This window comes from Nitrosospira lacus (genome assembly GCF_000355765.4).
In the GTDB taxonomy this organism is placed as follows: Bacteria; Pseudomonadota; Gammaproteobacteria; order Burkholderiales; family Nitrosomonadaceae; genus Nitrosospira; species Nitrosospira lacus.
Window position 1 is genome coordinate 1901224 of sequence record NZ_CP021106.3, and the last position, 57025, is coordinate 1958248.

A 57025-nucleotide genomic window follows, 5' to 3' on the forward strand; every position below is an offset into this window, starting at 1 on the left:
CCCGCTGAACGGCTTCCTGCTTCATTGTTCCCTGTGAGATAAGCTGTGCCCATCCGAGGATTGCGTTAAGCGGTGTCCTGAGCTCATGAGACAGGGTAGCGAGAAATTCATCCTTGATCCGGTTGGCCCGCTCCGCTTCGTTCCTTGCGGCCCGTTCGTTCTCAAGAAGCTGTTTCTTTTCTTCGTCCGCCCGTTTTATGCTGTCGATGTCCGTGTTCGAACACACCCACATCGATACTTTTCCCAAGGCATCGCGCTTGGCATGAGCCCGGGTCAGATGCCAGCGGTAGCCGCCGTCGGCCTGACGGAAGCGGATTTCCATCTGGAAAGGTTCTCCTGTGGCAAGAGAGTGGCGCCAGCGGCTGGTATTCTCATCCACGTCATCAGGATGGACAAATTCTGTGTTGGCCCAGCTTTCCATCTGCTCAAGAGGAAGTCCGGTATAGTCTCTCCATTGCTGATTAAAATAATCCACAACACCGTCTGCCCGGGCGGTAAATATTTTCAAAGGCATCGACTCGGCCATGAAACGTTGCCGTTCCCCGCTTTCCCGTAGTGCTTCTTCAGCATGCCTGCGCGCCGTGATGTCCCTGAAGCTCCAGACACGGCCAATATTCTGATTCTCAATATATTGAATTTGGGAGAACCGCTCAAACACCCTGCCATCGTTGAGTTCCAGCACATCATAGCTATCCGCGGGCCAGGATGAATAGATCTCTTCTGTTCTCTCCAAAAGCCATTGGGGGTTCTTCGCATTCATACAGCATAATTTCAGCAGTTGCCTGTGTTCACTTAAATTTGTAATGTCGCGGGGTATTCGCCACATCCGCAGATACAGTTCATTGAAGCGAAGTACCAGTCCGTCCTGATCGGTAACCAGGATTCCATCAGCGGTGGATTCAATGGTGGCGCGCAGGATCGAGAGCGAGTGATCGAGCCGCCGTGCTTTTTCTTCCAGCGATTTTTTGGCTTGTCTGAGTTCGTTCTCGGCTCGCTGGCGCGCGAGGAGAATGGTGTTCGAGGTTTGCAATGCAACGGAGTGCAGTAGTTTCTCTTCGCTATCGTCTATCATTGCTGTCCTTTCATATGCTTGTCACGAAATAGTGGTAAATGCCAAGCTTTAATAACCGTTTTTCGGAGTATAACCCTATTTAGAATCCGGTCAATGAAGCATCGCAACCAGGGTTTTCCGCTTGACCGATGAAAGATACCAAGTAAAATTGTGTTAGCCTGAATAACAAATGAGAACGATTTACGGCAAATATATCTCCTGTGTCATAACCCTCACCAAGAACCTTCAGCAGAAACGCGGGAGTGAATATTCATGAGTAAGCCGGAAATCCCGGACTGGCTGCGCGGCAGCGAAATGGGCGAGCTGATTCATGCCCATGACTGGACCGAATCGGGCCTGGGACTCATCCAGACATGGCCGTCAAATCTCAAGTTTGCGGTCAATATCGTTCTGTTATTGCCGTCGCCCGCCATGCTGTTCTGGGGCCCGAAACTCATACAGATTTACAATGACCGTTGCCGGGACTGGCTGGGTACCGAGCATCCGGCCTGCCTCGGTCAGCCAGTCAGTGAATTCTGGCCGGAGGTATGGGATTTCCTCGCACCGGTGTGTGAAGGCGTAATGCGGCGGCGCGAATCGTTTATCTTCGATAATCATCCATTAACCATTAAACGCAACGGGATACTCGAAGAGAGATTCTTCAAGCTCACATACAGCCCCATTCCTGGCGACCTTTGCGCTGATGTTTCTAATCATGGCGGTGCTGATGCGAGCATGCCGGGCGGGGTTTTCGTAACGGTAAACGATACGACCGAATCGGTCCGTGCGCGTGCCCTCGAAGCGGAGCGTATTCGTCTGGAGGAAGCGTTGCAGGCGAAGCGGATTCAATTACTGGAAGAGGTATTCCGTCATGCGCCGTCATTCCTGTACGTACTCAAGGGACCCGAATTCATCTTCGAGTTTGCCAATGAGGCGTTCTATCAACTGGTGGGGCACCGTGATCTGGTCGGCCAGCCGGCCTTCGAAGCGCTCCCGGAGGCAGCCCACGATGGTATCCAGCATAGCCTGATGCAGGTAATGGCTTCCGGCAAGCCATTCGTGGGATTCGAGCAACCGGTGATAGTGGTGCGCTCGCCTGGCGGACAGCCGGAGGAGCGGTTTATCGATGTCAGTTACGTACCTCTTTTAGACGAGAACGGCGCCTGTCAGTATATTCTGGGCCACGGCATCGATGTTACCGCGCATGTACAAAACAGAAAAAACGCGGAGAACGCATTGCGCGAGAGCGAGGAACGTTTTCGCGGCGCCCTTCAAAGCGATACCGTTGGCATTATTTTCCTGGATACGGAAGGCCGGATTATCGAAGCCAATGACGCATTCCTGACGATGAGCGGTTTCAGCCGTGAGGATGAGAAGGCGGGACGATTGCGCTGCGACGCCATGACGCCTCCGGAATGGACTTCGGTTTCGCTGCGCGCTATCGAGGAATTCAAAGCCACGGGACGCACCACACCCTATGAGAAGGAGTTTTTCCGCAAGGATGGATCACGCTGGTGGGCTTTGCTCGCCGCGAAACAGCTCAACGAGCACGAGGCGGTTGAATATGTGATTGACATAACCCGGCGCAAGCGCATTGAGCAGAGCCTGCGCGAGAGCGAAGCAAGGTTTCGCGCGATGGCGGAAGCATCTCCCGCGCTGACCTGGCAGGTGGATGCGCAAGGAGATGCGGTTTATCTTAACCAGCGTTTCATGGACATGACAGGCGTGCCGGTGAGTGCGCTGATGCATGGCGGATGGCATTCGATCATTCACCCGGATGACATGCCGGATTATATGGCGGCATTTGAGCAGGCGATGCGCGAGCGCTCGCGTTTTCAGCGGCGGGTACGGATCAAGACCGCGCAAGGTGAATGGCGCTGGTTGGAATCCTACGCGTTGCCATGGTTTACCGCCGCCGATGAGTATGCCGGCCACGTCGGCATATCGATAGACATCACCGATACCGTCAATGCGGAAACATCCCTGAGGGAAACCGACCGCCGCAAGGATGAGTTCCTGGCTACCCTGGCACATGAGCTGCGCAATCCGCTTGCCCCCATTTCCAATGCGCTGGCGCTGATCGCGCGGCCAGACGGCATTACGGCGCTTCCGCGGTTGCTGCCGGTCATAAACCGGCAAGTCAACTATATGATCCGGCTGGTGGACGATCTGCTGGAAATATCACGCATCACCAGCGGAAAAATTGAATTGCGGCCGGAGCCCATTGCCTTGGCTTCCGTGCTGCGCAACGCGGTGGAGGCGAGCATGCCGCTGATTAATGAAAAGGGGCATAAATTGAGCGTATTTATTCCTGAAGCGCCTTTAATTGTTCTCGCTGACGTTGTGCGTCTGGAGCAGGTGTTTACCAATCTGCTCAACAACGCGGTGCGTTACACCAAACAGGGTGGACAGATCTGGCTGACCGCCCGCCAGGAAGGCGAGAGTGCCGTTATATCCGTGCGCGACAACGGTATTGGGATCTTGGCCGGCATGCTGCCACGCCTGTTTGACATGTTTGCACAGGAGCGCCGCAACGGTATCGGAGCGCAGGAGGGCCTGGGTATCGGGCTTAACCTCGTTTACCGTCTTCTGCAAATGCACGGCGGTACAATCGAGGCCATCAGCGAGGGAATGGATCGAGGCAGTGAATTCATTGTGCGCCTGCCTTTGTCGGAGGGATCCTCTCGCGGAAAAAGCACCGAACCGGAGAAGGCGGCTCTCCCGCCGCAGGGCCTGCGTATCCTGGTGGTCGATGATAATCATGACGCAGCCGAAGTTCTTTCCATGTTGCTTGAGTCAATAGGTGTCAATGTCCGGGTTGTCAACAGCGGCCTGGCGGCACTCGCGGTGCTCCCCGATTACCGGCCAAATATCATCCTGATGGATATCGGCATGCCTGGCATGAATGGTTATGAGGTGGCGCGCCGTATTCGCGAGCAACCGCAGTATAACGATATCAAGATCATCGCCCTGACTGGCTGGGGCCAGGAAGAAGATCGCCGGCAGTCGGAGGATGCCGGCTTCGATCATCATCTGACGAAGCCGGTGGATTTCAAGCTCCTGAAGGAGTTGATTGCTTCACTGTAGGATGGGGGAGGGCGTTCCCGCGCCTTGACTTGTGGATATTCCTTACCATACCTGAATCAGGCAACGGAGACGTGGCCGGGCGGGCGCGTGGTATCGAGTTTAATCCGGTAGGAACCCACTACGGGTTTTAAACTGAGCGCAACCGCGCTATCGGGTGAGCCCATCTTGTATGGCTTTCCCGGGGAATTTCAGGTTTTCAGCCGCGAACGATTGTTTCGAACGGTAGGCGGCAACCAATTCGATATCCTGTTTTTCTCCCCGGCTAAACAAGTCGAGGGAGCTTTGGCGGACAGCTTCGGTTTGGTCTACACCGATGCCGATTCCGGTGCCCTGCCGGTGCTCGAATTCTTCAACGGAAAGTATGGCAATCCGAGCATATCCGCAAATCGTAAAATGTTGCTGAAGCTTTAATCACGCGACCGCGTCTATACGGGCTCCAGCCGGAGACCGGATGGCGCTGCGCTCATTTGAGCGCCCCACCGCGAATATGCGTCAGCTGTTCCCTTCCGGATCAGTCATGAAATCATGACAAAACAGCAAAAGCCCTCTTGTCTCACCTTTAATACACAAAGCTATTCGTGGGAATCCGGTATCGCCTTTTGCAGGCAATTCGAAAATATTGCGTTGGCAAAGGAGAGCAAGGCGTGCTGATTTGTGCGGACCCCGTAAAAGAAAATCGATGCCACGCTGGCGCTTTAAGACACCGGACATCTCACGGAACAGCGGTACCATCCTTAACAGTATGTTTGAGAATTATTTGAAAGCCTGGGACCTTCGGTGCGACATGGCCAGAAAAATTAATGTCAATCAGATAATCGTGCGGCGTTGCGCAAACTATAAAAGTGGGAAAAAATATGTCGAAATGATAATAAATGGTGGCATTCATGCCCGATCGGGAACGATAGCATAAATATGACATAAGCATGATATGGGCCAATGTGGGTATGTGATCAATCGAACAGAACTTTCCTCTCCAGAGGGGTAGCCTTGATAGAACTGAATGCATAGTTCGACTGGTATGGATTCGGAGGCAGGAAATTTATGCCGAGAGGAAACCATTTAACCCATCATCATCCCGGAGGTAATCATGCCCACAACGAGAAGTAGCACTATAAACCATAAAACCACCACTCACCCCACTGCGCGGCGAGAAACTTCCCACGACGCAATTAAATTATTGACAGAGGATCATACGAAGGTAAAGAAAATGTTCAAGGATTTCGAGAAGTTGTGCCAGAAGAATGACAATAGGGGAAAGGAGGAGCTGGCAGCAAAAATTTGCGGGGAGCTCACCGTGCATGCCCAGCTGGAAGAGGAAATTTTCTATCCCGCCGTCCGCGAAGCGATTGATGAGGACAAGCTGATGAATGAAGCGATGATAGAGCACGCATCCGCAAAGGATCTTATCACCCAGATCCAATCGATGAAAGCTTCTGATCCCATGTTCGATGCGACGGTGACGGTACTCGGTGAGTATATCAATCATCATATTAAGGAAGAGCAGAACGAAATATTTCCGAAAACACAGAAAGCCGGAATGGATCTCGAAGCATTAGGGGAGGAAATAAAGGAGCGCAAGGAAGCTCTTTTAAAGGAGTAGTCTGATCCGCTGGCAATCCTACATCTATGGAATACCATGGGGGAGCGCCATTATTTAGTGTTCGGGATTGATTTATTTCACGTTTATGTGCGCCCCCGAACATAAAAAAAGTGCATGATCCGCTAACATAAATTTTTATCCTCGTATTTTTTCATGTTCAGGGATATGTAAATGCTTTCTTGCCATATCAGCCATGACGATTGGCGGCGCTCAACAAATGCCGTAGCGATATTTTGTCGTCCTGTCCGCGCGCGCACGAAGCCTGATTTCCATATTCTTTTTATATGCATATAAAATCATTCAGGAGATCACCATGAAAAAAGCATTCTTGTTAATCGCCCTGCCTATCATCATGGCATACTCTGCTTCGAGTTTCGCCGGGAAAGAGGAGAAGGTTCAATGGTCTCAGGTTCCCCCCGCTGTTCAGAAGACGATTACCGAACATGCGGGTGGCGGAAAAATTGAAGAGATCGAGAAAGAAACGGAGAAGAAAGATGGTAAATCAATAACGGTTTACGAAGCCAAGGTAAAGAAACCCGATGGCAAGAAAATTGAGATTGAAGTTGGCGAAGACGGCAAACTTATCAAGATTGATGATTAGGGCTGGGGGGATCATGAAGAATACTCAGAAAAGCAAAGCGGATCTGTCATCTGTTCAATCACTTGATCAACTGGCGGAGGAGGGCGGCATCGTCGCCGACGAGACGCATGGCAACAGGGCTGAGGAGAAAATAGAAGATCGCTCCACTAAAAAACACGAGACGCACGAAGAAGCAAAGTCCATAACCGGGTCTCGGCCCCATAAAGACGTCACGAACGAGCACCCGGGAGAGGGACCCTCACCGTTGAAACGATATTAATCACATTGGTTCACTGGCGATCGGCAACCATGAGAGATCCTGCGCTGGGGTTGATTTATCGTGATTCAAGCCAGCGCAATAGGCTGCAGGATTTCTAGGCCGCCTTGATTCTCTCATGAGTCTGATATAGCACGTGCTGGCATTGTTCTGCGGCCAACCGCTTGTACCACTTTCTCCCTCCGCCTGATTCAGGATGACTGCCTGGTAAATCGGCAGGGATTCATCTGCTTCTGCCCTGCCTTTGCCAGCCCCCGGATCAGATCGCGGGACATCTCACGCCAACTCCGGCACATTTGCCGCAGGCTGCAGCGCAATCTCCCATATCGCCCCATCCTAGCATTCGGGTCTGGACTAAATATCGCATAAGGTGCCGTTATTAAGCCGGTGGCAATTCTATGATATTTTGACCGGATAATTCGGCCTAATTGACAATAATTATCATTATCGTTAAGATTGTTTATAACGTAGCGTTGCGGTAATCCGCAAGCCATGGCATTGAAATCCTGCGGAAAGCAAGATTTTTTTTTAGCCGCCCGCTCGGCTTCCAGCTCAATTAACTCATTGGCGAATACGCTTCTGGATGGGTCCGAATATGAAAAATTCCAAAGATGAACAAGATAAGCCTTCGGTCAGTCTGCTATTAGCGGCCTTGTCATGGCTTACCTCCAGACGGCGACGCCCCCTTGATCCCGCTACGCGGTTTGCAATCGCCCATCACTTCCATCTGCTTGTCCTGCATCCCGCGTCGGACAGCTTCGATATCCAGGCGGCGTTATACATGGCCGGGAGGATGGGTATTGATGCCGATGGATTGGTCGCGCGGTTTTCCGGCACCCCGGCAAACTTGCATTGAGCTATGGAACCTTTGGATAGAGGTGCCCCTGACGGATTTCTTATGTTCTTACCACTCTCCAAGTATTATCCTAACTGCGGAATCGACCATTAATTTGGCTAAATAACATGACCCACAGTAATCCTTTGCATCACTTTATCTTCATCTATTTGGCGGGTTTCAGCACGCAAAAATATCCATTACTTAAGCGCTGTTATCGCCTTACCCTGGCGGCTTTGCTCGCCACGGTGTTGATTAGTCCTGGTTTTGCGGATGAAAACTTGGGCAGGCAGGAGAGGCGAACCGGTTTTCTGGTGGTGGCGGCGGATCGCGGCTTTCTTGGCAATGAAGAAATTATCGATAGCTTTCAGTTATTTGCGAAGGGACGCAACGCATCGCTGGTATTTGTTACTGATGAGCGTACGCGCAAATACCTCCGGAACGGTGCGGATATGCTGTTGAGAAAGGGTGCGGAGTGCATCGTGGTAATTCCCTTGTTTATCTCTGCCGCTACGCCGCGTTATCTGCTTGTCCGCCAGTTATTGGAGAAGGAAAAGCTGGATGTGCCTGTATTCCAAGCGCGTGTTTACGGCGAGAGTTTTATCGCGGTCGAGGATCTGACCGACAAATTTCGCACTATTCAGGAGCCTGCAGAAACCGGCGTTGTGGTTGTCGGCTATGGCGCGGTTGATAATGATAGCGAGCAGAAAATGCAAGCGGACTGGCAGCGTATTGCGAAGAAAGCATCCGCCGGCTTTGATTTCCCGTCGATCAGTGTATTGGTTGGCTACGACAAGAAAGATGAAGATGCAGAAAAGCGCACCATCAGGCTGAAACACGGTCTGGCTGAAGCTGCGAACCGTAACGGCGGTAAAGGCAGGATTGTCGTGGTGCCGTTTCATTTCGGCCCAAGGTTCGACAGCATGATGTCGTTCAATACGGGGCTTAAACGACTACTTCCTCCCGGCGCCCACCTCCTGGAAGACAGCGGTTCCGATACCGGCGCCAGCATTAATTCCAGTGAGAACACTGGCCTGGTCACCAGGAATCTGGCGACCTGGATGCAACGGGAAGCCAACCGGAGCCAGCCGCCTGCCAGCGGAGATATGGGTGTTGTCATCCTGTCCCATGGTTCCGATTTCAATTGGAACGAGACCATGCGCGAGGCGGTGCGGCCCCTGATGAAGCGTTACAAAATCGAGTTCGCATTTTCCATGGCCGATCAACCGACAATCGAACGCGCACTTCTCAAACTGGAGCAGCGCGGTGCAAAGACTGCGGTAATCGTGCGCGTATTTGCCATGGAGGACAGCTTCCGTACGCCTGTCGAACGTATGGCCGGACTGGATATTGAGGGCGTGGCACAGGACACCTACGATGCCCATGCCGGGCAAGGTCATGGACATGGTGCGGCCGCCGCCGTTCCGGCGCCCCGTATTCGCACCAGCCTGCCGATCCAGACAGTGGGCGGTATTGGCGCCAGTCCCCTGTTCGCGGCCGCATTGCTGGACCGGGCGCGTTTACTATCAAAGAATCCCGCGCGTGATACGGTCATCCTGATTGCGCACGGTTCCGGCAGTGATCGGCAGAACGAGCTGTGGACCCGGGCGCTGGAAGACGTTGCAGAGCAGATGCGCAAGGCTGAAGGCAAGGAATTCCATGCAATCAAGGTGGCGACGTGGCGCGAAGATTGGCCCGACAAGCGCACACCATGGGTGGACAAAATTCGTGCAATGGTTGAGGACGCAAGAAAGGAAGGGGGAAGCGCTATCGTAATCCCCGCACGAACCACGGGGCAGGGTCCTGAAGACAAATTTCTTTCCGGGCTTGAATATGACCTGGGCAGCGGCTTTGCGCCGCACCCGAAGTTTGTGCAATGGGTGGATGAACAAGTCAGGGCAGGGATGGCACAATTCGCCGATGCTCGCCGCTCCAACCTGACTACGGTGGAGGCGGGCGATTATGCGCCCTCTCCCGAAAAGGATTTATGGTGGTAAGTGGGTGGTGAGTTTTCCTGAAGGCACAAAACAGCTGGCGATGACTGATTACTCGACTCTGTTCCTCGTGGTGAGATTTTGCTGGAAGAATTTATGTAGCCAATGGGGTATAAGTCACTGCTGTCCCACAATTTGTCATTACCATAAAGCTCCCTGGATGGGTTGATGATCACCCGGCGGCGGTTCAGTCTTGATCAGCCTAATCAGGTCCCGTTTTGCAAACAGGTTAAGTGCGAGCAGCCTCAGGATTTGTTGCTGAGATATTGCCACTTGATGACTGAATTTGATGAATGCCAACAGCAAATAGACGCACATGGCAATCCAGATTTGGGTCATCACGGCATTTTTGCTGGTGCCCAAAAACGATTTGATCTTGAGATTTTGCTTGATCCATTTAAAAAACAACTCCACTTGCCAGCGCTGCTTATAAATGGCAGCAATGGTTTGCGCGGACAGCTTGAAATGGTTGGTGATAAAGATGTATTCCCGTTGTGTTTGCGCATCCTGGTAGACCACTTGGCGCACGTTGGGCAGCTCCTTCTGGCACGAGCGGTACGAATTGAAGCGAATGACTGCATCACTGATGACGCTCGAATGAACAGGAACGGCACACCGTTCAATAACTTCATAAGTGGCGTTGCCCCGTTGTCGGGTGACGTAAAAGACCCCCTGCCCGGTCAGTAACTTGTACCAGGAATAATCATTGTAGCCGCGATCACATACCACAATACTGCCTTTGGGCAAGGCAAGCAGTTTGGCGCACTCGCTATCCGCCTTCCTGCTTTCCGTGAGGGTGGCAAATGCGGGCAGATTGCCTCTTAAATCCAGTCCAACCTGTAACTTCATGGCGCCTTTTCCCAACGCGTAATGCGACCAGGGAAAAAGCTTGAGCGATAGATCAATGAGAGAAGCATCCAGCGCATAAAGCGGATTCTTAAAGCGGAAGCCGTGCTTGGGTGCCCGCTTGAGGCAGCGCTCATACAGACGGTAAAACAGCGCTTCGTAACAACTAGCGGGTTGCTGGTTATTCAGGCGTGCCAGACTGGACCGGGAAATGGGCGCGCTGCCCAAGTGATAGCTGTGCTGGCGTTGTGCTTGCAGGTTGGTTTCAATATCACGCAAACTCTGCCGCCCGCTCAACTGTGCAAATACCATGGCAACAAACTGTGCCCAGCGGCTGGTCTTGCGCAACCTCTGGCCTTGGTGATGCAAAGAAGCGATCGCTTCAAATTCATGTCTGCCAACAATTTTAAGCAGTTGCAAGAAGACTGTATTACAATGCGCCATGGCTTGGATTCCTTTGTCTTTCAAAGAGTTGTCGAGAAACTCATTGTAAATCAACAAAGGATATTCAGGCCTTTTTTAGCGGTTTTGTGGGACAGCAGTGGGTATAAGTATTAATGCACTTTCGCGAGATATTGATGCGCCGCCCAATCGTACCAGCGAGATCGTGAATGGCAAACGTTCCATTCCCTCCGATAACACCCTGCGCCTTTGGCGAGTATTTTGGCGTTTCACCGGAAATCCGGCTCGACCTGCAATGCGATTATGCGATTCGTGTAGCACGGTGCACTGTCTGGCCGGAAGCGCCACCGGCTCTTCGGGAGGGAGAGTTTTGATCGCCTCGACGATTATTTAATCGAGTGCAAAATAAAGAAGAGGAACATGAGCGAAAAAAATGACCACGCCGCGGAATCGGCGGAGCGGGTACTTGTCATCACTCGCATTTTCGATGCACCTCGCAGTCTGGTCTTCAAGGCCTGGACCCAGCCCGAGCGTCTCGCGCACTGGTGCTGTCCGCGCGGCTTTACCACGCCTTTCCACGAGTCGGACATCCGGACGGGCGGTGCCTGGCGCGTCTGCATGCGCTCCCCGGAGGGCAAGGACTATTGGGTTCAGGGTCGCTATCGGGAGATCGTGGAATCGGAGCGGCTTGTCTTTACCCATGCCTGGGAGGATGCAGAGGGAAAGCCCGGCCATGAAACGCTGGTGACGGTGAATTTCACCGAACACGATGGCAAGACAACGCAGACCTTCCGTCAAGCAATCTTCAAATCAGTCGAAAACCGTGATTCGCATGAGAAAGGCTGGAGCGAGTCCTTTGATAATCTTGCCGATTATCTGGAAAAAATGGGGACGCATGGAGAATGAAGCGAGAGTGATTTTCCTCAAATTACGAGGCATGCGTCCGGCCGATGGCCTCCTCTCCCCAGGCGGAGCAGGAAAGCGCGAGACGCTGGACCCTCCCATGATATGGCTGGCAAAAAAAATCGCTCGGTGTGTCGATTTTGCCGGCCGCCGATCGATTATCCATCAGAATCCCTGTTACGTGCATGAGATGCGGTGCCCCCGCACCGGGCCATGGTCAGGGTTACTCTTAAAGCCGGGCTCCGGCCGGTCGAATCTGTCCGGAGCATGGTCCCAATCCCGAAATCAATGGAGATAAAACAATGCGATTCATGGTAATGATCAAAGCTGACAAGAACACAGAGGCGGGCGTCATGCCCAGTAAGAAGCTGCTCACGGATATGGGGAAATACAACGAGGAACTGGTGAAAGCGGGTGTGCTGCTTGCGGGCGAAGGGCTCCAGCCGAGCTCGAAGGGCGCACGCGTCAAGTTCTCCGGAGATAAACGCACCGTGATTGACGGGCCCTTCACCGAGACGAAAGAGCTGATTGCCGGTTATTGGCTGTTCCAGGTGAAGTCGAAGGAAGAGGCGATCGAGTGGGTCAAGCGTTGTCCCAATCCTCTTGAAGGGGAGTCAGAGATCGAGATTCGCCAGGTATTCGAGGCGGAGGACTTCGGTGACGAATTCACGCCCGAGCTCAGGCATGCGGAGGAGCGCATGCGCGCGCAGGTAGCTGGCAGGCAGTAGTTGCATTACAGCTGAATGGACGTTCCTTAAGTTTTTACTTACAACCTTGAAAGGAGACATCATGCAAGTTCAAGCCTATCTATTCTTTGATGGCCGCTGCGAGGAAGCACTGGAGTTTTATCGTGGCGCGCTCGGCGCCGAGGTGACGATGCTCATGCGATTCAAGGACGCGCCTCCCGAACCCGCTGAATCTAGCGAAGCCGGAAAATCCAGTGAATCCTGCATGCCCCCGGCTGGTTCCGAAAATAAGGTGATGCATGCGAGCTTTCGTATCGGCGATACCACGGTGATGGCTTCCGACGGTCACTGCCAGGGAAAGCCCAGCTTCCAGGGTTTTTCCTTGTCACTCACTGTGTCCAGCGAGGCCGAGGCCGATCGTCTGTTCGCAGCGCTGGCCGAGGGTGGGCAGGTGCAAATGCCGTTGGCCAAAACTTTCTATTCGCCACGCTTCGGTATGGTAGCCGACCGATTTGGCGTGTCATGGATGATTTATATGACGCCTTGAGCATTGTAACCCCCGGATCCAGATTCGACGCCGTTTGGGTGACCTAATGGCGGCGCGTATCCGGGGGTTCCATTTGTTGGCTGCACAGTGCTCACCCAATCTCCTTTCTTTTTATGGTTTCGAAAGAATACGGCGCTCACGTTCGTAATCGTCATAACTGGGCGCTGGCGGGCCGCGAAGCTCAAGCGGTGTCGATCTGAGTGCTTCGTTCCGATTCTTGACACCATCATAAACATTCCGGGAAATCTCCTGTGTCGTACAGCCACAGAGGAGTATGCCCAAGATTATCATGTGTAGCATTAATTTCATTTACAGCGATGCTAATTGACCTTATGTCGGGCGTCAACCTGATCACTGTGCCGGTATCGGGTGCATCGCACGGGTGAATTAACGGGATGGCGGGGTTACTGCGTGATACCGGCGACCGTGTTTACAAATTGACTCAGAACTGGAGTCTACGCCGCCGTGCAATCGAGCCGAGAAGCACGAGCCCTGCGGCGAACAGGGCCCAGGTTTCAGGTTCTGGGACGGGTGCTGCCACAAGCCTGCCAAAAAGGCCTTCGGTTTCGTCGTGCGGTCCTGCCGCGAAATAGAGTGCATCGGCCCTGCCGAGGCTTGCGCCATTGCCGAATTGGAGTCCCCACAGACCGTCGATGGATATGATATCGCCTTGCGCATCGCGCAGATAATCGATTGCCGCATGGGTAGCCGGATCGAATGCCACGATGGTGCCATCGCCGAAATTGCCGACCAGTAGCTTGCCGCTGTAGATGCCGAAGCCATCGGGCGCAAAGGCGACTCCCCAGGGGGCATTCAGCAGGCCGCGATCATTCCAGGTATGCAGCAGGGCGCCCGACGCATCGAACTGCGCAAGCCGTCCAAAACCCGCGCCACTGACTTCTTCGCCACCAAGGATTTCTCCCGGCCTCGCGGAATTTTCCTGGGTTTTTGCATAGGGTACAAACAGGCTGGTTCCGTCCGGACCGCTCAGCGCCTGGATATTGAACGGCGCATACTCGCCGGGTTGGGTGATTGCCGAAGCCGCGAAGGGGTTTGCAAATGCGCCCGGCGCACTGATCTCGGTGAATGTGCCGTCAAAACTCCGGATGCCGGCATGAGGCCCGAAATTCGCCACATGAATACGGTCACCGCCGGGACCCATCGCGATACCGAAATAATGAGCATCCGCCACTGACCGGTCAACCATGAGCTTGGCGAATGCCGGACGATCGAAGCTGCCATCGGGATTCTTGCGTTCCGTCCACGCCGAAATGGTACCGGTATCCGTCACGAAAATAAACTTTGCCGGTTCGGTGATGGATCCCTGGGTGATGGTGAATTGTGCACCGGGGTTGAAGACCACGCCGGTCGGTGTTCCGGGAGAAACGGCATTTCCAGTCACGGGACCCGGAACCGTGACTAGCCGAAGATCGTCTGCAAAAAGAGGTACGCCCCCCACATCTCCGATGAACTGGTTTGTTGTTCCCCCACCGTTGCTTTCCACCCAGAAATGCCCCCCCAGACCTGCCGGACGGATCGCAATCCCCCAGGCATTGATGAGGCTCGGATCGACGATGCTTGCACCATAGGCGTCCGTGCTCGCGACCAGATTGGTTTGCATGTATCCGGCGGCATGGACGGGAACCGCAATGACGAGAATGGCACTCAATAGCCATGCAAGGCTTTTTCTTCGATCGAATATATTCATTTCTTCTCCTCCAGATGTGAATAAAAAAACGACCAATATTTCCGGCGCCATGAATCAAATATAAGCATTGACTGCCTCGATCTCCAAAAGGAGAGGGCGTTTCCCACGGGTTTTGGTGTGATGTTTCATGAGGTAAGCGAAGCTTCTTTTTCGAGCGGTTCCCGACCTGACAAGTCAAATAAAAAAGGCGGGCTTGCCCAAGACGGGTTGGCTGGCTGGAATGCCGCTGGCGTCGAAGAGACTCGGCGGTCACGGATAAATCTGCATGGGGTGACGCAATCGGTTCTCAACCTGAGATCAAGTAAGTCGGTACACGGCATCCCCGGATCAAGTCGAGTTATAACATGTGATCGTTTTGTCGATTTTTTGTGATTGATAATAAGAATGATTCGTATCATATATTAATTTATCCACTTCAGGCAAGTTTTTGGGAAAATCACGCTTGATCATGAAGTAATAAAGGCAGTATGCGCGTTTCCGCACAGAAATGGCCCCCCGTCTGGGTATATAAGAAAATCGACTAAAGCACAAAAAGGGCGACATTGTAAAAAATAGCATTTCCAAAAGGACGACATTCGGCCAGGAGGTGAAAATTGATTAACAATGATCGTATGGATCTACCACCGCCCAATTCATCCCGGTTTCCTCCGCATCAAGTCTTCGGAACGGATTTGTTGCTGAAGCGCCCATCTCGTGCTGAAGATTTCGAGGCAGAAAACCACGCGCTTGTGGCTCTGGCCCATGAGCTCGCGAATCAACCATGCAATTTATTGCAGAAACTGGTGGAGATTGCCCTTGAGCTCTGCCATGCCGGCTCCTCCGGCGTCAGCATTCTCGAATCCGATGGTTCGGCCTTCCGCTGGCATGTCTGTGCCGGGTCATTTGCGGGAAATGCAGGGGCCCGGATGGCTTATGCCGAGAGCCCTTGCAGTATTGTCCTGGAGAGAAACTCGCCAATTCTGTTCCTGGACCCGGGCTGCTATTTCGCTCCACTGAGGCATATGGAGCCATCGGTAGCGGAGGCTTTGATGCTGCCATTCCATGACGGGAACAAACCTGTCGGCAGCGTTTGGGTGATCCAGCATTCCCTTGAGCGCGAGTTTGACGGGGAAGATGTCCGCCTGATGACCAGTTTGTCGCGCTTTGCCTCCGCAGCCTATCATGTGATTTGCTCTATCAATAAGAGCATGAATGCGCGCGACTTGCTCGAAAAGCGGGTGGACGAGCGCACCACGGCGCTGTCATACGTCAACAAAACGCTGCGGCGTCAAATTCGAGGGCGCAGGCAGGTCGAGGAGGCCCTGCGAAATGCTCAGAACCAGCTCGAAGCAGAGATTTCTTCTCTTAATCGTCTTCATGAACTCAGTTCACGCATGGTTAATGCCCCCGATTTGCCGGCTGCGCTGGAAGAAATATTGGGAGCGGCTGTTGTTTTGCTCGGAGCCGACATGGGAATTATCCAGTTGTACGATCCGGTAAACAAGTTATTGACTATTGCCGCTCACCATGGCTTCAAACAGGATTTTCTTGATCATTTCGACACTGTCGATGCGGAGGGCGATGCCGCCTGCTCCCGCGCGCTTGCCAGCCGGCAGCGATGGATAATCGAGGATGTCCGGGCTGACGAACGCTATACGGCTTACCGCGCCGCCGCGGATAAGGCGGGCTATCGCGCTGTCCAGTCCACGCCCTTGTTCAGCCGCGATGGTGAGCCGCTTGGCATGCTCACCACGCACTTTCGCCTGCCTCGCATCCCGACCGAACACGAGCTGAGCATGCTGGATCTCTATGCGCGGCAAGCCTCTGATTTTATCGAGCGTCTGCGCATCACCGAGCAGCTGCGGGAGGCGGATCGACGCAAAGATGAGTTTATCGCCACGCTCTCGCATGAGTTGCGCAATCCTCTGGCGGCGATCGACAGTTCGGCCATGTTGATGGAGTCGCCGGATCTGGGGGACAGGGAGCGCGAAAAGGCCACACAGATCGTGCAGCGTCAATGCAAGGCCATGAAGATCCTCCTGGATGATCTCCTGGATATTTCACGCCTCTCGCTGGGACGGATGCCCCTTCACAAGCAGTGCGTGACGCTGGCTTCGATCATTGACGCGGCTGTGGAAGTCATACAACCCCGTATCGATGCGGCCAATCACATGTTGTCGGTAACGAAACCGCCTTTATCGATAGTGGTTTATGGCGACCCGATGCGGCTTGTCCAGATTTTCTCCAACCTGTTAGCCAATGCGGTGAAATATACCGACCCCGGAGGCAGGATCTCCCTGGATGTCGACACAATCGCCGAAGGTGTCGTGGTAAGCATTACGGATAACGGCATTGGTATTGAGCCGTCGTATACCGAGGAAATATTCGGCATGTTCTCGCAAAGAAAAAACACCCATGATCGAACCGCTGCCGGACTGGGCATCGGGCTTGCCCTGGTGCGCGCTATTGCCGCGTTGCACGGTGGCTGGGCGCATGCCGAGAGCAGGGGTCTCGGGCAAGGCAGTACTTTCCGTATTGGCTTGCCGCTGGCAAAGCCGGCGGACGCGGCAGCACAGGCACTTCCCTCAACGGGGGTGCAATCATCCCCGCTGGTTGCGGATCCTGAATTTCATGTATCTCCGGCAGCATACCGGATTCTCGTCGCAGACGATAATACGTCGGTGGCTACTGCAATTTCCATGCTATTGCAGCGTGGCGGGCATGAAACGACGGTTGTTCACGATGGCCGCGCAGCCTTGGAGGAGGCGGCAAGGCTTCTGCCCGATATCGCATTGCTGGATATTGGCATGCCCCATCTCAATGGCTATGAAGTGGCGCGCCAAATTCGATCGGCTCCCTGGGGGGCAAGCATGCGATTGTTTGCGGCTACAGGATGGGGCCAGGAAAATGATAAGAAGCTGGCAAAAGAGGCCGGATTCGATGTTCACATGACAAAGCCGATCGATTTCAAACAACTGCTGGCGCTGATAGAGGAGCATGGAGGAAAGTAGCGGATTTCCGGCACGCTTCAGAGGGCTTGCCGGAAAGATGGGTGGAGCGTAGCGCAACCCCACCTTTCCGTTAATCCCCACCTCATGAAACCCGCCCAGTTGTCTCGCTGTTTTCAGTGCAATCCCAAGGGTTTCTGAAGTGTCTGCTGTGGGGTCTCTTTGATGGGTCGCGCGTTACGCTTCGCTCATCCTGCGAGAAACAGCGCCGGTGCGAGTCATTTTGTGAATGAGCCTAAAAATTGGCGATGACCGTCAGACGATAAATACGCGGCGCGCCCGGCAGGATATTGTTGTTGTTATGCGCGGATGCAACATATTCGATGTCGGCGATATTTTCGATATTTGCCTGGACGCGCAAGGTCTTGTTGAGCCGCAGGAACATCGCCGAATCCAGCCGCGTGAAACCCGGCAATAGCACGGTATTGTCAAGCGCGGCGTACATGCTGCTGCGATGAATCACCCCCAGCCCCAAACCCAGCCAAGGCGCAAAATCATAGCGATTCCACATCGAAAAGGTATGCTTGGGGACTTGCGCCACGACCGCGCCAGCTTGCGCACCCGTTATTGCGCGCGTGATCTCGGCATCCGTATAGGCGTAGCCTCCCATGACGCTCCATTGCGGGGTGATGCGGCCCATCAAACCGATTTCAGCGCCTCTGGCGCGCTGGCCGTCGACCAGCATGGTTTGAGTGGGAACATTGGGAACGGGAGCGATGACATTGTTGCGCTCCAGTTGATACAACGCCGCGGTAAGGGCGAGATCGGGACGGATATCCCACTTGGCGCCCAGCTCCAGATTCATGAACTGTTCCGGTTTAAGCGCCGCGTTGGTGAGCGTCAGCGAGGTAAGCTGATCACCGGCGCGTGGCACATAGGACAGGCTGTAGTTGCCATAAATCGACACCATCTCTATGGGCTTATAGATCAGCCCCGCCCTGGGCGAAATCAATCCATCATTGGTATGGAGCAGTTGACCCGTATTGTTGTTGCGGAATCTCAAATCGAAGTTATCGTAGCGTATGCCCAGGACGGCTTTGAGCTGAGGATGGAGGGTAATCTGATCCTGCAGGTACACGCCCACCACTTCGACAACGCCATGATTATTGGCGGTAGCGGAGCCGCCGCTGGCAGCGCCTGTGGGATCGGGCCTGAACGTGAGAGGCGTCAGGCTGATCGGATTGAAGAAAGCTACGCTTGATGTTCTGCCGGCATTCGTAAAATTGTTGTTGAAATAGCCATTATTGCGAAAATTATCCGTAACCTGGCGGCCATACTCCACGCCGGCCATGAATTCATGCTTGATCGGTCCGGTATTCAGGGCATACAAAAAATCAGTCTGATTGAAAATATTGTCGCGCTGAGTCGCATCGTTATAGGCCTGTACGTTTACTGTTCCCGCAGCACTCAACGCTGTTGCCTGTCCGCTGGCAAATACATTCTGATAAAATTTGTCGTAGCTGGCATAACGCGTGCGATTACGGACGGTAAGTCCGTTGTCGAACGCGTGCTCGACCAGCGAGTTCAATGCCCAGACGTTGACACTGTTGGGGCTGCGGTTCGGATCGCCGAAGAATGTCGAGCGGTGGGTATCGGCGGGACGGCCTCCAAAAGAGGGTATGCCGCGATCACCCACGCGGTTGTCGGTAAAATATTCCCCGCCCACAACAATTTTGGTTTGCGCGCCGGGCTTGAGGGTCAATGTGGGACTGACACCGCCTCGTTCAATGTCCACGCCGTTACGGAAGCTGTTCGAGTGTTCGTACATGGCGTTGAGGCGAAAGGCGGCCACCTCGTTTATGGCCCGGCCGATATCAACCGTAACCCGTTTATGGCTGAATGATCCATACTGCGCCGAAATTTCGGTGACGGGCGTCCAGCCGGCTTCCTTGGTGACGCGATTGATCACGCCGCCCGCGCCGCCGCGGCCGAAAATCATGCCATTGGAACCCTTCAGGACTTCGACCCGGTCGATGTTGTAGATATCGCGAAAGTACTGAACATCATCGCGCAATCCATCGACATAAAAATCCCCGGTTGAATTGTTGCCGCGGAAAATGACGGCATCCCGGTTTCCTTCACCCTGGGATATGCCGACACCGGGCACATAACGCACCACTTCCCCCATATTTTGTATGGTTTGATCCTTGATCAACTCCTGTGTCACCACGGTGATCGATTGCGGGACATCGCGCAGCGGCGTATCGGTCCTGGTCGCACTGTAACTTTTCGTGGCCATATATCCATCCGTCGGGCCTGTTATGGTTTGCGCAATTACATTTACAGAGGGCAGTATCGCGGGCTGATTCACCGTCGTGGCGGGGTTTGTGATGACATATCCGCCGGCTTGTGCCACCGGCTCAAGACCGGTTCCCCCAAGCAGGCGATCCAATCCGGCCTGTACCGTGAAACTGCCTTTCAGTTCCTGCGCTGTCATTCCTTTTACTTCGGCGAGATCGAATGAAACATTGACGCCCGACTGTTTCGCGAACTTATTAAGCGCTGTTTCCAGCGAACCCGGGGAAATATCGTATGCATGAATGGTGTTGCCGGCAGGAATCCCGGCGGTGGGGGCGGGTTCGGCAAGAACCCCTTGGGGCAGCCCGAAGGCGATGCCCACGCTGAAACAAATCAATCCATTGTTCAACACTTTTATCAATGAGTGACGATGTCGTTTTTGCTTGACCCGGGCAAATGACTTGAGCTGGATTGCGGTGTGATTGCTTGCTGATTTCAGATGGTGGCTATAATTTTTCAACATTGTTTTCCCTGGAAATTATTTACTCTCTTCAACTTTTTAGGTTTTTTATATTTTAATTATTTAAATCAGTTACTTGTAAGAATTAGCGTCCCCTTCTCTCATTGTCGAATAACAATGACAACCTTAATGTAACCAATAATACGAACGATTCTCATTATGGCATGGATGTGATGAATCTTCCACATAAAAATCACATAAAAATCACATATAAGTAATGCCGATGAAATGAGTAGACAAAATCTGGTCGTTCTGAGATAGTTTCAGCGAACTCACCATCCCGTTGAACTATGCCCCGCTGATCGAGCGGGGAAACCGCATGGGCTGAATATTCAAGTGCGGATATTTCCAGGAGGAGCAATGAGGAAAATAAAAGCAGGAGGTGCAGTGTCCGGATTCCTGCTGGTGATGACGATCGCCTCGGGAACGATGGCAAATGCCGCATGGGCCGCTCCCCCGGAGGCCCCGGGTGCCGGTTTTTCATGGAAAGACGGGGCCGAAGTCTATGCCAAAGTTTGCGGATATTGCCACGATGCCCAGGTTGGACCGGTCATTCGCGGCCGCGCCCTTCCCGCAGCCTACATCCACGCCGTAGTGCGAAACGGCAACCGGGCGATGCCGGCCTTTCGTCCTTCGGAAATCGATAACCAGTCATTGGCAAAACTGGCTGAATATATCTCGAAGAATTGAATTGCCGGCGGTCGCCGGCAGCGGCAGGGGGCTATCCATGGACGTTAACAGACGTAATCTCATGAAGGGCGTACTGACGGGCGGGACGCTGCTGGCGCTAGGCATTCCTCCGGGGGCATTTGCAGGCCCTCCCCCCGGAAGGGCCGGAAGATTTGGATTATTGCTGGGGAACACACCTATGGACGCCGCGTTCGCCGCAGGCATCCGCACGGCCTATGCTGCCCACGCCAACCGTGCGGCGGGGGCAGGCCCCGCACTACGGGTAGTAAAGTTGAAAGGGGGGCTGCTCAACGATTATGAGATGGTGGGCGGGTTGCTGGAAAAATCCCGTGATACCAGGTGGATCGCCGTGATGGACGATGGCAGCGCGGCAGTTTTCACGGAACTGGCACGCAATGCCGGCGCCAGGTTGATCCTGCTGGGCTCGCATGCTTCTTCCAATGATGATACGACCGTGCGGGGCGGTTCACCGGGCATCCCGGGGCTTCGCCATGTATGGGCCGCTGCCTCGCCAAGCCATAGCGCGGGCGGTATTCTTGCCTCACAACTCATTGCCCTCGTTCGCGACAAGGGCAGCTTTTCCATCGTCGAGAATTTTTTTTCCATGCAGGCGCAGGCTGACAGCGACCGCGCGGCAATAAACGGATTCGTTCCGGGATTTATGACCTACCGGCTCGACGAACCAGACACGGCAGCGGGCACCGTCGAGCTTCATTGTTCCGGGCTTTCGCCCGCGAATGGGTGTGAATTGCTTGGCTGGAATAGAGCGGGAAGATGGATGCCTGCCTCGCAGCAGATATCGCCGCATGAAACGGCTGCATCGGTAAAAAAAGAAGAGAGACAGCCATATTCCGCCGGGTGGGTGGAATCGGTGGGCTATGCGGTCATGGCCGCGGCGCTGGGAACGGGCGCACTTGGGGAGTCCTGCTCCAGCCGCGCATTCGTCCATCAGTCGGCCGGGGAGAGCCGGGAGGAACTCCCTCGCGTGGCGGAGCGATTCACCTCATTCGTAATAGACATTTAGCCTGGAGAGCAAGCGATGGCCGGTAAATATATTGCACTGCCCAAGGGTGTGTCCGAACAGACTTTTGATGCCGCCATCAAGGCGTTTCGGGGTGTTCTTGGCGAGACTTCCGTGTTAACGAGCGCGGAACAGCTTGCACCCTACATCAAAACCATGATGCCGGTGCCGGACTCCGAACATGCCCCCTCCGCGGTGCTGATGGCCACAACGGTGGAACAGATCCAGAAGATTTTGGGTATCTGCAACCAGTACAAGGTGCCTGTCTGGACCATTTCAACCGGCAAGAATCTGGGCTACGGTTCCGCGGCGCCGGCGGAGCGGGGCCAGATCGTACTCGACCTCAAGCGCATGAACCGCATTCTTGAAGTCGACAAGGATCTGGCCTACGCCCTGGTCGAGCCTGGGGTCACCTACAAACAGCTCTACGACCATATCGCCGAACACAAGCTGGGCTTATGGCTATCCATGCCGGCGCCCTCGGCGATCGCGGGGCCGGTGGGCAATACGCTGGACCGGGGGGTAGGCTATACGCCCTATGGCGAGCATTTCATGTATGCCTGCGGCATGGAGGTGGTGCTGGCGAATGGCGAAGTGCTGCGTACCGGAATGGGTTCGATGCCGAACTCCAATACCTGGCAGGTTTTCAAGTGGGGTTACGGTCCCTATCTGGATGGAATTTTCACCCAGTCCAACTATGGCATTGTCACCAAATTCGGCTTCTGGCTCATGCCTGCTCCGCCCGCTTTCAAGCCGTTTGTTATCCAGTACCAGCATGAAGAAGACATCGTGGAGATCGTGGAAATCATCCGGCCGCTGCGCATCAACGGCGTGATTCCCAATGCCGTCGTCATCGCCCATGCATTGTACGAAGCACCGGTAAAGGCCCGGCGCAGCGACTATGTGACCGGGCCCGGATCGATTACGGACGAGGCGGTGCGCAAGATCACCAAGGATCACAAGCTGGGAATCTGGAATGTTTATGCGGCGCTTTACGGCACACAGGAACAGATTGACGTGAACTGGAAGATCGTGACACAGGCGTTCGGCAAATCCGGCAAGGCGAAGATCCTGACCGAGAAAGAGGCGGCTGACGACCCCGCATTTGCCTATCGCGCCGCGCTCATGCGCGGGGATATGACGCTTAAGGAATTTTCCTTGTACAACTGGCGCGGCGGCGGTGGCTCGATGTGGTTTGCACCTGTTTCCCAGGCGCGTGGCAGCGAAACGCTCAAGCAAATGTCTCTGACCAAGCAGATTCTTGGCAAATATGGACTGGATTATTCCGGCGAATTCATTGTCGGCATGCGTGACATGCATCATGTTGTCGATGTCTTGTACGATAAGACCAACCCAGATCAGGTGAAGGCGGCTTACCAGTGTTTCGACGAGCTGGTGACGACGTTTTCGGCGCAGGGGTACGGAATCTACCGGGTTAATACCGCGTTCATGGACAAGGTGGCTGACACCTACGGCCCGGTGCAGCGCAACGTCAACAAGATTCTTAAAAAGGCGCTGGACCCCAATGGAATCCTCGCTCCGGGGAAATCGGGTATCCGGCTGTAGCAGCCTGTTGGCAGCGGGGGATGAAGCGCGTTCCTGCTGTGCTCACCTGGGTTGATATCGGGTTTCGTCGATCCGCGCCGGGACCCATCCGGGGACCGTTCTTCGGGAATTCACTCGGATAACACATACCGGAGGCCAGGAATGAGAGAGATCAAAGCAGCGACGATACGCCAGAAAGGGGGGCCTTTTCAGGTCGAAAAACTCAGCCTGGATGAGCCGCGTTCCGACGAGGTGCGGGTGCAGGTGGTAGCGGCGGGCATGTGTCACACGGACATGGTGGCACGCGACCAGCTCTATGAGGTGCCTCTGCCCATCGTACTCGGACATGAAGGCTCGGGCGTGGTGGAGCAGATCGGCCGCGGCGTAAAGAAAGTGGCGGTGGGTGATCACGTTGTGCTGACCTATATGTGGTGCGGCCACTGCAAACCCTGCCTGCGCGGCGATCTGACCTATTGCCAAAACTTCTATGCGCTTAATTTCGGCGGCACCCGTGAAGACGGCAGCACGGCCACCCGAGATGCGAACGGGCCGATCCACGACCATTTCTTCGGCCAGTCGTCGTTTGGCACCTTTGCCCTCGTTCACGAGCGCAATGTCATCAAAGTACCGAAGAATGCTCCGCTCGAACTGCTCGGTCCGCTTGGCTGCGGTATTCAAACCGGCGCGGGAGCCGTGATGAATGCGCTTAAAGTCAGCCCGGGCAGTAGTTTCGCGGTGTTCGGCGGCGGAGCGGTGGGATTGAGCGCCGTAATGGCGGCGCGCGTGGCGGGGGCGGCGATCATCATCACGGCGGATGTGGTGCCATCGCGGCTAGCACTGGCCAGGGAACTGGGGGCCACTCATACCATAAATAGCCGCGAGACCGATCCGGTTCAGGCTGTACGGGAAATAACCGGCGGCGGCGCCGATTTTACGCTCGAATCGAGCGGCCGCCCGGCGGTCCTGCGCCAGGCGATCGACGCACTCGCCATACGCGGTACCTGCGGTATCGTAGGGGCGCCAGCCTTGGGTACCGAGGCAAATTTCGATGTAAATGGCGTGATGACAACAGGCAAGCGTATCATCGGGATCATCGAAGGCGACAGTAAGCCGGATCTCTTTATTCCCGCTCTGGTCGAGCTTTTTACCCAGGGACGTTTTCCGTTCGACAAACTGGTGAAGTTCTATACGCTGGAGCAGATTAATCAGGCGGCTGAAGACAGCGAGAAGGGAGTCACGATCAAACCAATTATCCTGCTGAAAGAAGGCCATCAATATGAAGTCTGATAATCCAGTGTATGGTCGTCGCACTATTCTGAAAGCATCAGCAGCGCTGTTCGCCGCGGGGATACTGCCCCCCGCCGGCTCTGCTTTTGCGCAAATGGTTCTGAACCGGACGCAGGACCAGATTCTTGGGCCTTTTTATCCCATTATGAGCAAGCCCAATCGCAGCGGAGATCTGACGCGAGTGCCCGGTGGCTCGGGGCGCGCGAAAGGACAGCTTCTCATAGTCAAGGGTCGCGTGATCGACCCCGCCGGCAAACCGGTTGCGGGGGCGGACGTCGAAATCTGGCAAGCCAATGCGGTGGGGCGTTATGCCCATCCCGACGATACGAACCCAGCACCGCTCGATCCCAATTTCGAGGGTTTCGGCGCGGTGATCACTGGCACCGATGGCCGTTACCAGTTCAAGACCATAAAACCATCCCCCTATCCCGTCACGCCGACCAGAATGCGGCCGGCGCACATTCATTTCGATGTCAGGGGCCGCCATGACGAGCTGATTACGCAGATGTATTTCGAGGGTGATCCCTACCATAAGACGGACGCGTTCCTTCAGAGTGCGACCAATCCAGAGGCGCTGATCGTGAAGCTGGACCCGCCAGCGCCCGGGGAGCCCGATTTCATGGTAGCGGAATTCGATATCGTATTGCGGGGTTAGTGGCATCCGCAACGGACTTGGCCTTTTTCATATGAGTGCCGGATTGAATGTGGCGCTGGATTGAAGAAAGATGGAGGTTTTCTATGGAACATAGCAACGAAAAATCCCTGCCGCATTACATAGGGTTTGACCAACTGCCGATAAATGGCAAGTGGCGGCACGGAAAAGGTGCGAAGGTTCTGCGCGATCTCAATCCCTACAACGGGGAAGTTATCGTCGAAATCCCCCACGCCAGCCGCGATGACATGGACGAAGCTTACCGCAGCGCCGCCAAGGCACAGGTTGAATGGGCAGCCGCACTGCCGGGCGAGCGAGCAGCGGTAATGCGCCGCGCGGCGCAGGTGATGGAAGCGCGCCAAGAGGAAATCATCGCGTGGCTGATTCAGGAAGCAGGCAGCACGCGCATCAAGGCCGGCATGGAGTGGGGAACCGTGCATGCCGTGCTGCTGGAGGGGGCTACCCTGCCCTATCTGGTGGAGGGCCGTATTATTCCGGCTGATATCCCGGGCAAGGAGAGCCGCATGTATCGCAAGCCGGTCGGTGTCGTGAGTGTTATCAGCCCGTGGAATTGGCCGATGCAGCTTTCCGTTCGTTCCGTGGCGCCTGCGCTCGCGGTTGGCAATGCCGTTGTCCTCAAACCCGCGAGCGACACGCCCGTGACCGGCGGGCTGCTGCTGGCGAAGATTCTGGAGGAGGCCGGTCTCCCGCCTGGTGTTCTCAGTGTGATAGTCGGTGCAGGCAGCGAAATTGGCGATGCTTTTGTCACCCATCCCATTCCCCGCGTGATTTCATTTACCGGTTCAACGCCGGTTGGCCGCAATATAGCCAAACTGGCTGCCGAAGGACCCACCCTGAAGCGGCTCGAACTGGAACTGGGCGGTAACGGCCCCTTCGTGGTGCTGGACGACGCCGATCTGGAACAGGCGGTGGAGGCGGCTGTATTTGGCAAATTCCTGCATCAGGGTCAGACCTGTATGAGTGTCAACCGCTTCATTATTGACGATGGCATTCATGATGCCTTTCTCGAACGCTTTGTCGACCGGGTAAACAAATTGAAGCGTGGCGATCCGAATGCACCGGACACGATGATCGGCCCCATCATCAATGAGGCTCAGTTGAATGGCCTGCGCCGCCGAATCCAGGAGGCGGTTTCGGCCGGTGCGCGCCAAGTCGCAGGTGGCGAAGCGCAGGGCCTTGTTCTGCCTCCGCATGTGTTCGCCGACGTGACAAACCAGATGCCCCTGGCGCAAACGGAATCGTTCGGGCCGATCGCGCCCTTCATCCGTGCGCAAGGCGAAAGCGAGGCGCTCAAGATTGCCAATGATACGGAACTTGGGCTTGCTGCAGCCGTTTTCACACGCGATGTCGAACGTGGCCTGCGCTTCGCTCAGCAGCTTGAAACAGGCATGGCGCATGTCAATGACCAGCCGGTAAACGATTTGCCCTACAATCCGTTCGGTGGGGAGAAGAACTCCGGCATCGGCCGCTTTAACGGCATCTGGGCGGTAGCCGCATTCACCACCGACCAATGGGTGACCATCCAGCACGCACCGCGCCGTTATCCCTTGGGAAATCTCTGAATAAGCCTTCGTGTTTGCCAGCGCCACCCGCCGCAGTTCATGGTGCCTTCGGAGGGAAGGGGCACCCCTCAGGCGGAGAAGGAGGCGAAGCGAATAGTGAATTCCCTTGTGCCATAAGCCCGATCAATCACCCCTTCAACCGCCGGATTTAGTTTGATAAGGAAAAACCATGGCTCTTAAACTTCATACCATCATTTGCAGCACGCGGCCGGGCCGCGTCGGCCCTCCCATCGCCCACTGGTTTCACGAACTTGCACTGCACGATGGCAAGTTTGAAGCCGTACTGGTCGACCTCGCCGAATTCAATCTTCCCGTATACGATGAACCGGAGCATCCCATTCGCCAGAATTACCAGCACGCACATACCAAGAAATGGGCCGCCAGCGTCAATGCGGCCGATGCCTATGTTTTTGTGACGCCGGAATACAACTTCGGACCGCCGCCCTCTCTTTTGAATGCGCTGAATTACGTCTACAGGGAATGGAACTACAAGCCGGCCGGGATTGTCAGTTATGGGGGAGTCTCTGGCGGCATGCGTTCCGCTCTGATAGAAAAGCTCACTCTGACCACGTTGAAAATAATGCCGATGGTGGAAGCTGTCACGGTGCAGAATGTCTCCAGCCACCTTGATGACAACGAAAATTTTCTGCCGGGCGATCATCACAAGAATTCGGGTGCGACGTTGCTGAATGAGTTGCACAAATGGGCGCAGGCGCTGAAAACCATGAGGCAATGAGTCATCCAATCCGTGAACCATTTCATGCTGATTCATTTCACCGGTATTTATTGAATGCCTCGGGTTGGCGCTTTGCTTTCGTTGTCGCGCGAACACCATACTTCGCTGGTAATGGCGCGTACCGCACGGCGCGCAGCCAATGAAAACGAGAACGACGGGACGGCCCGTTCCGCTGCAATAGCCGCCGCGGTGGCTTCCATCGAGGCTCATTGGCATACACTGATGGCCGCTCATTTCCAGAAGGAGGAACGGTTGATACGAGCCGCGCGGGATGCGCTCGATCCCCAGGCGGTGACACGCGTTCTCGCCGAGCATGCCGAACTGCGGATGCTTGCCGCCGGCCCGTGCACACTTGAACCCGTTGTGCGTCTGCGTCGCTTCGCGGACCTTGTCAGTGCGCACGTGCGTTATGAGGAACGTACGTTTTTCCCGCAATTACAGTCCCATCCTTGCGTTGCCATTACCGGCGTGGATGACGATGCCGATGATGCATAAGCGGCGGCTCCAGCTCCAGCCCCAGCCCCCATTTACCCAACCCGAAGAGGAGATCCGCATGAATTTTCCCGATTTCTATGAGCAGGCGCCGGTGGTGCTTACCCATGATCCGTTTGCCGCCACACTGGGCGCCGCGCGTGACGGCGTGCTTGAATACCACTATGAAGATGTGGTGCGCCTGGCCGGTCATTCCTGCCCCACCGTCGCGGGCGCATTCCTGATGGGACGCGCGGCGCTGGCGGCGCTTTATCCGGGCGAACCTGCCGAGCGCGGGGCCATTGCCGTGCATATGCCCGCGCCGGAGAATGAAGGCACCACCGGCGTCATGGCGCAAGTCCTGACTTTGCTCACCGGCGCGGCTGCCGATAACGGCTTTCAGGGCATTCAGGGACGCTTCCGGCGCAAGGGGTTGCTCAGTTTTGCCGATCATCGCGAAGGCGACGCCATCACCTTCAAACGCCTCGATACCGGCGCGAGCGTGGCGGTGAGCCTGGATGTTTCGCTGGTGCCGAACGATCCGGCCCAAGGGATGCGCTTAGCCGCCATTCTGCAGGATAGCGCCGATGATTCCCAGCGTGCCGCCTTCGCCGAAGCTTGGCAGGAGCGCGTGCGGCGCCTGCTGCTGGAGTTTGCCGACGATCCGCGCGTGGTACGGCTTACGCCCATGCAGTAGTCCAGCCGCATTTTCTTATGCGTCAACCGCGCATAAAATGAATTGGAGGGTGGATCAGTGAAGAGTCGGGACAGGTGACCTGGAGGCCATCCAGTGCGAAAAGGCGTCCACTCATTCGTGTTTATCCGGGGTTTATTTCTTTACGGCAACTTTTTGAAATATTCCATCGTCACCCAAAAGATAAATTCCTGATTCCAACCCGAAAGTTCCGTTAATGGTCGAGGCTGAAACAGCGACTCCCGCCGCCTTGGCGGCCAGGTCTCCAGCGCTTTGAAAAAAAGTAAGAATGGCGGTTGTATCCTGGTTGGACACCAAACTTTTGAGTTGGCCTTCATCAGTTTCAATCTTGAAATCCTGTTTGGCTAAAATAGTCAGGGGTTTCACATCATAGGCCCGCTGATAATCCGGAGCGTAGACCAAAGTCGACGCATTGGCCGTAGTATCGACCAATAGGTACACTTTGGGAGGATAGATACGGACTCCGCTGGGTTTTGATCCAAGCTCGGCTTTTTCCGTCACTATCGTTGCACAGCCGAGTGTCAGGCAAGCCAACATTGTTGTAACCATGATTGAAAGCGGTTTCTTCATTATTTTCTCCTTGCGAGTAAGAAATTGACCAAAATTCGGCGGCTGTCCGGGATAGCGTGCCATCAGTCCCGTCATGTAAAAGCCAAGCGATCAAAAAGTCTTTGTCAATCATAGTGCCGATGCAGGAGGTAAGCGCTCAATCGCTGGATTCAGGCTTGGAATACCTGGACAGGTTTGCCAAAAATTCCTTTAATATGCTCAAACGCCTCGCCCAGCGGCTGGAAATACCCGAAGTTGTCGGCCATTGCCACAAGTATGCCAACGGCGTCCGAACCATTATAAAGCAGACCTCCGGAATCCCCTTGTTTTGGAGTTCTGTCTATCATAAACAGATTCTCCACCTGGTACGTTACTTGATCAACCGTTATCGGCAAGGTGATGCGGAATCCCGCTACCTTTGCCGAAATGATATTTGATGCCGGGAAAGCGCAATTTAAAGTCATGGACGTTCGAATCATCCCCGAGGGAAGAAAGCGCTTTATTTTTGTTGAGGCTCCTTTTATTTCCAGTTCTGGCTGAGGAGTACATGAATCCGTGATTTGAGCCAGGGCGATATCGTATGCCAAATGTTGATTTTCTTGCGTACTGTTGGCAATGGTGGTTGCGAAATTCGAATTGTTATTGCAACAAGTGCTTTTCATTGCCGGATTGACTGGAGGGGTGCGGCGGACATCTCCCGCTACATGCGCACAAGTGATCGCATAATAATATCCAAGTTGATCTGAAGCCTTATTTTGAAATATCAAAGTCAGTGCCCCCGATTCCCCGATAACGCTGACAGTCGCACCTGCCTTGCATGCAAATCGCAGTCCCTTCAACGAAATGACGTCGGTAAGAATTTTTTTAGTATAGTCTTTTGAACCGTCGTCAAATCGGTTGAAAACAAACTTTGGCAGGGTTCCACGCAGCAGCTCGGAACTTTTAATTTTCCGGCTAACGTAAAAGTGGATACAAAGTTTTTCGTCAAGCTGGCGGTTTTTGACAAACTTCAAACCACCTCCCACTCCCATAACGTTGGGATAGTTAAGATAGTTTTTCGCGCATATGCCGATTAGCTTCTCGAACTCTGCCTGAGGTCGCGCTTTTCTCGTTCCAGATCGATTTCTGCCAGACATGGGTATGTTTTACATAAAATTAATCAAAAATATCCACTCGAAGTCCGTCCTGTTCCCGTCCTGCAACGTGCCGGAACTCTCTCTATTAAGCCTGACACGGCGGGGGAGTAGCACGCGGTTTTCCTTCTGACTCGCCATGGGGTGGATCTCCAGAGCTCACCCGTAAGGGGCTCTCTCATCATGAGAAGCAGGTTTTGGGCCTGCCACTCACCCGATCAAGAAAATTTTTCTACTGTACGTTACCGAACAGAAGAAGTCCGGCTGGATTTCTATTATCACTCCCAGTATAGCGGACGGTAGCGACATTGCCGGGAGGATGCGCTTCAGGATTTCAGCAAACGGACGATCAGCGATGACGAACCAACATGTTTATGACATTACCATGAATCCGAAGGGAAGGCCGTGAATCCCGCTGGCATGGATCTCCATTCGCACCCTGCAGGCGCTGCCACTCCTGATGCTCAGCCGTACCCTGCGGCTTCCGATCATATTCATCCGGGGGGGCATCAGCATGATCCACACACCGGGGGATGTCCAGCTTGCGCCGCGGGTCGTAACGACCATCCGCTTCCAAAAGAAGTAACCGAGATGATGGCGAGCCGCGAGCACCGTATGCACCATTGGCTTTGGCACGAAGTGCGGAACAACTGGCACCAATATCCCCGCGACATCCAGCAGAAGATCGATGAATTGGGCTGGAGACCCCCCCGGCCCGTTCTGGATGAAGGCGGTAATCCGAATCTGGAAAACGATTCCGGCGAAGATTTTCTTTACATGCACCGGCAAATGATTGGGGATGTCAACGCTACCCTGAAGCAAGTGGGAGATCCTGGCTATCCGCGTGTACAGGGTTGGTTGGAGGTGCCACCGCCGGGTGATGCAAGCTATCCCGTGCCGCCAGCCTGGTTTGATCCAGGCGGACAGGGACAGGCGCCGTTCGCGAATCTTGAGCGGATCAAATCGAATATGTTTTATGAGAAGCGCTTTCGATTCTGGCAAAAAGCATTCACTGATCCCGTGTTTCTCCGTAGTGTAACCCTCGGCAAACTCGGCGTGCTAATAGAGATGACGATTCATAACGCCATGCATATGAGATGGGCGGCTTCTACCGGCACCGTTCGTCCTGATCCTCTGCAGGCCACTGGGGATATCGATCCAACAAGAGGTGAGGTGATTGGCGTGGAATGGGATGACCCACGGTACGATTTTCTGGGCGACACGTATTCGAGTCACGTCAACCCGATATTCTGGAAGCTGCATGGCTGGATTGATGATCGGGTTGAGGGCTGGAAGATTGCCAATGGCGTGTACGGGAATAATTTCTGGAAAGGAACGTGGATAGGGAAGATGCCGGGCCACGCGGAGATGGTTGCCCCGCACGCATTACACGAGGGTCCGGAGCATGTGGTGTCTCCCATGGCAGAGTCGCAGCAGGTCGCAAATCTGATTGCCCAGACCGGCGTTTTTCACAATAACCCATTCATGCCATCGTTTTCGATGGAGGCATGGTAGGCAGAAAGGGCTTTACGCTGATTCTCGCAGCGAACTGAGAAAGGCTTCGAGAACGGTAATAAAGGGAATTTTTTACCAACGGTAACTTATAAATAAAGGAGATTCTTATGAACGGCTACCCACAGATGGAAGGCAACCCCCAAGCGGCACGGGGCTATGGCGGCTACCCGTCCCTGGAAGCGGCACGGGGCTATGGCGGCTATCCATCGCTGGAGGCGGCACGCGGCTACGGCGGCTACCCATCGCTGGAAGCAGCACGTGGCTACGGCGGCTATCCATCCCTGGAAGCGGCACGCGGCTACGGCGGCTATCCATCGCTGGAGGCGGCACGCGGCTATGGCGGCTATCCATCGCTGGAGGCGGCACGCGGCTATGGCGGCTACCCGTCCCTGGAAGCGGCACGCGGCTATGGCGGCTACCCGTCCCTGGAAGCAGCACGTGGCTACGGCGGCTACCCGTCCCTGGAAGCGGCACGCGGCTACGGCGGCTACCCCTCGCTGGAGGCGGCACGCGGCTACGGCGGCTATCCATCCCTGGAAGCGGCACGTGGCTACGGCGGCTATCCATCGCTGGAAGCAGCACGTGGCTATGGCGGCTACCCCTCGCTGGAGGCGGCACGCGGCTACGGCGGCTACCCCTCGCTGGAGGCGGCACGCGGCTACGGCGGTTATCCGTCCCTGGAGGCGGCACGCGGCTATGGCGGCTACCCATCCCTGGAAGGGGTTCACTGTTGTCATTAATCCCGGAATAGTCCACGAGCATTTTCCGAGAAACGTTTTTGAAATTGAGGAAAGATACAGTGACCCCTCCCGTTCCTGAACAACTTGTCGATGCGATGGCTGCCCGGGCATGTCGAATGCATTACTATCTCTGGCATGAGATACGTGACAACTGGGTAAATTATCCAAAAGACCTGCAGGATGAGTTGCGCAAGGCGGGATGGGAGCCGCCCCGGCCAGCCCTGGATGAGAATGGGGAGCCATTCGTGGACAATGGCTCTGGCGAGGATTATCTCTATATGCACCGTCAGACCATCCAATATGCAAACAAGATCCTTGCACGGGCGGGCGATCCGAACTATCGGCGTATAGAAGGCTGGCTGGAGATCCCCTCTCCGGACGATCCAGACTTCCCCGTTCCGGCGCCGTGGTTTGATCCGGGAGAGTTCCCGGTGGTCATCCAATTCATGACGCGATCCAAGACTGAGCTTACCTTCCAGAAGTACCTCAAGCCCTGGGAGAACATGTTCACCGATCCCGGGTTTTTGAAGGATATAAGCCTCGGCATGCTGGGCGCGCTTATCCACACTACGGTACATGACACAGTGAAGCGGAGGTGGTCGGCGGTTCCAGGTGCCCGGCGCCCAGAGCCCGGCCCTGAGGTTGAGACGATACCGGTCGAATGGGACGATCCTCGGTACAACTACCTCCCGGATTTTTATTCGATGCAGGTTAATCCGGTTTATTGGAAGTTTTATGGGTGGGTGGATGACAGGATCGAAAGCTGGAAAGTGGTTCATTGCATTTTTGGAAGCAATTTCTGGCAGGGCAAATGGATGGGGAAGATACCTGATGCGGGGGAGGGAGCGCCCGCCGGGCTTTACGAGAGGCTTGAGGATCCGGCGGTTGCCAATACGCACGCCGCAGAGACTGAGCACCTTCTTCTCACTATCGGACGCCGTCTTGCATCGGGAAACTCGCCCGCATAGCATGGTTTAGCGATGGGCAACGTGGTCATTATTGATAATACAAGGCCTGGAAAATAGTTTCCCCGGCCGACACAGGAGAGATTGCTATGGCGGAGATTGATCCAAAGCTAAAACAGGCTAAGACAGCTGTGGAAAAAAGCCTGCTGAATCGCCCCGGAGTCACGGGAGTGGACATCGGCTTCAAGGAAATAGGGGGGCGACCCACGAGCACCCTGGCGATTCGTGTTCTTGTCGAGAAGAAACGGGATGTATCGCCCGCGGATGCAATTCCCCAGGCAATCGAGGGATTCCCAACCGATGTGATCGAGCGCAGGTTCGTATTGCACCCTCTGGCCGTGGATGCCCTTGATCTCGTGCTGGCGGCGGACACGAAAGAGTATCCTGTTTTAAAGGGTGGGATGAGCATTGGTCCGTGCCGGGTGGTGGACAGGATGACCTGGGGAGGAACCCTGGGCGCCCTGGTTACGGATAATGCGACCGGCAAGCCCATGATCCTGAGTAATTTTCATGTGCTGTGCATCGATAAGACATGGACCCCCGGCGATGCGATTGTGCAGCCTTCCCGGATTGATGGTGGCACCTGTCCCCAGTCCGAAATAGGCGTCGTAAAACGGGGGATATTCGGCGATCAGGTTGACTGCGCAGTGGCAGAGCTTTCGGCCCGTCAGATAGACTGGGAAATCCTCGATATCGGCAGGATAGCGGGAACCAATAAGGCAACCCTTGGTGAGTCCGTACGCAAGCGTGGCCGGACCACGGGGGTTACCTATGGCATCGTTGACACGGATGAACTCAGCGTGAATCTTGATTTCGGGCATGGTATCGGCCAGGTTCAGCTCACCAATCAGATCGGGATAAAGCCTGATTCAAACCGGAACGCAAAGTTTGGCGACAATGGCGACTCCGGCTCTGTAATACTCAATGGTGCCAGCGAGGCCGTCGGCCTTTATTTTGCGGGTGACCCGAAAGATCCTTATGGTTTGGCCAACCCCATCGCGGCTGTCCTGGCGGCTCTCGACGTGACCATGAGCGCTCAGCCAAATCAGCCGGGCCAGCCCAATCAACCGGGTCAGACAGGCCAACCCAATCAACCGGGTCAGACGGGTCAACCCAATCAACCGGGCCAGACAGGCCAGCCAAATCAGCCGGGTCAGACGGGTCAGCCCAATCAACCGGGCCAGACAGGCCAGCCAAATCAGCCGGGTCAGACGGGTCAGCCCAATCAACCAGGTCAGCCGGGACAGCCATGCCAGCCGTTCGAGGAGCCGGCCCTGATTCCCTTTCCCCCTGCGCCACCGTTTCCGCCGCAGCCGCCGTTCCTGATTCCCTATCCGCCCCCGCCGCCATTGCAGCCTGCGCCGGGGCCCGGGATTTGTTAACACCATGGGCTGCAACATTTTACCTTGCATTCATCGTTTGCCCGGGGTTCTTCCGGAATGATAAATGCATATATACAGGGGCGCCACGCCTCCAGCCTCACCGGCCATAAAAAATGCCGATGAATTTCGTCAATAAAATCAAGAGGTTCGAATCATGACTATGCAAAACTGTATTTTGCCTCCACATTCAGTACTGGGAAGCTGGACGTACAGAAGTTTTATCAACGAGCCCGACGTTTCGAAGGAATTCAATGCGCTTGAGTTCGGCAGGGGCGAACTTATCATCGAAGAATTCGCTCCGGAAGTGTTTGCGGGGCAGCTGTCCTTTGGTGACACTTATCAATTCCGGTTATCGGGCTGGACGACTTTCGTTTTGCCTTGCACGGTAAGATTCCGGGGGATCGGCGATACCAAGGATTCTTATGGACAGGTTTATGATTATGTGGGTTTTTTCACTCCGATGTGGTCTAATGGCATCAATCAGCGTCCCACGCTGACGGGTTCCGTGGTACGTACGGTCCCCCATGATAATGGCCGCGCGAAGGCGGGTGATGTCACTTCCTGGATTGCCGTGAAGCGGGATTGAGCGTCTTCAGCTTGCCAATCCCACGCCGGACATAAAGGCATTGTTGAAGATCTGCCGCACCGCCGCGCTTTCCATGAGGGTTTCGCGGCTGGCGATCCACTGATCGACGGCGGCATTGCCGTAGCGGTTGCGCACGCGATCCGGCGTAAGGAAGGAATTGTACTTGCCCCAATGCAGCGTAAACGGAATACCCGCCGCGTCCAGATCGTTCCAGACCTGGTTGTAGAACGCGCGGGTTTCTGGCGTATTGACCGCGTCCAGCTCCATGATGGCGGTGGTGTCGAAACGGGTAAATCCAAGCAGTGCCTGGGTGCCTTTGACGAAACGGTGCGAGAGAATGACCGGCAAAACCGCGTCTGAATTCTTGTATGCCTTGAAAGCGATTTCCATTGCCTCGACCGCGCGCGCCACCGGCATGCCGACGCCGCAGGCCAGTGTCTTTCCCAGCGTTTTCTCGCCGCGGAAGAGATCGCGGATGAGCGCCTGCTTGAAATAGGGAGCGAACTCCTGATTCACCTGGCTGTTCAGAAACGGCACGGCCACCTTGTTGAGCGGGCTGGGTATCCTGCCCACCACCGCTCCCATGATATCCAGTCCCGATGCACCCAAGCCAGCCTCACCGGCATTCCATGCCGGCGGGGTATAGTGGTTCGGGTCGTAAATCCCCTCATACATGATAAGAACGATGGCTTCGTCCGGGGGCGTGCCTTCGTTGGGGTTGAAGAAGATCTCGAAATGATAGGGCTTGTCCCTGGGCACGGCATTGGCTTCCGCCGGCAGGGCAACGCGTGTGGGGTCGCAAGCGGCAATCGCCGCTTTGAGTGTGGCATCGTAGGGATGCCGGAAGCGCACGGCATTGAGGAGGAACAGCTCGCGCGTCTCGATCATGATGCCGTGTATGATTCCGAAGGAGCCAAAACTTACCAGCGCGGCATTGAACAAGGTGTCGTCCTGTATAAAATCCGCGCCTATGCTTTCGGCAAATGCGGGTTGCATGACAGGGAAGGATTTCCGTTCCAGGTAGACATGCTTGTCCGGCCCGGTGATGAGATGCAGGCCGACGACCATCTCCTGCATGGCGCCAAACCTGTAGGCGCCCCCGTGCGTGCCCGTTGAGAGCGCACCGGCAATGGTCTGGCCGTTATTGGAGCCGCAGCCCTTGACCGACAAACCGGCCGCAAAGAGATAGTCGTTCAGCGCGGCAACCGAGTTGCCACATTCGACGAAGCGCAGCTTGGCGGCATCACCTCCGTATGCCGGGTGCGTCAGTGCTTGGGGCACCTCGAACGCCAGCCGCAGGGCCGCGGTATCGATCAGGCGGCCATCCGTGACAGCAACCGTGCTCAGCGACCAGAGACTGCCATGCGCCCGCAGCGAAACGCCATCCTGAACACAGGTCTGGATGATGCCCTGCAACTCCCTGGTTGCGTCGTTGTAGGTTTCGAAGGGCGGCTTGCCGCCCCGGTCTATGCTAAAGGCGTATTCTCCCTCAAGCGCCTGCTCGTAAGATTGATGTCGCCCCGTCTCGAGTGCCTGCGGCCTGAAGAAACTGCGTCCTTGTCCGTTGGGCATGACCTGTTCCCTCCTTTATTCCTTCTCATTTAATGATTCTTCTCAGGAAAGCTGCCGTGATTTCGATCGCTTGGATGGCGATGGGAGCACACCCGGCCTTGTCGGGGGCGCCTTGCAGCGGTAATACACCTCCGTTGGCATCCAGAAACCCAGGGTAATCACTCCTGCCAGGTCATGCGCCAATGAGCGGTAGACGATAACGTCGTTGATGCCCTGGCCATCGCATTCCGCCGACAGTACCTGCGGATCAAGCACCAGTCCCCAGAAGTAGGCATGCATGGTCTTCTTCAAATACCCCTCGGTATGGCCCTTGGGTTTGATGGGATCGGAATCCGGTATTGTGATCTGAAAGCTGGCGCAGCCGGGCAAAATAAGAAGGCCTGCCATGCAGGCGACAATACAGGTGGAGCGAAGATTTTTTATTATTTCCGCGATTATCGCCGTAGCGGGAATCATTGACGGCCTCCTGGTGTGTTTTGAATTGGCGGCGGGGTGGTGGTATAGCCCTTTGGCTGCTGGAATTCGCCATTTACCGTGTAAACGGGGCATGGTTGCGGATGACTGGGGGCGGAGGGTGATCTTGTCGACGTAATCTTGACTATGCGCTGGGCGGTTGCGCCCGTGCCCGCCCCGGCTGCTGCTCCTTTGCCGAGATCGGGCGGATCGCAAACCACATAACCGTTGTATCGATGGAGAGGTGTGCCGCCCGGCAGGTAACTGCCGGGAAATTGCGTTCCGTACGAACTGTTGAATCCCGACATGCTATTGGCTGGCAGTGGCAATAATATTAACGGAGTGCCGGGCTGAGCGCTGCGATTGGGGCCGCCAGGGGCGCGATTGGAAGTGGGTGGGTTGTGATTCAGGAGCGTTCCCGGAGAAATGAACGGACTGTTCTGAGCCATGCCCTGCTGCGTATCCGCCGGAAAGGCGCCCATGTCCACATCCGTGCTGCTCGCTTCCTGCGCCGCTGTGTGGCCCGAATACCCCCAATAGACCGCGCCCAGTAGGGCGACCCCCAGATATTTGGCGAAATATTTGATCACGGGACTGCTCAAGTATTGGAAATACCCAGGAATTTCAAAGTCATGAGGCAATCTCGAAGAAATTATAACTCAGCCTGTTCACATGAAGTTATTTATAGCATTGATAGCGGGAAAATCAATTTTTGAACAGAAAGGGATTGATACCGTAAATCGTGGAAACAAATAGCTTGACAAATGCCGGTAACGCTATATAATACGCTTCCATATAGTGGATTTTTACGCCCACTCACAATATGATCATAACTCGCTTCAGGCGAGTTTTTTATTGTCCGCCCGTTCAAAAACGGGCTTTTTTTTGCCCCTGCTCCCGGCGGGTGTTTTATGTAGCTCCCAAACCCGCTTATGCGGGTATTTTTTTGTCTCGTAAACAGAAACTGCCTCATGTAGCTTTCCTTATCTGCCCGCCATGCGCGGGTTTTTTTATTTCCTCCCCCAAGCGGGGTTTTTCATGGGTAATGTAAATGATCAGTCCAGCGGTTACAGCAATAGTGATTGCCATTCTTGCCGCACTTGCGTTCGGTGGCGGTTTTGCACTGAGCGACTGGCGGATGGCTTCGCAGATACAGCGGCTTAATACCAACAATGCAATGCTATCGGCAGCGAATGATAAGTGCGCTACTGATATTCAGTCTGTGCGCATGGCGCTGGAGACGCTGACAGTAGCCGCCGCTAAAAGAGAAAAAGACGCGATCAAGGCAATGAGGAGCGCGGCAACAGCCGCGGCAACACATACAGGCAATGCAAAGAAAATACGCTCGCTGCCGCCAGTTGCGGCAGCGGCGCCTGGCAAACAATGCGAGGTGATAAGTATGGAGCAAATACAGTATGTGCAAAGCCGCCATCGCCATGACTTATCACACTAGCCTGGCGGCGCTGCCAATGCTTGCATTAATGTTGAGCGGTTGCGCCGGCAAGCCCGTCATTCAGACACAACTGATCGAAAAGCCGGTTCCCGTTTTATGTCAAGTGGAAACACCGGCGGAATGCAAATCGGCCTACGCGGTTGATCGCGTATCCGCAAAGGACGATGCCTTGACTATCAATCGTGCGCTGCGCGTCGAAATAGAGGAACGGTGGGCATGCGAGATTAAATTGCTTGCGGCGGTAAAGGGCTGCAATAGCCTGCCGCTAAAAGAAACAGATCATGAATGAACACAGGCTCCAGAAGAAAACGAGGGAACCGGCGAGTGCGGCGGCTCCCGGCAAGCGGGGCGCCCCGACGATAAAAACCCGTGAACTGGTGGATGCGATCTGCACCGGTATTTCGCTGGGAAAATCTGCGCGCGCGATGTGTGTGGAGACCGGTATCAGCCAGCGGGTCTTATGGAACTGGCTGGCGAGCGATGCGGCGCTCATGCAGCAATACCTGCGTGCGAAGGAGCTTTGCGTGGACGCTTATGCGGAAGAAATCATAGAAATTTCCGACGACGGGTCAAAAGATACTTATACCGACGAGAAGGGAAAAGAAGTGATGAACCGCGAGGTAATCGCGCGTTCCCAACTGCGTATCGATGCGCGCAAGTGGTACGCGGCAAGGCTCGCTCCCAGGAAATACGGCGACAAATCGTTGAGCACGCGGGAAGACGGCGATGCGGGCAAGTCGATTGTGCACAGGGTCGAAGTGGCCTTTGTCGCAACGCTCACTTCCGGCAAGTAGCCGGATATCTGTCTCATGATTTTCGAATATTCAATAGCGGCATGACCGCGCACAGGGCGGAATTTCCTGAAAAACTTCGATTTCTGTTCGAAACGGCGAGATACAAGATTTTATATGGCGGCCGTGGCGGCGCAAAGTCATGGAGCGTTGCAAGGGCATTGCTGATACAGGCTGCGGCCACGCCGCTGCGCATACTGTGTGCGCGCGAGTTCCAGAATTCGATTGCCGAGTCGGTGCATCACCTATTGCAATCCCAGATTGCCGAAATCGGCCTAGAATCATTTTACGAAGTGCAGAACAACATCATTCTGGGTAGAAATGGCTCCGAATTCTTGTTTGCCGGGCTGCGCAACAACATTACGCGGATAAAGTCGTTCGAGGGCATTGACCGGGTATGGGTGGAGGAAGCCCAAGCGGTAAGCAAGCCAAGCTGGGATACGCTTGTTCCGACCATCCGCAAGGAGGGTTCGGAAATCTGGGTGACCTATAACCCGGAGCTGGAGACCGACGAAACGCATCAGCGGTTTGTTGTCAATCCGCCGGCGGGAGCCGTCGTTGTAAAGGTCAACTGGAATGACAACCCGTGGTTTCCGGATACGTTGCTGCGCGAGAAGGATGACTTGAAAACGAGGGATCCCGACGCGTACCTGAATGTCTGGGAGGGTCATTGCCGTCTTACGCTCGACGGTGCGATTTACGCCAGGGAACTGAGGCTGGCCCAGGAAGAAGGCCGCGTCAGGAGCGTACCTTACGATGCCGCAAAACCGGTGCATACGTTCTTCGATCTGGGCTGGGCGGATAACACCAGCATATGGTTTGCGCAAACTGTCGGCAGCGAACTCAGATTAATCGATTATTACAGCAACAATCAGATGCCAATACAACACTACATCAATGTGCTGCAAGACAAGGGATATTTATATGGCACGGATTGGCTGCCGCACGACGCCAGGGCCAAAACGCTGGCCACGGGCCGAAGCGTGGAGGAAATCATGTTCGCAGCCGGGCGCAAGGTGAGGATAGTGCCGAATCTTTCGATTTCCGACGGTATCAATGCCGCCAGAACGATATTCAACCGTTGCTATTTCGATGAAGCGAAGTGTGCGGAAGGACTGCAGAGCCTGCGGCATTACCGGTTCGATGTCGATCCGGCCACAAGGCAGCTCAGTGGCAGGCCGCTGCACGATCACCATAGCCATGCCGCGGACGCATTCCGCTACTTTGCCGTGTCCACCGAAGACGACAGGCCAGCCGGTAGCGCGCGCGGCATCAGCATGAAAGGCTGGCGCGCATGATCCCGGATGCGGCGGATATAGCGGCGGACATATCGGTCGAGGCATACAGCGGCATCTGCCGGGAGATTCGCAATCAGCCGAAATGGCGTCTGGATTCGGATACGGATTGCGACTATTACGACGGCGCTCAGACCAGTGTCGAGGTGATACAGCGCCTCAAAGATGCCGGCATTCCGCCGCAGGATTCGAATCTGATCAAGCCGACCATCAATGCCGTGCTGGGGATCGAAGCGCGCAGCCGCACGGATTACAAGATTACATCCGACGACGAGCGGCAGGCCGAGATAGCCGAGGGGCTCTCCGCCAAAATCAAGGAGGTCGAAGCGGAATCCAGGGCGGACAGGGCAATGTCCGACGCATATTCCAGCATGATCCGGGCAGGAATCGGATGGGTCGAGGTCTCGCGTGAATTTGATCCACTCAGGTATCCGTACCGGGTGCGGGAGATACATCGCAACGAAATCTGGTGGGATTGGACGTCGAAGGAGCCGGATCTGTCGGATGCGCGCTATGTGCGGCGCGACAAGTGGGTTGACCGTGCGCAGGCGGCGAGAATATTTCCGGAACAGCAGGCCCTTATCGGCAATAGCTGGAACGGCTGGAACAATCTGGACGTGTACGAAGGCGCCGATACGCGCATGGCCAGGGCCTACGAAATCGAGCAGGCATGGGGCCAGACGTGGGGACATGGCCAGGAGGACTACCTAAATCGCAACTCGGGCATGGTGCGTTTATCCGAGCTGTGGTACCGGCATTTCGAGGAGGCGTACGTTCTGCTATTGCCGGACGGCAAGGCGATTGAGTTCCGCGAAGACAATCCATACCATGAGGCCGCGCTGAGCGGGGGCCTGGTATACGTGCAGAAATCCCTGCTGCCGAGAATGCGCGTGGCAATCTGGCTGGGACCGCATAAATTGATGGATGTACCCAGCCCGCTGCCGCATCGGGATTTTCCCTATGTTCCGTTCTGGTGCTTTCGCAAGGACCGCAGCCGGGTACCGTACGGATTGATCCGCGATATGCGAGGGCCGCAGGACCAGATTCTCGATCTGGATATCCTGCTGTACGAAGTGCTGAATTCGGTAAAAGTCGAGGTGGATAACGATGCGCTCGATTTGAGCCAGAATACATACCAGGAGGTCGCGCATAACATCAGCAGCCTGCGGTCGATGACCGTTCTGAATGCCCAGCGCAGGAATGCCGCAGGATTCAAGGTGACACGCGAGCATGCGCTGGCCGCACAGGTGTTTCAGCTGGTGGAGGAGCGCAAGCACAGGATCGAAGCGGTGAGCGGCGTGTACCGGGCGATGCTTGGCGCATCGACGCAGGCCGCGAGCGGCGTTGCCATCAACAGTCTGGTGGAACAGGGTTCCACGGTGCTGGCGGAGCCCAATGATAATTTTCGCTATGCCCGGCGGCTGGTGGGACAGCAACTGCTTGCGTTCATTAAACACGACTTGCTGGGGAAGCAAATGACCACCGCAGTGAAGCAGGGCAACAAACAGAAGACCATCTATTTCAATCGTGAAGTCATGACGCACTCCGGCCCCATGATCGAGAACGATATCGAGACCGCCCAGGTCAGGGTCGTGCTGGAAGACATACCCGCCACCCCGAGTTTCAGGGCGCAGCAGCTGCAGGCTTTCACACAGATCGTACAAGCGGCGCCGCCCGCATACCAGGCTGTACTGTATCCGGCCATGCTGGAACTGTCCGATGTGCCGAACCGGCATGAGCTGGCGGATCAGTTGCGTAAAGCGGGAGGTACAGGCGGAGAGCAGCAGGCTACAGCAGAAGCCAGCTTGTGAGCTTCATGCGACGCAATGCGTTTTGCATACCACGCCCCGCGTTATACCCAGCCGCTTTCGAGCGGCTTTTTTGTTCCCGGATTCGATTATCCGGACTTCCGGATAACGCAAGCGCGCTCACGGCGATACCGGAGTTTTATAAACCCGCTCATACCCGGGCGGCCCGCTCACTGGGTTAAGCAGTAGGAGAAAACGGCAATGGAAGTGGATCAGCTTACGGATGAACAAATCGCAAATCTGACGCCGGAACAGGTCGAGATGCTGGAGAACGACCCGGACCGCCTCGCGGAAATTCCAGGCAATCGGAAGGATGAGGAAGAAACCAGGGCAAAAGAGGAACCCGGGCAGGAGGAGAAGCTGGGTGCGCACCATGATTCCAACGGTGCCGCGCCAACGGCCGGGGGGGAGGATATGCCCGTCGTTCTGAACAAGAGCGGCAAAGGAGTCATTCCTTACGAGAAGCACAAGGAACTACGGGTGGAGAACTCGGCGCTACGCGAACAGTTACAGGCCGCACGGCTGGAAAGCAGTAAAGCGGCTGAAAAACTGGAGGCGCTTCTGCAACAAAAGGAGAGTGCAACGGGTGTCAGTATTGCCCTGGCAGATAAAGCCATTGACGCGCACCTGGAGCGTATCAGGGAAGACATGCCCGAGCTGCACCAGGTGGTTAGCGCTGTTCTTGAGGGAAGCCGCAGGCAAGGCGAAAAGCTCGAAAAAACACTTGAGGAACTGAAACGCGAAAAGGAGGAATCCGACCGCGTGAAACAGCTCCGCACTGAAGAGCAGGTAGCCGAAGCCAAAGACAATAACTCTGATCTGGTGCATTGGGAAAGCAACGATCCGCAAGCGTGGGATGAAGCCATCAAGCAGGACGAGATTCTCAGAACCAGCGGCAAGTGGGTTGCAAAGCCCTATTCCGAAAGGTTTGAGGAAGTTGTCCGGCGTGTCAGGGCGATCATGCCAGAAGCTTCATTGCCAAAAAAACAGACCGGCCCCGAGCAGGCAAAAGCCGAAGCGAAAGCCAGGCTTGAGCGCGCACCGGCCAGAAAACCCACAACCCTATCGGATATTCAAGGAGGCGCAAACCCCGCTTCCGAGCGTGAGCAACTCGAGAACCTGAGCCCGCATGAACTGGCCAGGCGATTGATGAAGATGCCCTCGCAACAGGCCGCGGCCTTGAGATCCGAACTTGACTAAGGACATGAAATGGCTGAAACCAATGTAGCAAGCGGCAGCTCGATCGCGGTGAAACATTATAGCGCCGCACTGTTTGCCAATACGCTGAAAGGCGCATCGGCGATGGAGAACCTGGCCGGGCCGGTGGAACCATCCGCCGCGATGGAAAAGATCGCCGGGCAGACCCAACCGGGCATGCCGATCGTCAGGATCGACAACCTGATGAAAAATGCCGGGGATATCGTTACGCTCGATCTGGTCGACACCGTCAGCGGAGAACCGTTGATGGGGGATGTCAATCGCGAAGGCAAGGGCGACACGCTGTCATTTTCCTCGATGGATATCAAGATCGACCTGGCAAGCAAGGTGATTGATGCGGGCGGCAGCATGTCGCAGCAGCGCACCAAGCATAACCTGCGCGAAATCGCGCTGGCACAGCTGTCGGGCTATTTCCCGCGCCTTGATACGCAGGAGTCGCTGGTGCATCTGGCGGGTGCGCGCGGATCGCAGACCGGCACGGATTGGACGATACCGCTCCAGAGCAGCGCCAATTTCGCTGCGGTAATGGTTAATCCGGTCAAGGCACCGACGTATAACCGGCATTTCGTGGTGAACGGCGCCAACCTTACCTCGGGTGGACAGCAATTGGGTTCCATCGTTTCCACCGATCAACTCAAGCTGATGCATCTGGATAATCTGCGCAAGCGATTGGACGACATGGACCAGCCCCTGCAGTCAGTGAAGCTTGCCGGCGACCGGGCGGCACAGACATCAAAAATGTGGGTATTCCTCGCCACACCGAACCAGTACTCGATATTGCTGACCGAAGGCTCCCTGCGGGCATTTCAGCAGAATGCCGTGAATCGCGCCGCCTATCTGGATACCCGCCATCCGCTGTTCGCCGGCGAAGCCGGCATGTGGAACGGTATTCTGGTGATAAAAAACGAGCGCGCCATTCGCTTTCTGCCTGGCGAAAGCACAAAGATTGTCACCGCCGCCAATGCGGCAACCGCGGCGGAAACCGATCAGGCCATCAACCCCTCCCTAAGCGCCGGTTATGCCGTCGAGCGGGGCCTTTTGCTGGGCGCGCAGGCACTTGGGGTGGCTTACGGCAAAACAGGGATCAGCGGCATGCAGTTCGGCTGGAAGGAACACTGGTACAACTTTGAGAGCAATCTGGAAGTCATGGGTGAGCGGGTATGTGGCAAGGGCAAAGTGCGTCTGTCGATCAATGACGGTAGCGGCGCAAAGATACCGACCGACTTCGGTGTGATTGCAGTCGATTCCGTTATCTCCCTCTAATCCCCGGCGCATGAGCGGTTTTTTTTCAACGCTCCGCTGCCTTCACATCCATTCATCCTCAAGGAGTTCTTTACCATGGCTACTTTCAATGCACCGGATTTGTACAGCAAATCACGCCATATGGGCGGATATGGCAATACGACCGTCGTTTATGGCTCGGTGACACCGACCGCCGGCGCCGCCGGCGACATCTACCGTCCCGTCATCATCCCGGCAGGCACGGATGTGACTGACGTTGACATCGTCAATGACGATCTCGATACGAACGTTTCACCAACTATCGCCTGCAAGGTTGGCTATGCACCGCTCAACGCGGCGGACGGGCCTGCAGCCGTCGACGATTATTTTGGTGCCACCGGAAAAACCTTTCTCAATGCGGCTGGGCGCACTTCGCTGGCATTTCAGCCGGTCAAGTTCGAGAAGCCGGTATTTCTGACTATCACGCTTTCGGCGGCGGCGGCGACATTCACTGCGGGCAGGGTGACCGCAATCGTCAAGGGTGATGCGGCAGGGGTCAAGTAAGTCGGATCATCGCAAACAATACCAGGTGGCGTCCCTGCAGAAAGACTCTGCCTGGTTCTTCTGAGGGGGGTGAAATGCCACTGGTAAGGTATATCGGAACGGTTCGTAAGGTGGATTCCATACCCGGGTCGCTGATGAGCTGGGAACCGGGTCAAATGCGGAATATGACCATTGAAGACGCAGAAAGACTGCTGGCATATCCGGACTCCTGGGTGGAGGCAGCCCATGACGTATGGTTAACCAGGGATTCGTTTGGCAACACCGGCGGACTGGTGGGGGACGCCGGCGATACCTACCCGATAATCTCGCGCTCGATCGAAGTATTGTCCAGTTCGGCGGTTGCGGCACCCTGCGCTTCGGCCGGTATCGATGAGGTCCTTGCATCATTTCCCATTCCAGCCGGAACGCTGGGCGTTAACAGTATCCTGCAGATTGAACCGCTCTGGACATTCACCAGCAGCGCGAACAACAAGTTTTTGAAGATTGCCATAGGCGGGACCGTTCTGTTTAACGTCACGCGCACGACTGCCATGGCGGAGGCCCCATTGTGGGTAATGATAAACCGGAATTCCCTGAATTCGCAGATTCTTCCGTACTCTGCAAATTCCGGTTATTTCACCGCCGGGGCAAGTTTTCCAGCAGTAGCAACAGTCGATTTCTCCGTAACCAATACTGTCGAACTCATCGGGCAGAGGGCGAGCGGCGGGGATAGCCTGGTGCTGGAGTACTACCGGGCTCTGCATTTTCTGGGAGACTGACAGAGTGCCCGTCTGTATGTAACTCAGTCCAGGGCGGCATTCTTATTATTGGTTGTTAAACTTTTTACAGGAATAAAAATTATGGCCACATATTACGTAGATCCGACTGCTCCATGCAATGGCACGGGCGTTTTCGGCTTACCCTTCAATACCTGGAGCAGCGCGTGGACGGCGGCAGGGGCTGGCAGCAGCGATGTACTTTTACAGAAACAGGGCACGACTTTTACCGGCACCGTCGGATGCAGCAAAAATGGTGCAAGCGCTGACGCTCCAATTATTATTGGCGTTTACAACGCCATTACCGGAGAGCGTGTCATGGGGGTGAGAGGAGCAGCAAAGATCAATGGCAATGGCGGCAGCATTGGCATCAACATGCAAAACTGCTTTAACGTACTGATAGATGGTTTCGAGATTTACAACTGCCAGAATTATGGGGTTTACGAAGGGCATTCCGCCGGGACCGTGGATCAGAAGGCCGACTATGTGACCGCTGTGCAGTTGAAGAATTTATACGTGCATCATATATATGCATATGATCTGGCGGCAATCTGGATGCAGGGTTCGGGCGTCAAGTACAATAATATTCTAATCGAGGATTGTGCTGGCGATGGCATATGCCACGCTGGCAGCGTTACCGGCGAAGACATAACCATCCGAAGAATCAACGATACAGCCCAAGGCCTGGGTGATTGCATATCGCATCAATATTGCAGATCCAATTCCGTATGGCGCAGATGCCTGCTTGATCATTCCAATAATTCCCAGAAGCAGCCCATGGTGCTTGGAACAGGCGTCCTGATTCCTGCGAGCGGCATTGTTGTTGAGGATAGCGAATTTATTGGCAACGCGGAAGGGGCGGGGCTGGTCTCGGTGAATTTTGTGACCGGGGTTACGATCCGCAGGAATAAATTCACCGGGAACAAGGGGGCCTATGTTCTGGGAGCCACCAGCGTAGCCGATATTGACAGCAATATCATTATCGGACAGGGTGGAAATACCATCGGGATCGGTTGCACATTGGGTGCAACGGTCAATGCACGGCATAACACCATTATCGGTCATCAAAGGGGCATAGAGCTTACCGGGATTAACAACATGGCGAAAAATAACATCGTCTACTCTACCGGCAGCACGCCCGTTATCGCATATTCCAAGGCGAATAATTATACCAATCTTGAGGGCGACCCCGCGCTTAATCTGTTCTATCTCCCGCAAACACCCGCGGTGAAGGGGGCCGGTATTTATCTTGGAGGAACGGATTACTACGGTAGCGAATTTAGCAACCCTCCCAATATCGGGGCGGTGGATGAGCTATCGGCTGCCATGAAGTAATCTGCAACCGTGGCGAATCCGTAGCGGGAATAACCGGTTTCTCGGGGGGTTCATCGCAGGAGGCATTTTCCGATAAATGACGACCATATAATTTCTGCAAGGAGCTCCCGCAAGATTTGCCGGAGTTCCTCCGCCTGCTCAATTTTTCGGGAAATCGAATCAGGAAACCGATTCAGGTCACTGGCGGGCATATTTCCCTCAATTACCGAACCATACTGAATAATGGCTACATACTGTGTAGATCCCACGGCAGCAACGAATGGCACGGGTAGTCTTGCCTCTCCGTTCAATGCCTGGAGCAGCGCGTGGTCCGCTGCAGGCGCGGGCAGCAGCGATGTTCTCTTGCAGAAACAGGGCACCACCTTTACCGGAACCATCGGATGCAGCAGGAATGGTGCAAGCGCCGCGGCGCCGATCATCATGGGTGTTTACCGTGCCCAGACAGGTGAGCGCATCACCGGCACTCAAGGCGCGGCAAGGGTCAATGGCAACGGAAATGCCATAGGCATTAACATGCAGGATCGCTATAATGTCCTGGTGGATGGTTTCGAGGTTTACAACTGCCAGAATTATGGAATTTACGAAGGGCATTCCACCGGAACCGCCGATCAGAAGGCGGATTATGTAACTGCTGTCCAGTTAAAGAATCTATACGTACATCATATATATGCATACGATCTGGCTGCAATCTGGATTCAGGGATCGGGCGTAAGATATAACAATATCCTGATCGAGGATTGCGCCGGCGATGGGCTGTGTCATGCCGGCAGCGTGACTGGCGAGGATATCGTAGTCAGAAGAATCAATAACACCGCCGGAGGTCTGGGCGATTGCATCGCGCATCATTATTGCAGGTCTAATTCCTACTGGCGCCGCTGTCTGCTTGATCATTCCAATAATTCCCAGAAGCAGCCCATGGTGCTTGGAACAGGCGTCCTGATTCCTGCGAGCAGCATTGTTATTGAAGACTGCGAATTGATTGGCAATGCGGAAGGGGCGGGATCGCTATCGGCGAATTTTGTGACCGGCCTCAAGATCCGCAGGAACAAGCTTACCGGCGATAAGGGCATCTATATCCTGGGTGCCACAAGCAGCGCGGATATCGACAGCAATATCGTGATGGGGCGGGGTGGCAATACGATAGGGATAGGCTGCACATCGGGTGCGACGGTCAATGCAAGGCAAAATACGATCATAGCGCATCAGAGAGCCATAGAGCTTCTCGGCACCAAGAATGTGGCAACGAACAATCTCATACAGTCCGCTGGTTCCACCCCCATTCTCGCGTATGCCAAGACAACAAATTACACCAATCTTGACGGCAACGCTGAAGTCGACGTGCTTTACCGCCCGCAGACCGTAACCGTCAAAAGGAGAGGAACTTACGTGGGGGGCAAGGATTTTTATGGAAAGCAGTTTTATAATCCGCCCAATATTGGCGCGGTGGACGATTTGCCGGCCACCCGCAAGTACCTGGTAATCACACGGCGCTGAAGGCCGTTTTTATAGGAAACAGCAGTAATGGGGCGATCTCTGGATCGCTTTTTTTTATGGAGCCTGACATGCCTCAAGTGAAATACGTAGGCACCTGCATTAAAACGGACAGCATCAGCGGCGTCGGGTTGCGCTGGGAACCGGAGCAAATCCGGAGCGTGACCGCCGAAGTCGCCGAGAGGCTCCTGGTGTTTTCCGATACCTGGGCGCGGGAAAAGCAAGAAATACTCCCAGCGCCCGGAGTGGACGAGCCAATCGGGCTGGCACAGGAAGAGAAACCGGTGGAGGAGCCATTGCCGGTGGTCGATTTTCATGCCATGGACAAAAAAGCCATGGTCGAGTATGCCGCGCGCAACTACAACGAACGATTGGACCAGCGGCAGAATGAAAATATTATCCGGCACAAGCTCATCGACCTGTTTGCCAGACACCATCAGGTTGAATGAGGTGGATGATGGCCTTCACCTATCAGTCTGCCGTCGATCTCGCGCGAGTTCCGCTTAATGATGCAGGTAAGGACCGGTATCCGGACCTCATTTTATTGTCGTTTGCCAACCAGGGAATCCTGCAAATCTTCATGCGGCGCCCCGATTTGTTCGCAGGCCGATTTGATAATCCGCCCGATGGCGGGAATCTGCTCGCCGACGCCTTCCCGCTGCCCGCCGAATATCTGCAAATCCTGGCGGATTACATCACGGCGAGAGCCGAGATGACTGACGACGAGTACGTCAACGCCGGGCGTGCGGCCATGTTCATGCAACTCTTTATGTCGGGCGTCGCAACATGAGGCCGTGGAGTGATTTTTATGACCTGATTATGCCGGGTCTGCCCGGTTGCCCATTCGCGATGGCTGATAACGCTTTGCGTCGATCAGCCATCGTGTTTTGCGAACAATCGCTGGCCTGGCGGTTCAATCATCCCGATATCCCGGTAATGGCCGGTACATCGGAATATGCCTTCCTTCCACCGGCGGGCGCCGCCGTGCATTGCATTACCAATGCAGTGCTGGACGGAGAGGAAATCGAGACTCGTGCGGGAGAATCCGGCATGACCGTCGGGAACTGGCGCAATCAATCCGGCACGCCACTCTATGTTCTGGGCGGGGCAGCGTCGGCCACGCTGGTGCCAATCCCCGATGCGGCCGGAATGCTGACAATGGTGGTAGCGCTGAAGCCATCCGCAGGCAGCGTGGAAATCGACGATATGCTGTTCAATGAATTCCGGGAATCCATTGTTCATGGTGCCTTGGCACAGCTTATGCTGTCGCCAAAGAAACCCTACACCAACGCGCAACTCGCCACTCACCATGAGCGGCAATTCAGCATCAGCGTAGCGGCGGCGGGCATGCGCGTGGCCAGGAGCTACACGCGTGCTCCGCTGCGCACCACGATCATGGCCAGAAAATAAGTATGTGAGAGGTGGAAATGGGACTCAAGTTTTCAAATTTCGGCAAGGCGAAAGTCGGTTCCGCTCCGGATGGAACGACCGGCTTGAGCTTCACGGTAGAGGCTGGCAAAGGGATTCTTTTTCCGGTACTCGGTGCGGATGATTATTTCTACGGGACCTTCAAGGACGCTTCCGGTAACCATGAAATCGTGAAAATCGAAGCCCGCGGCATGGACAGCCTCACCATCGCCGCTGGCGGGCGCGGACTGGACGGCACCACGGCCAGAACCTGGGGGGCGGGCGATTATTTTGTGGCGGGCATCACCCGCGCGGCGCTGGACGAATCATTATCCAATACCAACCTCATTGCCCTGGGCGCGCTTGCATCATCCGCCGATACGCTGCCGTATTTCTCCGGTGCGGGCGCCGCCGCCCTGACGAGCCTGAGCGCATTTGCCAGAACCTTGCTGGATGATGCGGATGCGGCGGCGGCACGCGCGACGCTGGGGGCGGCCGCGGCTACGCTGATTCCATCCGGCACTATCATGGTATTTTTTCAGGCTGTGGCACCTGTTGGCTGGACCCAGATAAGCACGCACCACAACAAGGCAATGCGGATTGTCGGCGGGACCGGGGGCGGATCGGGCGGATCGGTGGCCTTTACCACAGCTTTCGCCTTGCAGGCTGTTACCGGTTCGAACAGCGCAACTACACTGACTGAGGCTCAGATACCAGCTCACCAGCATTCATATTACATAGGATCTGGAACCGGCAGCGTTATACCCGATTATAACCCAGTAGATGGAAATAGCATAAGTGCTTCAGCGTATACAAATTTTACAGGTGGCGGTGGTTCCCATAATCACGCATTCACGGGTACCGCCATTAACCTCGCGGTGCAGTATATCGACGTGATTCTGGCGGGTAAAGACTGATGGAGACCCGGATTGCCGAATGTCCACTCGGGGCAAAGTGCGAGGAGATCAAGATGGAAGCAGGAAAACCCGTTCTTTACCGCTGCCCCTGGTATGTGCAGGTGCGCGGTGTCGATATGAATACCGGGGAGGAAACCGGCAACTGGGGCTGCGCCATTGCCTGGATGCCCGCTCTGATGATCAATACGGCCAACGAATCACGCAAGGGGGTGGCGGCCACCGAATCATTCCGCAATGAAATGCTGAAGCAGGGCGCGCAGGCGCAATGGGTGCAAGAGGCCTTATCCGCGGCGGCACGGCAGGCGCTGCTGCAAGGGAGCAAGACATGCGAGTAACGATAATTCGGGACGATGGTGTTGTCGGAGTGGATGGGTTATTCCGGCACGTTGATTTGTCCGCGCTGCCACCGGAAATTCGTGCGGTGCAGTGGGATGGCGTGAGTGGGCACATCGAGTACGACAATGCAGCAAACACTCCCCTGGAAACCATCGCGGGTTTCCGGTGGATAGTGGATCTCTGGGTTGCCGCCGCAGCGCAGGCGCCCGCGCTGCCCGCTACCCCGGGCAGCAGGGATTAATGGCGCTCTTTGAATAATGTTCAACAAGGCCGCATAAGCGGCTTTTTTTATTGGAGGTTCATGATGACCCAGTTCCAGCGCAAGCGCATCAAGGAAGAAATCGAGAAGCAAAGTGCGGCGGCCGATGCGGGTGCAGACAGATTTCTCGACAAACTGCGGGCTTCGAAGTGGACGGGCGTGATTCTGCTTGCCGCCGCGATGGGGATTGTGATTGTTGTCCTGTGGAGCCTGTTCTGACATGGCGGACCAGGACCCTGACAGCGATCACAAAACAGAGCGGCGGCGCGGCCCATCCACTTCCACGCTGTCCTTCGGCGGGATTATCGCAATAGCCAGTCTGCTCGCATCGGGCGTGGCGACTTACAACGCGGTGCAGAATGACATCGCCAGTTTGAAACGCGGGGAACTGTATCAGGAGAGAACCAATGAGCGCCTCAGTGAGGAGATCAAATCCGTAAGAGTCGAGCAGCGGGAAACGATGAGGGAATTCAACGAAAAACTCGATAGAATCATCGAGCAGTGGCCACGCGGGAGAAAACAATGAGATATCTCGCCGCTGTCCTGTTTCTGGCATCCTGCAGCATATTCACGCCCGCGCAAATAGATGAACGAGCTGCTGAACAGCCAACCCCCCCGATGCCAAATCCCGGGAAAAATCCCGAGGTAAATCCCGAATCACCGGAGAGCCGGGCCGAGGGGCGCAAGCTGAAACCCAGGCCGGTGGCGCCATCCGCATCCGACGTCTCGCCCTGCGCGAATCTCGATGCCGGCGATTTAAAGGCGACCATAAAGGCGAAGCTCGACTGCCTCCAGGAGCATGCTAAATGAATAGGACGTCCCCCGCGCATGTCCGCTCCACAATCACGGTAATGGTGCTGGCGGCGTCGACCCTCGTCGGAATCGCCTTGCATGAAGACTACAAGGAGGAGGCTTATATACCCGCACCCGGCGATGTGCCCACTATCGGCTTTGGAACGACCACCGGTGTCAAGATGGGTGACAGGACCACGCCCACGCGCTCTCTGGTGCGATTGCTCGACGAAGTCGAGGGCGTCTACGCGGCCGGGGTCAAGAAGTGCGTTACCGCGCCGCTGTATCAGCATGAGTATGAGGCATACGTGTCGCTGGCCTACAATATTGGTGTCGGCACATTCTGCAAGAAGGCGCAGCCGGGGAAGCCGCCCAATCTGATAGATCTGATCAACGGCGGGCAATATGCGGAGGCCTGCAAGCGCATCGAGGCATTCAAGTACGGACCAGGCAGAAAAGTACTGCCGGGACTGGTAAAAAGACGGACGGAGGAACGAGCCATATGCGAAGGGAAAAAATCGCCCAAATCATCGGGTGGCATGGATCCCGAATCCATTGGCTGAGCGCTCGTTTTCCAGTTTTTCTCCGTTAATTTTCCAGCGTTGCGCCATGGTCCGTAAAGATTCTTTCTGCCGCCCTGATCCCCGTCTCCTGGGTGAGCTCGCCGCCACCGGGTGGATTGCACGCCATGTCGTCCCATCATCGGATTTAGGATAATGGCCACGTTCAGAATCGCCGCGTTCTCCGGGCTTGTGCCGAGACTGGCAAGGCAGCTGCTTGCGCCGAATCAGGCGCAGGTCGCGACAAACTGCAACCTAACATCCGGCGATCTGCGCCCACGGAACGGCCCGCTGCATGTATTTTCGCCTATCATCGGCAATGATATAGAGTCCATATTCCGCATGGAGAAGGACGGCAACGAGAAGTGGCTGGTGTGGGATAAGGATGTCGACGTGGCGCGTTCCCCTGTTGCCGGGAACACTGAGCGGCGTTTCTACTACACGGGCGACGGCGAGCCTAGAGCATCGGATTACGACACGGCTACCACGGGAGTGGGGCCTTATCCTTCCGGATGCTATGTGCTGGGCGTGAGTCCCCCCGTTACCCAGCCGACCGTGACGCCTTCCGGCGGGGTGAGCGGCACAACGGTGTCGCGCGTCTACGTTTACACGTTCGTAACCCTCTGGGGAGAAGAGTCCGCGCCGTCGCCGGTCTCCCCCACGACGACCGGAAAGATCGATGACACCTGGGCGCTGTCCGCGATGGATGCCGCGCCGCCGAACTCAGGCGCCGTGACCGGCGCAATCAAGGACACACCGAGCGCCGGGTACGTGACCATCACATTAAATAGTGTGTTCGGGCTGCGTGCCCATGAAGAAATCACATTTGCCGCGGTAACTGGCATGACGGACTTGAATGCCACATTCCCGATAGTGAGTATCAGCGGCAATGATGTGGTGGTGCTGCTGTCGACGACTCAGACTTATAGCGCTTGCGGAACGTGGACGCGCAAGGCCCCACACAACACTACCGGCATGACCAAGCGGATCTACCGCACGCTCACCACTTCATCCGGTACCGAGTATCACTATCTCGTCACCTTGTCGGTGGGCACCACGACGTACAACGACACCATTTCCGATACCGTTGCCGCCCTGGGCGAAGTATTGCCGTCCGCGACATGGAACATGCCGCCGGCCAACATGAAGGGCATCATCATCATGGCGAACGGGATAGCGTGCGGCTTCTTCGGCAATGAGGTCTGTTTCTCGGAGCCGTTCAAGCCTTATGCATGGCCGACCGCCTATCGTCAAACCTACGATCAGGACATTGTTGCAGTAGGGATCGTTGGCACCACACTGGTGGGCATGACCGAAGGCAACCCCTTCACCATTACCGGCGTGGACCCGATAACCATGGGTGGCGGTATGGAGAAGCTGGGCGTGGCGTGGCCGTGCATGGCAAAGCGCGGCGTGGCGAGTTTCGCCTTCGGAGTAGGGTACCCGGCGCCGCAAGGGCTGGTCATCTCCGGCATGAACACGGACATCGTTACCAAGGACCTGTTCACGCAGAGGGAATGGGGGGAACTGAACCCGTCCACGTTCATCGCCGCATCCGCCGATAACCGCTACTACGCCGGCTACACCATTGACGACAGTTCGCTCATGTTCGTGATCGACAAGGCCGAGAGCGCATCATTCGTCAAGGTGAACCAGCGAATTACCGCCATATGGGCCGATCCGTGGACCGGCAAGCTCTATGTCGCTGCCGACAAGAAGATCTACCAATGGGAAGGCGATGTCGGCACCAAGCTTTCCTATGAGTGGAAGAGCAAGAAATTCATCAGCCAGCCGCCATTGAACTACGGCGCGGCCAAGGTCGATGCCGACTTTGATATGTCCGAAGCGGAAACGGGGGCAGCCTTGACCGCTTATAACGCTGCGATTGCCGCGAATCAGGCGCTCATCACCGCCGGGGCCATGAATGATGGCTTGGCCGATCCATACCTGGGCGAGTATGAGATAGGCGGGGACGAGATGCAGGCCATACCGCCCTTGGCTATTGACGCGCTGCAGTTCCAGTTATGGGCCGATGGTACCTTGAAGTTCACCAGGACGGTTGAGAACAGTCGCGCATTCCGGCTTCCAGGCGGCTACAAGGCCGACAACATAGAAGTCGTGCTGTCGGGCAATGTGAAGGTAACTGGGGTGGTGCTGGCTGAAACGATGGATGGGTTGAAGCAAGCGTAGTTCCTTGATATTAAACAATTCTGTAACTTGCACAATTTAGCAAACTGAACTGAATGCTTGAGCAATTAACGGGTACACGATAACAATATGACAATCAAAAACCTGACAGGATCTGGAATATGGCTCCCGCCGTTGGTAAATGGCATCGCTTCAGGAGTCCCAGCTACTCTGGACTCGATACTGGACGCCGATGAGGAAGAGTTCCAGGTTATCGGCGATGTCACTATCGACGGTGGCGGATCAAAGACTTTTGGCACGACGGGATCAAAGATAGATTGGCTTCCGGGTGCATCAATAACATTTGCGAGTTCCGCCACTCTGCGCGTCGGGGTAAAGAAAGCGGCGAGTATCGACACTGCCAACGGCCCCCCGGCGCGGGCTACGATAGGCGCGGCGGCGTTTGATGTTTACAAGGATTTAATCGGCGGGACGGACGCAATCACGTCCACCACATCACGCTCGGATGCAATGGCAGCGGGTACTCCTTTCACGGTCACCGATGGAGATCAGATAGCAATCTGCTTTCACATTGACATCATATCCGGAACGCAAAGCGTCAAAATCAGAAACTTGGCCACATCATCCGCGATGGGGTATCCGGCCAGCACGCTGGTTACTGCCGGCCCTGCATACTCGGGTCAGGCTTGCCTGCCCAATATCATTCTGACATTCGATGACGGCACGCTCGGATGGATAACGCCAAGTTGCCCTTTTTCCGTGCTGGATACATCTTCTTCTACGATAGGTAATGGCAATATCCGGGGGAACATTTTCCGT

General features: G+C 55.3%; 58 protein-coding genes (2 of these 58 running past the window's edge). 49 read left to right on the top strand and 9 right to left on the bottom strand.

Features of this window, described 5'->3' with window-relative positions:
• Positions 1-1072, bottom strand: the 5' portion of a protein-coding gene (locus EBAPG3_RS08480; protein ID WP_004181190.1) for a PAS domain-containing hybrid sensor histidine kinase/response regulator. The gene continues 1028 nt to the left of window position 1, outside the view; the window shows 1072 of its 2100 coding nt (coding positions 1-1072); the start codon lies at positions 1070-1072; its stop codon lies off the left edge, out of view.
• 252 nt (positions 1073-1324) lie between these two features.
• Here EBAPG3_RS08480 and EBAPG3_RS08485 point away from each other — a divergent pair, with 252 nt between their 5' ends.
• The 8 genes from EBAPG3_RS08485 to EBAPG3_RS08520 all read left to right on the top strand — a co-directional run bounded on the left by EBAPG3_RS08485 (position 1325) and on the right by EBAPG3_RS08520 (position 9427).
• Positions 1325-4138, top strand: a complete 2814-nt coding sequence (locus tag EBAPG3_RS08485) for a PAS domain S-box protein (protein WP_004181189.1) — start codon at positions 1325-1327, stop codon at positions 4136-4138.
• A gap of 165 nt (positions 4139-4303) precedes the next feature.
• Entirely contained in the window at positions 4304-4549 is a 246-nt protein-coding gene (locus EBAPG3_RS08490; protein ID WP_004181188.1) for a hypothetical protein, read from the top strand.
• Positions 4550-4790: 241 nt separating this feature from the next.
• On the top strand, positions 4791-5048 hold the full coding sequence (locus EBAPG3_RS15630; protein ID WP_227869184.1) for a DUF4385 family protein: 258 nt from the start codon (positions 4791-4793) through the stop codon (positions 5046-5048).
• Positions 5049-5225: 177 nt separating this feature from the next.
• Positions 5226-5738, top strand: coding sequence for a hemerythrin domain-containing protein (locus EBAPG3_RS08500; protein ID WP_040853282.1), 513 nt, complete (start codon positions 5226-5228; stop codon positions 5736-5738).
• 313 nt (positions 5739-6051) lie between these two features.
• Positions 6052-6339 carry a hypothetical protein gene (locus EBAPG3_RS08505; RefSeq protein ID WP_004181183.1) on the top strand — a complete coding sequence of 96 codons (288 nt, stop codon included), beginning with the start codon at positions 6052-6054 and terminating at the stop codon, positions 6337-6339.
• A 13-nt stretch (positions 6340-6352) separates the two neighbouring features.
• Complete coding sequence (locus tag EBAPG3_RS08510) at positions 6353-6598, top strand: hypothetical protein (RefSeq protein ID WP_004181179.1); 246 nt, start codon at positions 6353-6355, stop codon at positions 6596-6598.
• Between the two features lie 592 nt (positions 6599-7190).
• Positions 7191-7451 carry a hypothetical protein gene (locus EBAPG3_RS08515; RefSeq protein ID WP_151898900.1) on the top strand — a complete coding sequence of 87 codons (261 nt, stop codon included), beginning with the start codon at positions 7191-7193 and terminating at the stop codon, positions 7449-7451.
• Positions 7452-7558: 107 nt separating this feature from the next.
• On the top strand, positions 7559-9427 hold the full coding sequence (locus tag EBAPG3_RS08520) for a CbiX/SirB N-terminal domain-containing protein (protein WP_004181175.1): 1869 nt from the start codon (positions 7559-7561) through the stop codon (positions 9425-9427).
• A 138-nt stretch (positions 9428-9565) separates the two neighbouring features.
• Here the strand turns inward: EBAPG3_RS08520 and EBAPG3_RS08525 are convergent, their stop codons facing one another.
• The gene (locus EBAPG3_RS08525; protein WP_004177414.1) at positions 9566-10714 is read right to left on the bottom strand and encodes an IS4 family transposase; all 1149 of its coding nucleotides are present in this window, start codon (positions 10712-10714) and stop codon (positions 9566-9568) included.
• Between the two features lie 378 nt (positions 10715-11092).
• Here EBAPG3_RS08525 and EBAPG3_RS08530 point away from each other — a divergent pair, with 378 nt between their 5' ends.
• From EBAPG3_RS08530 to EBAPG3_RS08540, 3 genes are all read left to right on the top strand, one after another.
• Entirely contained in the window at positions 11093-11578 is a 486-nt protein-coding gene (locus tag EBAPG3_RS08530; protein WP_004178095.1) for an SRPBCC domain-containing protein, read from the top strand.
• A gap of 299 nt (positions 11579-11877) precedes the next feature.
• Positions 11878-12303, top strand: coding sequence for a YciI family protein (locus tag EBAPG3_RS08535; protein ID WP_004178096.1), 426 nt, complete (start codon positions 11878-11880; stop codon positions 12301-12303).
• Between the two features lie 61 nt (positions 12304-12364).
• Positions 12365-12808, top strand: a complete 444-nt coding sequence (locus tag EBAPG3_RS08540) for a VOC family protein (protein ID WP_004178097.1) — start codon at positions 12365-12367, stop codon at positions 12806-12808.
• Between the two features lie 442 nt (positions 12809-13250).
• On the opposite strand, the gene EBAPG3_RS08545 is transcribed toward EBAPG3_RS08540, so the two are convergent.
• Complete coding sequence (locus tag EBAPG3_RS08545; RefSeq protein ID WP_004178098.1) at positions 13251-14516, bottom strand: TIGR03118 family protein; 1266 nt, start codon at positions 14514-14516, stop codon at positions 13251-13253.
• A 593-nt stretch (positions 14517-15109) separates the two neighbouring features.
• On the opposite strand from EBAPG3_RS08545, the gene EBAPG3_RS08550 reads away from it, so the two are divergent.
• Complete coding sequence (locus EBAPG3_RS08550) at positions 15110-17506, top strand: hybrid sensor histidine kinase/response regulator (protein ID WP_151898901.1); 2397 nt, start codon at positions 15110-15112, stop codon at positions 17504-17506.
• A gap of 232 nt (positions 17507-17738) precedes the next feature.
• On the opposite strand, the gene EBAPG3_RS08555 is transcribed toward EBAPG3_RS08550, so the two are convergent.
• Complete coding sequence (locus EBAPG3_RS08555; protein ID WP_004178102.1) at positions 17739-20264, bottom strand: TonB-dependent siderophore receptor; 2526 nt, start codon at positions 20262-20264, stop codon at positions 17739-17741.
• A 357-nt stretch (positions 20265-20621) separates the two neighbouring features.
• On the opposite strand from EBAPG3_RS08555, the gene EBAPG3_RS08560 reads away from it, so the two are divergent.
• The 9 genes from EBAPG3_RS08560 (at position 20622) to EBAPG3_RS08600 (ending at position 28943) form a co-directional block, all read left to right on the top strand.
• Entirely contained in the window at positions 20622-20951 is a 330-nt protein-coding gene (locus EBAPG3_RS08560) for a c-type cytochrome (RefSeq protein WP_004178103.1), read from the top strand.
• Between the two features lie 37 nt (positions 20952-20988).
• Positions 20989-21975: a hypothetical protein gene (locus tag EBAPG3_RS08565; protein ID WP_151898902.1), complete on the top strand. Its 987-nt coding sequence runs from the start codon at positions 20989-20991 to the stop codon at positions 21973-21975.
• Positions 21976-21990: 15 nt separating this feature from the next.
• Positions 21991-23538 (top strand): FAD-binding oxidoreductase, encoded by a 1548-nt coding sequence (locus EBAPG3_RS08570; protein WP_004178105.1) that lies wholly within the window; start codon positions 21991-21993, stop codon positions 23536-23538.
• 141 nt (positions 23539-23679) lie between these two features.
• Positions 23680-24804 carry an NAD(P)-dependent alcohol dehydrogenase gene (locus EBAPG3_RS08575; protein ID WP_004178106.1) on the top strand — a complete coding sequence of 375 codons (1125 nt, stop codon included), beginning with the start codon at positions 23680-23682 and terminating at the stop codon, positions 24802-24804.
• The gene (locus tag EBAPG3_RS08580; RefSeq protein ID WP_040852402.1) at positions 24794-25459 is read left to right on the top strand and encodes a dioxygenase family protein; all 666 of its coding nucleotides are present in this window, start codon (positions 24794-24796) and stop codon (positions 25457-25459) included. Before EBAPG3_RS08575 ends, EBAPG3_RS08580 begins: the two co-directional genes overlap by 11 nt.
• Before the next feature lie 83 nt (positions 25460-25542).
• Positions 25543-27039 carry an aldehyde dehydrogenase family protein gene (locus tag EBAPG3_RS08585; RefSeq protein ID WP_004178112.1) on the top strand — a complete coding sequence of 499 codons (1497 nt, stop codon included), beginning with the start codon at positions 25543-25545 and terminating at the stop codon, positions 27037-27039.
• Positions 27040-27208: 169 nt separating this feature from the next.
• Positions 27209-27775, top strand: a complete 567-nt coding sequence (locus EBAPG3_RS08590) for an NADPH-dependent FMN reductase (protein ID WP_004178113.1) — start codon at positions 27209-27211, stop codon at positions 27773-27775.
• 54 nt (positions 27776-27829) lie between these two features.
• Positions 27830-28270, top strand: coding sequence for a hemerythrin domain-containing protein (locus EBAPG3_RS08595; RefSeq protein ID WP_004178114.1), 441 nt, complete (start codon positions 27830-27832; stop codon positions 28268-28270).
• A 58-nt stretch (positions 28271-28328) separates the two neighbouring features.
• Positions 28329-28943, top strand: coding sequence for an FmdE family protein (locus EBAPG3_RS08600; RefSeq protein ID WP_004178115.1), 615 nt, complete (start codon positions 28329-28331; stop codon positions 28941-28943).
• Between the two features lie 132 nt (positions 28944-29075).
• Here the strand turns inward: EBAPG3_RS08600 and EBAPG3_RS08605 are convergent, their stop codons facing one another.
• Both EBAPG3_RS08605 and EBAPG3_RS08610 read right to left on the bottom strand, forming a co-directional pair.
• Entirely contained in the window at positions 29076-29531 is a 456-nt protein-coding gene (locus EBAPG3_RS08605) for a hypothetical protein (RefSeq protein ID WP_161493784.1), read from the bottom strand.
• A 149-nt stretch (positions 29532-29680) separates the two neighbouring features.
• Entirely contained in the window at positions 29681-30646 is a 966-nt protein-coding gene (locus EBAPG3_RS08610; RefSeq protein WP_004178117.1) for a chymotrypsin family serine protease, read from the bottom strand.
• A gap of 612 nt (positions 30647-31258) precedes the next feature.
• Here EBAPG3_RS08610 and EBAPG3_RS08620 point away from each other — a divergent pair.
• The 5 genes from EBAPG3_RS08620 to EBAPG3_RS08640 all read left to right on the top strand — a co-directional run bounded on the left by EBAPG3_RS08620 (position 31259) and on the right by EBAPG3_RS08640 (position 35831).
• Positions 31259-32158, top strand: coding sequence for a hypothetical protein (locus tag EBAPG3_RS08620; RefSeq protein ID WP_051049019.1), 900 nt, complete (start codon positions 31259-31261; stop codon positions 32156-32158).
• Positions 32159-32265: 107 nt separating this feature from the next.
• On the top strand, positions 32266-32898 hold the full coding sequence (locus EBAPG3_RS08625) for a hypothetical protein (protein ID WP_085921996.1): 633 nt from the start codon (positions 32266-32268) through the stop codon (positions 32896-32898).
• A 59-nt stretch (positions 32899-32957) separates the two neighbouring features.
• A complete protein-coding gene (locus EBAPG3_RS08630) occupies positions 32958-33866 on the top strand; it encodes a Tat pathway signal protein (RefSeq protein ID WP_151898904.1) in 909 nt (302 codons plus the stop codon).
• A gap of 86 nt (positions 33867-33952) precedes the next feature.
• Positions 33953-35245, top strand: a complete 1293-nt coding sequence (locus EBAPG3_RS15585; RefSeq protein WP_004178431.1) for a chymotrypsin family serine protease — start codon at positions 33953-33955, stop codon at positions 35243-35245.
• Between the two features lie 154 nt (positions 35246-35399).
• A complete protein-coding gene (locus tag EBAPG3_RS08640) occupies positions 35400-35831 on the top strand; it encodes a hypothetical protein (RefSeq protein ID WP_227869186.1) in 432 nt (143 codons plus the stop codon).
• 6 nt (positions 35832-35837) lie between these two features.
• Here EBAPG3_RS08640 and EBAPG3_RS08645 read toward each other — a convergent pair whose 3' ends face one another.
• The 3 genes from EBAPG3_RS08645 to EBAPG3_RS08655 are packed head-to-tail and all read right to left on the bottom strand — an operon-like array spanning position 35838 to position 38446.
• The gene (locus EBAPG3_RS08645) at positions 35838-37403 is read right to left on the bottom strand and encodes an FAD-binding protein (RefSeq protein ID WP_004178434.1); all 1566 of its coding nucleotides are present in this window, start codon (positions 37401-37403) and stop codon (positions 35838-35840) included.
• A 42-nt stretch (positions 37404-37445) separates the two neighbouring features.
• Complete coding sequence (locus EBAPG3_RS08650; RefSeq protein WP_004178439.1) at positions 37446-37859, bottom strand: Bor/Iss family lipoprotein; 414 nt, start codon at positions 37857-37859, stop codon at positions 37446-37448.
• Positions 37856-38446 carry a hypothetical protein gene (locus tag EBAPG3_RS08655; RefSeq protein WP_004178440.1) on the bottom strand — a complete coding sequence of 197 codons (591 nt, stop codon included), beginning with the start codon at positions 38444-38446 and terminating at the stop codon, positions 37856-37858. The genes EBAPG3_RS08650 and EBAPG3_RS08655 overlap by 4 nt, the downstream gene beginning before the upstream one ends.
• Positions 38447-38907: 461 nt before the next feature.
• Here EBAPG3_RS08655 and EBAPG3_RS08660 point away from each other — a divergent pair, with 461 nt between their 5' ends.
• From EBAPG3_RS08660 to EBAPG3_RS08765, 23 genes are all read left to right on the top strand, one after another.
• Positions 38908-39309, top strand: a complete 402-nt coding sequence (locus tag EBAPG3_RS08660) for a hypothetical protein (protein ID WP_004178445.1) — start codon at positions 38908-38910, stop codon at positions 39307-39309.
• Positions 39293-39598, top strand: a complete 306-nt coding sequence (locus tag EBAPG3_RS08665) for a hypothetical protein (RefSeq protein WP_040852533.1) — start codon at positions 39293-39295, stop codon at positions 39596-39598. Before EBAPG3_RS08660 ends, EBAPG3_RS08665 begins: the two co-directional genes overlap by 17 nt.
• Complete coding sequence (locus tag EBAPG3_RS08670; RefSeq protein WP_004178449.1) at positions 39591-40103, top strand: terminase small subunit-like protein; 513 nt, start codon at positions 39591-39593, stop codon at positions 40101-40103. Before EBAPG3_RS08665 ends, EBAPG3_RS08670 begins: the two co-directional genes overlap by 8 nt.
• A 41-nt stretch (positions 40104-40144) precedes the next feature.
• On the top strand, positions 40145-41398 hold the full coding sequence (locus tag EBAPG3_RS08675; RefSeq protein WP_004178450.1) for a PBSX family phage terminase large subunit: 1254 nt from the start codon (positions 40145-40147) through the stop codon (positions 41396-41398).
• Positions 41395-43206, top strand: coding sequence for a portal protein (locus EBAPG3_RS08680; protein WP_004178452.1), 1812 nt, complete (start codon positions 41395-41397; stop codon positions 43204-43206). Before EBAPG3_RS08675 ends, EBAPG3_RS08680 begins: the two co-directional genes overlap by 4 nt.
• A gap of 198 nt (positions 43207-43404) precedes the next feature.
• Complete coding sequence (locus tag EBAPG3_RS08685; RefSeq protein WP_004178456.1) at positions 43405-44403, top strand: hypothetical protein; 999 nt, start codon at positions 43405-43407, stop codon at positions 44401-44403.
• 9 nt (positions 44404-44412) lie between these two features.
• Entirely contained in the window at positions 44413-45684 is a 1272-nt protein-coding gene (locus EBAPG3_RS08690) for a phage capsid family protein (protein WP_004178458.1), read from the top strand.
• A 75-nt stretch (positions 45685-45759) separates the two neighbouring features.
• Positions 45760-46206 (top strand): hypothetical protein, encoded by a 447-nt coding sequence (locus EBAPG3_RS08695; protein ID WP_004178460.1) that lies wholly within the window; start codon positions 45760-45762, stop codon positions 46204-46206.
• A 74-nt stretch (positions 46207-46280) separates the two neighbouring features.
• Positions 46281-46964, top strand: a complete 684-nt coding sequence (locus EBAPG3_RS08700; protein ID WP_151898905.1) for a hypothetical protein — start codon at positions 46281-46283, stop codon at positions 46962-46964.
• Positions 46965-47045: 81 nt separating this feature from the next.
• A complete protein-coding gene (locus EBAPG3_RS08705) occupies positions 47046-48296 on the top strand; it encodes a right-handed parallel beta-helix repeat-containing protein (protein WP_004178463.1) in 1251 nt (416 codons plus the stop codon).
• 222 nt (positions 48297-48518) lie between these two features.
• Entirely contained in the window at positions 48519-49790 is a 1272-nt protein-coding gene (locus tag EBAPG3_RS08710; RefSeq protein ID WP_081607279.1) for a right-handed parallel beta-helix repeat-containing protein, read from the top strand.
• A gap of 68 nt (positions 49791-49858) precedes the next feature.
• Positions 49859-50236: a hypothetical protein gene (locus EBAPG3_RS08715; protein WP_151898906.1), complete on the top strand. Its 378-nt coding sequence runs from the start codon at positions 49859-49861 to the stop codon at positions 50234-50236.
• Between the two features lie 5 nt (positions 50237-50241).
• Positions 50242-50577 carry a DUF6682 family protein gene (locus tag EBAPG3_RS08720; RefSeq protein ID WP_227869187.1) on the top strand — a complete coding sequence of 112 codons (336 nt, stop codon included), beginning with the start codon at positions 50242-50244 and terminating at the stop codon, positions 50575-50577.
• Positions 50574-51197 (top strand): phage adaptor protein, encoded by a 624-nt coding sequence (locus EBAPG3_RS08725; protein WP_004178474.1) that lies wholly within the window; start codon positions 50574-50576, stop codon positions 51195-51197. The genes EBAPG3_RS08720 and EBAPG3_RS08725 overlap by 4 nt, the downstream gene beginning before the upstream one ends.
• A 17-nt stretch (positions 51198-51214) precedes the next feature.
• On the top strand, positions 51215-52111 hold the full coding sequence (locus tag EBAPG3_RS08730) for a hypothetical protein (protein ID WP_004178476.1): 897 nt from the start codon (positions 51215-51217) through the stop codon (positions 52109-52111).
• A 53-nt stretch (positions 52112-52164) separates the two neighbouring features.
• Positions 52165-52446: a hypothetical protein gene (locus EBAPG3_RS08735; protein ID WP_004178478.1), complete on the top strand. Its 282-nt coding sequence runs from the start codon at positions 52165-52167 to the stop codon at positions 52444-52446.
• Complete coding sequence (locus EBAPG3_RS08740) at positions 52437-52688, top strand: hypothetical protein (protein WP_004178480.1); 252 nt, start codon at positions 52437-52439, stop codon at positions 52686-52688. The genes EBAPG3_RS08735 and EBAPG3_RS08740 overlap by 10 nt, the downstream gene beginning before the upstream one ends.
• 60 nt (positions 52689-52748) lie before the next feature.
• Positions 52749-52925: a hypothetical protein gene (locus tag EBAPG3_RS15175; RefSeq protein WP_161493785.1), complete on the top strand. Its 177-nt coding sequence runs from the start codon at positions 52749-52751 to the stop codon at positions 52923-52925.
• 1 nt (position 52926) lies between these two features.
• Positions 52927-53232 carry a hypothetical protein gene (locus EBAPG3_RS08745; protein WP_004178484.1) on the top strand — a complete coding sequence of 102 codons (306 nt, stop codon included), beginning with the start codon at positions 52927-52929 and terminating at the stop codon, positions 53230-53232.
• Positions 53229-53516, top strand: coding sequence for a hypothetical protein (locus EBAPG3_RS08750; RefSeq protein ID WP_004178490.1), 288 nt, complete (start codon positions 53229-53231; stop codon positions 53514-53516). Before EBAPG3_RS08745 ends, EBAPG3_RS08750 begins: the two co-directional genes overlap by 4 nt.
• Entirely contained in the window at positions 53513-54061 is a 549-nt protein-coding gene (locus EBAPG3_RS08755; RefSeq protein ID WP_151898907.1) for a lysozyme, read from the top strand. The genes EBAPG3_RS08750 and EBAPG3_RS08755 overlap by 4 nt, the downstream gene beginning before the upstream one ends.
• A gap of 153 nt (positions 54062-54214) precedes the next feature.
• Positions 54215-56248 (top strand): hypothetical protein, encoded by a 2034-nt coding sequence (locus EBAPG3_RS08760; protein WP_004178494.1) that lies wholly within the window; start codon positions 54215-54217, stop codon positions 56246-56248.
• A gap of 87 nt (positions 56249-56335) precedes the next feature.
• Positions 56336-57025, top strand: the 5' portion of a protein-coding gene (locus tag EBAPG3_RS08765; protein WP_004178496.1) for a hypothetical protein. 471 nt of this gene lie beyond the right edge of the window; 690 of the gene's 1161 nt are visible here — the first part of the coding sequence; its start codon is at positions 56336-56338; its stop codon lies off the right edge, out of view.

Excerpts from the sequence above, each read along its gene's own strand:
- EBAPG3_RS08485 (WP_004181189.1), top strand. The coding sequence starts at position 1,325 with ATGAGTAAGCCGGAAATCCCGGACTGGCTGCGCGGCAGCGAAATGGGC.
- EBAPG3_RS08500 (WP_040853282.1), top strand. The coding sequence starts at position 5,226 with ATGCCCACAACGAGAAGTAGCACTATAAACCATAAAACCACCACTCAC.
- EBAPG3_RS08505 (WP_004181183.1), top strand. The coding sequence starts at position 6,052 with ATGAAAAAAGCATTCTTGTTAATCGCCCTGCCTATCATCATGGCATAC.
- EBAPG3_RS08510 (WP_004181179.1), top strand. The coding sequence starts at position 6,353 with ATGAAGAATACTCAGAAAAGCAAAGCGGATCTGTCATCTGTTCAATCA.
- EBAPG3_RS08515 (WP_151898900.1), top strand. The coding sequence starts at position 7,191 with ATGAAAAATTCCAAAGATGAACAAGATAAGCCTTCGGTCAGTCTGCTA.
- EBAPG3_RS08520 (WP_004181175.1), top strand. The coding sequence starts at position 7,559 with ATGACCCACAGTAATCCTTTGCATCACTTTATCTTCATCTATTTGGCG.
- EBAPG3_RS08525 (WP_004177414.1), bottom strand. The coding sequence starts at position 10,714 with ATGGCGCATTGTAATACAGTCTTCTTGCAACTGCTTAAAATTGTTGGC.
- EBAPG3_RS08530 (WP_004178095.1), top strand. The coding sequence starts at position 11,093 with ATGAGCGAAAAAAATGACCACGCCGCGGAATCGGCGGAGCGGGTACTT.
- EBAPG3_RS08535 (WP_004178096.1), top strand. The coding sequence starts at position 11,878 with ATGCGATTCATGGTAATGATCAAAGCTGACAAGAACACAGAGGCGGGC.
- EBAPG3_RS08540 (WP_004178097.1), top strand. The coding sequence starts at position 12,365 with ATGCAAGTTCAAGCCTATCTATTCTTTGATGGCCGCTGCGAGGAAGCA.
- EBAPG3_RS08545 (WP_004178098.1), bottom strand. The coding sequence starts at position 14,516 with ATGAATATATTCGATCGAAGAAAAAGCCTTGCATGGCTATTGAGTGCC.
- EBAPG3_RS08555 (WP_004178102.1), bottom strand. The coding sequence starts at position 20,264 with ATGTTGAAAAATTATAGCCACCATCTGAAATCAGCAAGCAATCACACC.
- EBAPG3_RS08560 (WP_004178103.1), top strand. The coding sequence starts at position 20,622 with ATGAGGAAAATAAAAGCAGGAGGTGCAGTGTCCGGATTCCTGCTGGTG.
- EBAPG3_RS08565 (WP_151898902.1), top strand. The coding sequence starts at position 20,989 with ATGGACGTTAACAGACGTAATCTCATGAAGGGCGTACTGACGGGCGGG.
- EBAPG3_RS08570 (WP_004178105.1), top strand. The coding sequence starts at position 21,991 with ATGGCCGGTAAATATATTGCACTGCCCAAGGGTGTGTCCGAACAGACT.
- EBAPG3_RS08575 (WP_004178106.1), top strand. The coding sequence starts at position 23,680 with ATGAGAGAGATCAAAGCAGCGACGATACGCCAGAAAGGGGGGCCTTTT.
- EBAPG3_RS08580 (WP_040852402.1), top strand. The coding sequence starts at position 24,794 with ATGAAGTCTGATAATCCAGTGTATGGTCGTCGCACTATTCTGAAAGCA.
- EBAPG3_RS08585 (WP_004178112.1), top strand. The coding sequence starts at position 25,543 with ATGGAACATAGCAACGAAAAATCCCTGCCGCATTACATAGGGTTTGAC.
- EBAPG3_RS08590 (WP_004178113.1), top strand. The coding sequence starts at position 27,209 with ATGGCTCTTAAACTTCATACCATCATTTGCAGCACGCGGCCGGGCCGC.
- EBAPG3_RS08595 (WP_004178114.1), top strand. The coding sequence starts at position 27,830 with ATGCCTCGGGTTGGCGCTTTGCTTTCGTTGTCGCGCGAACACCATACT.
- EBAPG3_RS08600 (WP_004178115.1), top strand. The coding sequence starts at position 28,329 with ATGAATTTTCCCGATTTCTATGAGCAGGCGCCGGTGGTGCTTACCCAT.
- EBAPG3_RS08605 (WP_161493784.1), bottom strand. The coding sequence starts at position 29,531 with ATGAAGAAACCGCTTTCAATCATGGTTACAACAATGTTGGCTTGCCTG.
- EBAPG3_RS08610 (WP_004178117.1), bottom strand. The coding sequence starts at position 30,646 with ATGTCTGGCAGAAATCGATCTGGAACGAGAAAAGCGCGACCTCAGGCA.
- EBAPG3_RS08620 (WP_051049019.1), top strand. The coding sequence starts at position 31,259 with ATGCACCATTGGCTTTGGCACGAAGTGCGGAACAACTGGCACCAATAT.
- EBAPG3_RS08625 (WP_085921996.1), top strand. The coding sequence starts at position 32,266 with ATGAACGGCTACCCACAGATGGAAGGCAACCCCCAAGCGGCACGGGGC.
- EBAPG3_RS15585 (WP_004178431.1), top strand. The coding sequence starts at position 33,953 with ATGGCGGAGATTGATCCAAAGCTAAAACAGGCTAAGACAGCTGTGGAA.
- EBAPG3_RS08640 (WP_227869186.1), top strand. The coding sequence starts at position 35,400 with ATGACTATGCAAAACTGTATTTTGCCTCCACATTCAGTACTGGGAAGC.
- EBAPG3_RS08645 (WP_004178434.1), bottom strand. The coding sequence starts at position 37,403 with ATGCCCAACGGACAAGGACGCAGTTTCTTCAGGCCGCAGGCACTCGAG.
- EBAPG3_RS08650 (WP_004178439.1), bottom strand. The coding sequence starts at position 37,859 with ATGATTCCCGCTACGGCGATAATCGCGGAAATAATAAAAAATCTTCGC.
- EBAPG3_RS08660 (WP_004178445.1), top strand. The coding sequence starts at position 38,908 with ATGATCAGTCCAGCGGTTACAGCAATAGTGATTGCCATTCTTGCCGCA.
- EBAPG3_RS08665 (WP_040852533.1), top strand. The coding sequence starts at position 39,293 with ATGACTTATCACACTAGCCTGGCGGCGCTGCCAATGCTTGCATTAATG.
- EBAPG3_RS08670 (WP_004178449.1), top strand. The coding sequence starts at position 39,591 with ATGAATGAACACAGGCTCCAGAAGAAAACGAGGGAACCGGCGAGTGCG.
- EBAPG3_RS08675 (WP_004178450.1), top strand. The coding sequence starts at position 40,145 with ATGACCGCGCACAGGGCGGAATTTCCTGAAAAACTTCGATTTCTGTTC.
- EBAPG3_RS08680 (WP_004178452.1), top strand. The coding sequence starts at position 41,395 with ATGATCCCGGATGCGGCGGATATAGCGGCGGACATATCGGTCGAGGCA.
- EBAPG3_RS08685 (WP_004178456.1), top strand. The coding sequence starts at position 43,405 with ATGGAAGTGGATCAGCTTACGGATGAACAAATCGCAAATCTGACGCCG.
- EBAPG3_RS08690 (WP_004178458.1), top strand. The coding sequence starts at position 44,413 with ATGGCTGAAACCAATGTAGCAAGCGGCAGCTCGATCGCGGTGAAACAT.
- EBAPG3_RS08695 (WP_004178460.1), top strand. The coding sequence starts at position 45,760 with ATGGCTACTTTCAATGCACCGGATTTGTACAGCAAATCACGCCATATG.
- EBAPG3_RS08700 (WP_151898905.1), top strand. The coding sequence starts at position 46,281 with ATGCCACTGGTAAGGTATATCGGAACGGTTCGTAAGGTGGATTCCATA.
- EBAPG3_RS08705 (WP_004178463.1), top strand. The coding sequence starts at position 47,046 with ATGGCCACATATTACGTAGATCCGACTGCTCCATGCAATGGCACGGGC.
- EBAPG3_RS08710 (WP_081607279.1), top strand. The coding sequence starts at position 48,519 with ATGGCTACATACTGTGTAGATCCCACGGCAGCAACGAATGGCACGGGT.
- EBAPG3_RS08715 (WP_151898906.1), top strand. The coding sequence starts at position 49,859 with ATGCCTCAAGTGAAATACGTAGGCACCTGCATTAAAACGGACAGCATC.
- EBAPG3_RS08720 (WP_227869187.1), top strand. The coding sequence starts at position 50,242 with ATGATGGCCTTCACCTATCAGTCTGCCGTCGATCTCGCGCGAGTTCCG.
- EBAPG3_RS08725 (WP_004178474.1), top strand. The coding sequence starts at position 50,574 with ATGAGGCCGTGGAGTGATTTTTATGACCTGATTATGCCGGGTCTGCCC.
- EBAPG3_RS08730 (WP_004178476.1), top strand. The coding sequence starts at position 51,215 with ATGGGACTCAAGTTTTCAAATTTCGGCAAGGCGAAAGTCGGTTCCGCT.
- EBAPG3_RS08735 (WP_004178478.1), top strand. The coding sequence starts at position 52,165 with ATGGAAGCAGGAAAACCCGTTCTTTACCGCTGCCCCTGGTATGTGCAG.
- EBAPG3_RS08740 (WP_004178480.1), top strand. The coding sequence starts at position 52,437 with ATGCGAGTAACGATAATTCGGGACGATGGTGTTGTCGGAGTGGATGGG.
- EBAPG3_RS15175 (WP_161493785.1), top strand. The coding sequence starts at position 52,749 with ATGATGACCCAGTTCCAGCGCAAGCGCATCAAGGAAGAAATCGAGAAG.
- EBAPG3_RS08745 (WP_004178484.1), top strand. The coding sequence starts at position 52,927 with ATGGCGGACCAGGACCCTGACAGCGATCACAAAACAGAGCGGCGGCGC.
- EBAPG3_RS08750 (WP_004178490.1), top strand. The coding sequence starts at position 53,229 with ATGAGATATCTCGCCGCTGTCCTGTTTCTGGCATCCTGCAGCATATTC.
- EBAPG3_RS08755 (WP_151898907.1), top strand. The coding sequence starts at position 53,513 with ATGAATAGGACGTCCCCCGCGCATGTCCGCTCCACAATCACGGTAATG.
- EBAPG3_RS08760 (WP_004178494.1), top strand. The coding sequence starts at position 54,215 with ATGGCCACGTTCAGAATCGCCGCGTTCTCCGGGCTTGTGCCGAGACTG.